55 protein-coding genes and 1 tRNA gene (2 of these 56 only partly in view) are annotated in these 56190 nt (G+C 59.4%); 30 read left to right on the forward strand and 26 right to left on the reverse strand.

Annotated features, from left to right (window positions below; genetic code table 11):
• The 6 genes from nuoL to ACRRNM_RS00315 form a co-directional block, all read left to right on the forward strand.
• Positions 1-1152, forward strand: the 3' portion of a protein-coding gene (nuoL, locus tag ACRRNM_RS00290) for an NADH-quinone oxidoreductase subunit L (RefSeq protein WP_435626251.1). It extends 849 nt beyond the left edge of the window; the window shows 1152 of its 2001 coding nt (coding positions 850-2001); its start codon lies beyond the left edge, outside the window; its stop codon occupies positions 1150-1152.
• 29 nt (positions 1153-1181) lie between these two features.
• On the forward strand, positions 1182-2672 hold the full coding sequence (locus ACRRNM_RS00295; protein WP_435626252.1) for an NADH-quinone oxidoreductase subunit M: 1491 nt from the start codon (positions 1182-1184) through the stop codon (positions 2670-2672).
• A gap of 20 nt (positions 2673-2692) precedes the next feature.
• Entirely contained in the window at positions 2693-4144 is a 1452-nt protein-coding gene (nuoN, locus tag ACRRNM_RS00300) for an NADH-quinone oxidoreductase subunit NuoN (RefSeq protein WP_435626253.1), read from the forward strand.
• Between the two features lie 163 nt (positions 4145-4307).
• Entirely contained in the window at positions 4308-6257 is a 1950-nt protein-coding gene (locus ACRRNM_RS00305) for a flagellar assembly protein A (RefSeq protein ID WP_435626254.1), read from the forward strand.
• A 32-nt stretch (positions 6258-6289) separates the two neighbouring features.
• Complete coding sequence (locus tag ACRRNM_RS00310; RefSeq protein WP_435628616.1) at positions 6290-6838, forward strand: NUDIX domain-containing protein; 549 nt, start codon at positions 6290-6292, stop codon at positions 6836-6838.
• A gap of 428 nt (positions 6839-7266) precedes the next feature.
• Positions 7267-8469: an ammonium transporter gene (locus ACRRNM_RS00315; RefSeq protein ID WP_435626255.1), complete on the forward strand. Its 1203-nt coding sequence runs from the start codon at positions 7267-7269 to the stop codon at positions 8467-8469.
• Between the two features lie 63 nt (positions 8470-8532).
• Here ACRRNM_RS00315 and ACRRNM_RS00320 read toward each other — a convergent pair whose 3' ends face one another.
• The 5 genes from ACRRNM_RS00320 to ACRRNM_RS00340 are packed head-to-tail and all read right to left on the reverse strand — an operon-like array spanning position 8533 to position 10925.
• Entirely contained in the window at positions 8533-9096 is a 564-nt protein-coding gene (locus ACRRNM_RS00320) for a YceI family protein (RefSeq protein ID WP_435626256.1), read from the reverse strand.
• A 21-nt stretch (positions 9097-9117) separates the two neighbouring features.
• Positions 9118-9669 carry a YceI family protein gene (locus tag ACRRNM_RS00325; protein ID WP_435626257.1) on the reverse strand — a complete coding sequence of 184 codons (552 nt, stop codon included), beginning with the start codon at positions 9667-9669 and terminating at the stop codon, positions 9118-9120.
• Entirely contained in the window at positions 9666-10208 is a 543-nt protein-coding gene (locus tag ACRRNM_RS00330) for a cytochrome b (protein ID WP_435626258.1), read from the reverse strand. The genes ACRRNM_RS00325 and ACRRNM_RS00330 overlap by 4 nt, the downstream gene beginning before the upstream one ends.
• Positions 10209-10227: 19 nt before the next feature.
• The gene (locus tag ACRRNM_RS00335) at positions 10228-10464 is read right to left on the reverse strand and encodes a CDGSH iron-sulfur domain-containing protein (RefSeq protein ID WP_435626259.1); all 237 of its coding nucleotides are present in this window, start codon (positions 10462-10464) and stop codon (positions 10228-10230) included.
• On the reverse strand, positions 10461-10925 hold the full coding sequence (locus tag ACRRNM_RS00340; RefSeq protein ID WP_435626260.1) for a MarR family winged helix-turn-helix transcriptional regulator: 465 nt from the start codon (positions 10923-10925) through the stop codon (positions 10461-10463). Before ACRRNM_RS00340 ends, ACRRNM_RS00335 begins: the two co-directional genes overlap by 4 nt.
• Positions 10926-11143: 218 nt before the next feature.
• On the opposite strand from ACRRNM_RS00340, the gene htpX reads away from it, so the two are divergent.
• Entirely contained in the window at positions 11144-12025 is an 882-nt protein-coding gene (gene htpX / locus ACRRNM_RS00345; RefSeq protein WP_435626261.1) for a protease HtpX, read from the forward strand.
• A gap of 84 nt (positions 12026-12109) precedes the next feature.
• Here htpX and ACRRNM_RS00350 read toward each other — a convergent pair whose 3' ends face one another.
• Together ACRRNM_RS00350 and ACRRNM_RS00355 are read right to left on the reverse strand one after the other, a co-directional pair.
• On the reverse strand, positions 12110-15007 hold the full coding sequence (locus tag ACRRNM_RS00350) for an EAL domain-containing protein (RefSeq protein ID WP_435626262.1): 2898 nt from the start codon (positions 15005-15007) through the stop codon (positions 12110-12112).
• Positions 15008-15084: 77 nt separating this feature from the next.
• Entirely contained in the window at positions 15085-15960 is an 876-nt protein-coding gene (locus tag ACRRNM_RS00355; protein ID WP_435626263.1) for an MlaA family lipoprotein, read from the reverse strand.
• Positions 15961-16153: 193 nt separating this feature from the next.
• On the opposite strand from ACRRNM_RS00355, the gene ACRRNM_RS00360 reads away from it, so the two are divergent.
• The gene (locus ACRRNM_RS00360; protein WP_435626264.1) at positions 16154-16927 is read left to right on the forward strand and encodes a ParA family protein; all 774 of its coding nucleotides are present in this window, start codon (positions 16154-16156) and stop codon (positions 16925-16927) included.
• A 3-nt stretch (positions 16928-16930) separates the two neighbouring features.
• Here ACRRNM_RS00360 and ACRRNM_RS00365 read toward each other — a convergent pair whose 3' ends face one another.
• Positions 16931-17146 carry a hypothetical protein gene (locus ACRRNM_RS00365; RefSeq protein ID WP_435626265.1) on the reverse strand — a complete coding sequence of 72 codons (216 nt, stop codon included), beginning with the start codon at positions 17144-17146 and terminating at the stop codon, positions 16931-16933.
• A gap of 106 nt (positions 17147-17252) precedes the next feature.
• On the opposite strand from ACRRNM_RS00365, the gene fdxA reads away from it, so the two are divergent.
• The 4 genes from fdxA to ACRRNM_RS00385 are packed head-to-tail and all read left to right on the forward strand — an operon-like array spanning position 17253 to position 24675.
• Positions 17253-17576 carry a ferredoxin FdxA gene (fdxA, locus tag ACRRNM_RS00370; RefSeq protein ID WP_435626266.1) on the forward strand — a complete coding sequence of 108 codons (324 nt, stop codon included), beginning with the start codon at positions 17253-17255 and terminating at the stop codon, positions 17574-17576.
• The gene (locus ACRRNM_RS00375; protein WP_435626267.1) at positions 17573-20176 is read left to right on the forward strand and encodes a PD-(D/E)XK nuclease family protein; all 2604 of its coding nucleotides are present in this window, start codon (positions 17573-17575) and stop codon (positions 20174-20176) included. The genes fdxA and ACRRNM_RS00375 overlap by 4 nt, the downstream gene beginning before the upstream one ends.
• Positions 20169-23591 carry a UvrD-helicase domain-containing protein gene (locus tag ACRRNM_RS00380; RefSeq protein WP_435626268.1) on the forward strand — a complete coding sequence of 1141 codons (3423 nt, stop codon included), beginning with the start codon at positions 20169-20171 and terminating at the stop codon, positions 23589-23591. The genes ACRRNM_RS00375 and ACRRNM_RS00380 overlap by 8 nt, the downstream gene beginning before the upstream one ends.
• A 25-nt stretch (positions 23592-23616) precedes the next feature.
• Entirely contained in the window at positions 23617-24675 is a 1059-nt protein-coding gene (locus ACRRNM_RS00385) for a PA0069 family radical SAM protein (protein ID WP_435626269.1), read from the forward strand.
• Here ACRRNM_RS00385 and ACRRNM_RS00390 read toward each other — a convergent pair.
• Positions 24635-25141, reverse strand: a complete 507-nt coding sequence (locus ACRRNM_RS00390) for a Mut7-C RNAse domain-containing protein (RefSeq protein ID WP_435626270.1) — start codon at positions 25139-25141, stop codon at positions 24635-24637. The genes ACRRNM_RS00385 and ACRRNM_RS00390 overlap by 41 nt on opposite strands.
• A 112-nt stretch (positions 25142-25253) precedes the next feature.
• Here ACRRNM_RS00390 and ACRRNM_RS00395 point away from each other — a divergent pair, with 112 nt between their 5' ends.
• From ACRRNM_RS00395 to rlmD, 9 genes are all read left to right on the forward strand, one after another.
• On the forward strand, positions 25254-25838 hold the full coding sequence (locus tag ACRRNM_RS00395; RefSeq protein ID WP_435626271.1) for a superoxide dismutase: 585 nt from the start codon (positions 25254-25256) through the stop codon (positions 25836-25838).
• Between the two features lie 95 nt (positions 25839-25933).
• On the forward strand, positions 25934-27874 hold the full coding sequence (locus tag ACRRNM_RS00400; protein ID WP_435626272.1) for a hypothetical protein: 1941 nt from the start codon (positions 25934-25936) through the stop codon (positions 27872-27874).
• Positions 27875-27928: 54 nt separating this feature from the next.
• Positions 27929-28102, forward strand: coding sequence for a hypothetical protein (locus tag ACRRNM_RS00405; protein WP_435626273.1), 174 nt, complete (start codon positions 27929-27931; stop codon positions 28100-28102).
• Positions 28102-28512, forward strand: a complete 411-nt coding sequence (locus ACRRNM_RS00410) for a YdbL family protein (protein WP_435628617.1) — start codon at positions 28102-28104, stop codon at positions 28510-28512. Before ACRRNM_RS00405 ends, ACRRNM_RS00410 begins: the two co-directional genes overlap by 1 nt.
• Before the next feature lie 227 nt (positions 28513-28739).
• Positions 28740-28970, forward strand: coding sequence for an addiction module protein (locus ACRRNM_RS00415; protein ID WP_435626274.1), 231 nt, complete (start codon positions 28740-28742; stop codon positions 28968-28970).
• Between the two features lie 450 nt (positions 28971-29420).
• Positions 29421-29612, forward strand: coding sequence for a hypothetical protein (locus ACRRNM_RS00420; RefSeq protein ID WP_435626275.1), 192 nt, complete (start codon positions 29421-29423; stop codon positions 29610-29612).
• A gap of 25 nt (positions 29613-29637) precedes the next feature.
• Complete coding sequence (locus ACRRNM_RS00425) at positions 29638-30402, forward strand: nucleotidyltransferase domain-containing protein (protein WP_435626276.1); 765 nt, start codon at positions 29638-29640, stop codon at positions 30400-30402.
• 69 nt (positions 30403-30471) lie between these two features.
• Positions 30472-31260 carry a 3'-5' exonuclease gene (locus tag ACRRNM_RS00430; RefSeq protein ID WP_435626277.1) on the forward strand — a complete coding sequence of 263 codons (789 nt, stop codon included), beginning with the start codon at positions 30472-30474 and terminating at the stop codon, positions 31258-31260.
• Positions 31257-32591, forward strand: a complete 1335-nt coding sequence (rlmD, locus tag ACRRNM_RS00435; RefSeq protein ID WP_435626278.1) for a 23S rRNA (uracil(1939)-C(5))-methyltransferase RlmD — start codon at positions 31257-31259, stop codon at positions 32589-32591. Before ACRRNM_RS00430 ends, rlmD begins: the two co-directional genes overlap by 4 nt.
• Before the next feature lie 12 nt (positions 32592-32603).
• On the opposite strand, the gene ACRRNM_RS00440 is transcribed toward rlmD, so the two are convergent.
• The 8 genes from ACRRNM_RS00440 to ACRRNM_RS00475 form a co-directional block, all read right to left on the reverse strand.
• Positions 32604-32957, reverse strand: a complete 354-nt coding sequence (locus ACRRNM_RS00440) for a HopJ type III effector protein (RefSeq protein WP_435626279.1) — start codon at positions 32955-32957, stop codon at positions 32604-32606.
• A gap of 68 nt (positions 32958-33025) precedes the next feature.
• Positions 33026-33715, reverse strand: a complete 690-nt coding sequence (locus tag ACRRNM_RS00445; protein WP_435626280.1) for a Bax inhibitor-1/YccA family protein — start codon at positions 33713-33715, stop codon at positions 33026-33028.
• 87 nt (positions 33716-33802) lie between these two features.
• A complete protein-coding gene (locus ACRRNM_RS00450) occupies positions 33803-34129 on the reverse strand; it encodes a hypothetical protein (protein WP_435626281.1) in 327 nt (108 codons plus the stop codon).
• A 305-nt stretch (positions 34130-34434) separates the two neighbouring features.
• Entirely contained in the window at positions 34435-34764 is a 330-nt protein-coding gene (locus ACRRNM_RS00455) for a hypothetical protein (protein ID WP_435626282.1), read from the reverse strand.
• Positions 34765-34797: 33 nt separating this feature from the next.
• A complete protein-coding gene (locus ACRRNM_RS00460; protein WP_435626283.1) occupies positions 34798-35187 on the reverse strand; it encodes a hypothetical protein in 390 nt (129 codons plus the stop codon).
• Positions 35188-35759: 572 nt separating this feature from the next.
• The gene (locus tag ACRRNM_RS00465) at positions 35760-36677 is read right to left on the reverse strand and encodes a XamI family restriction endonuclease (protein WP_435626284.1); all 918 of its coding nucleotides are present in this window, start codon (positions 36675-36677) and stop codon (positions 35760-35762) included.
• Entirely contained in the window at positions 36674-38266 is a 1593-nt protein-coding gene (locus tag ACRRNM_RS00470) for an Eco57I restriction-modification methylase domain-containing protein (RefSeq protein ID WP_435626285.1), read from the reverse strand. Before ACRRNM_RS00470 ends, ACRRNM_RS00465 begins: the two co-directional genes overlap by 4 nt.
• A 14-nt stretch (positions 38267-38280) precedes the next feature.
• Complete coding sequence (locus tag ACRRNM_RS00475; RefSeq protein ID WP_435626286.1) at positions 38281-39165, reverse strand: transcriptional regulator; 885 nt, start codon at positions 39163-39165, stop codon at positions 38281-38283.
• Positions 39166-39468: 303 nt separating this feature from the next.
• Here ACRRNM_RS00475 and ACRRNM_RS00480 point away from each other — a divergent pair, with 303 nt between their 5' ends.
• Genes ACRRNM_RS00480 through ACRRNM_RS00520 form a run of 9 tightly spaced genes read left to right on the forward strand, consistent with a single transcriptional unit; the run spans position 39469 to position 45386 of the window.
• Entirely contained in the window at positions 39469-39837 is a 369-nt protein-coding gene (locus ACRRNM_RS00480; RefSeq protein ID WP_435626287.1) for a metal-dependent hydrolase, read from the forward strand.
• Entirely contained in the window at positions 39837-40475 is a 639-nt protein-coding gene (locus tag ACRRNM_RS00485; RefSeq protein ID WP_435626288.1) for a hypothetical protein, read from the forward strand. Before ACRRNM_RS00480 ends, ACRRNM_RS00485 begins: the two co-directional genes overlap by 1 nt.
• Positions 40468-41565, forward strand: coding sequence for a hypothetical protein (locus tag ACRRNM_RS00490; RefSeq protein WP_435626289.1), 1098 nt, complete (start codon positions 40468-40470; stop codon positions 41563-41565). The genes ACRRNM_RS00485 and ACRRNM_RS00490 overlap by 8 nt, the downstream gene beginning before the upstream one ends.
• Positions 41566-41582: 17 nt before the next feature.
• Complete coding sequence (locus ACRRNM_RS00495; RefSeq protein WP_435626290.1) at positions 41583-41804, forward strand: hypothetical protein; 222 nt, start codon at positions 41583-41585, stop codon at positions 41802-41804.
• Between the two features lie 12 nt (positions 41805-41816).
• Positions 41817-42098 (forward strand): hypothetical protein, encoded by a 282-nt coding sequence (locus ACRRNM_RS00500; RefSeq protein ID WP_435626291.1) that lies wholly within the window; start codon positions 41817-41819, stop codon positions 42096-42098.
• 40 nt (positions 42099-42138) lie between these two features.
• Complete coding sequence (locus ACRRNM_RS00505; protein WP_435626292.1) at positions 42139-43458, forward strand: hypothetical protein; 1320 nt, start codon at positions 42139-42141, stop codon at positions 43456-43458.
• A 6-nt stretch (positions 43459-43464) separates the two neighbouring features.
• Positions 43465-43734, forward strand: coding sequence for a DUF2924 domain-containing protein (locus tag ACRRNM_RS00510; RefSeq protein ID WP_435626293.1), 270 nt, complete (start codon positions 43465-43467; stop codon positions 43732-43734).
• Positions 43731-44591 carry a recombinase family protein gene (locus ACRRNM_RS00515; RefSeq protein WP_435626294.1) on the forward strand — a complete coding sequence of 287 codons (861 nt, stop codon included), beginning with the start codon at positions 43731-43733 and terminating at the stop codon, positions 44589-44591. Before ACRRNM_RS00510 ends, ACRRNM_RS00515 begins: the two co-directional genes overlap by 4 nt.
• A gap of 27 nt (positions 44592-44618) precedes the next feature.
• Positions 44619-45386, forward strand: a complete 768-nt coding sequence (locus tag ACRRNM_RS00520; protein WP_435626295.1) for a hypothetical protein — start codon at positions 44619-44621, stop codon at positions 45384-45386.
• A gap of 299 nt (positions 45387-45685) precedes the next feature.
• Here ACRRNM_RS00520 and ACRRNM_RS00525 read toward each other — a convergent pair.
• The 9 genes from ACRRNM_RS00525 to ACRRNM_RS00565 form a co-directional block, all read right to left on the reverse strand.
• Positions 45686-45775, reverse strand: a tRNA-Ser gene (locus ACRRNM_RS00525).
• 70 nt (positions 45776-45845) lie between these two features.
• Positions 45846-47792 carry an HD domain-containing phosphohydrolase gene (locus ACRRNM_RS00530; RefSeq protein ID WP_435626296.1) on the reverse strand — a complete coding sequence of 649 codons (1947 nt, stop codon included), beginning with the start codon at positions 47790-47792 and terminating at the stop codon, positions 45846-45848.
• Between the two features lie 2 nt (positions 47793-47794).
• Positions 47795-48253, reverse strand: a complete 459-nt coding sequence (locus ACRRNM_RS00535) for a response regulator (protein ID WP_435626297.1) — start codon at positions 48251-48253, stop codon at positions 47795-47797.
• Entirely contained in the window at positions 48250-51282 is a 3033-nt protein-coding gene (locus ACRRNM_RS00540; protein ID WP_435626298.1) for an ABC transporter substrate-binding protein, read from the reverse strand. Before ACRRNM_RS00540 ends, ACRRNM_RS00535 begins: the two co-directional genes overlap by 4 nt.
• A gap of 180 nt (positions 51283-51462) precedes the next feature.
• Positions 51463-51906, reverse strand: coding sequence for a 6-carboxytetrahydropterin synthase QueD (gene queD, locus ACRRNM_RS00545; RefSeq protein WP_435626299.1), 444 nt, complete (start codon positions 51904-51906; stop codon positions 51463-51465).
• 39 nt (positions 51907-51945) lie between these two features.
• Positions 51946-53874 (reverse strand): transglutaminase TgpA family protein, encoded by a 1929-nt coding sequence (locus ACRRNM_RS00550; RefSeq protein WP_435626300.1) that lies wholly within the window; start codon positions 53872-53874, stop codon positions 51946-51948.
• Positions 53875-53876: 2 nt separating this feature from the next.
• The gene (locus ACRRNM_RS00555) at positions 53877-54911 is read right to left on the reverse strand and encodes a DUF58 domain-containing protein (RefSeq protein WP_435626301.1); all 1035 of its coding nucleotides are present in this window, start codon (positions 54909-54911) and stop codon (positions 53877-53879) included.
• 4 nt (positions 54912-54915) lie between these two features.
• The gene (locus tag ACRRNM_RS00560) at positions 54916-55833 is read right to left on the reverse strand and encodes an AAA family ATPase (RefSeq protein ID WP_435626302.1); all 918 of its coding nucleotides are present in this window, start codon (positions 55831-55833) and stop codon (positions 54916-54918) included.
• A gap of 21 nt (positions 55834-55854) precedes the next feature.
• On the reverse strand, positions 55855-56190 hold the 3' portion of the coding sequence (locus tag ACRRNM_RS00565) for an Mth938-like domain-containing protein (RefSeq protein WP_435626303.1). The gene runs 36 nt beyond the window's last position; only the last 336 of its 372 coding nucleotides appear in the window; the start codon falls outside the window, past its right edge; its stop codon occupies positions 55855-55857.

The raw sequence follows: 56190 nt of genomic DNA on the forward strand, positions 1-56190 counted from the left end.
TCCGAAACCGCACTGTCCTTCGTCATGGTGATCGGCGCGATTACCGCGCTGTTTATGGGCTTCCTCGGCATCATCCAGAACGACATCAAGCGTGTGGTGGCTTATTCCACGCTGTCTCAGCTCGGCTACATGACCGTGGCGCTCGGCGCATCCGCCTACTCGGTGGCGATCTTCCACCTCATGACCCATGCGTTCTTCAAGGCGCTGCTGTTCCTTGCCGCCGGCTCCGTAATCATCGCGATGCACCACGACCAGGACATCCGCAACATGGGCGGCTTGAGGAAATACATGCCGATCACCTGGATCACTTCGCTGATTGGCTCGCTGGCGCTGATCGGCACGCCGTTCTTCTCCGGCTTCTATTCCAAGGACAGCATCATCGAGGCGGTTGCGCTGTCGAACCTGCCCGGCTCCGGCTTCGCCTACTTCGCGGTGGTGGCCGGGGTGTTTGTCACGGCCTTCTATTCGTTCCGCATGTACTTCCTGGTATTCCACGGCAAGGAGCGTTTCCATCATCCCAAGCCGACGCATGACCACGAAGGCGGCAAGGAAGACGACGGCCATGCGCACCATCATGGCAATCCGCACGAGACGCCCTGGGTGGTGACGCTGCCGCTGATTCTGCTGGCCATTCCTTCCGTGCTGATCGGCTACCTTGCCATCGAGCCGATGCTGTATGGCGGCTATTTCGGCGATGCGATCTTCATTTCCGGGCACCATCACGCGATGCACGAGATGCAGCAGGAATTCCACGGCGCGCTTGCGATGGCGCTGCATTCGCTGACCACCCTGCCGCTGTGGCTGGCGATTGCCGGCGTGGCGAGCGCGGCGTTCTTCTACCTCAAGCGCCCCGACATTCCCGCGGCGATCCAGAAGCGTTTCCAGTTCATCTACACCCTGCTGGACAACAAGTACTACTTCGACCGTTTCAACGACTGGTTCTTCGCCGGCGGCGCGCGCGGCGCGAGCGGCTTCCTGTGGAAGTTCGGTGACGTGACGGTGATCGACGGCTGGATCGTGAACGGTTCGGCGAAGCTGGTCGGGATGCTCTCGGGCGTGGTGCGCCATCTCCAGTCCGGCTACATCTACCACTATGCGTTTTCCATGATCATCGGCGTGTTCGTGCTGCTGACCGTGCGGGACTGGTTTTAATGACTCGGGTTTGAATAAGGAAAAACAGCATGATTTTCGGATTACCCGTAATTAGCGTTGCAATCTGGCTGCCGATCGTCTTCGGCCTCCTGGTGCTGGCCACCGGCGGCGACAAGAATGCTCCGCTGGCGCGCATCCTCGCGCTGGTCGGCTCGGTGCTCGGTTTCCTGGTGACGATTCCGCTCTATACCGGCTTTGTGCGCGATACCTCCGAGATGCAGTTCGTCGAGCTGCACGACTGGATCGCGCGCTTCAACATCCATTATCACCTCGGCGTGGACGGCATCTCGGTGCTGTTCATCCTGCTGACCGCCTTCTTCACTCCTCTCGTGGTGCTGGCCGGCTGGCAGGTGATCGAGAAGCGCGTCGCGCAATACATGGCGTCCTTCCTCATCATGTCCGGCATCATGATCGGCGTGTTCGCCGCGCTCGATTCGATCCTGTTTTACGTGTTCTGGGAAGCGATGCTGATCCCGATGTTCCTCATCATCGGCATATGGGGCGGCCAGAACCGCGTGTACGCGGCAGTCAAGTTCTTCCTCTACACCCTGCTCGGCTCGCTGCTGATGCTGGTCGCGCTGATCTACCTGTACAACCAGTCGGGCGGCAGCTTCGCGATCCTCGACTTCCACAAGACCGCGATCCCGATGACGGCGCAGATCCTGATCTTCATCGCATTCTTCTTCGCCTTCGCGGTGAAGGTGCCGATGTTCCCGGTGCATACCTGGTTGCCGGACGCACACGTCGAAGCGCCAACCGGCGGCTCGGTGATCCTGGCGGCGATCATGCTGAAGGTGGGCGCCTACGGCTTCCTGCGCTTCTCCATGCCGATCGTGCCGGACGCGAGCCATCAGCTGGCCGGCGGCATGATCGCGCTGTCGCTGATCGCGGTGGTGTACATCGGCCTGGTGGCGCTGACCCAGAGCGACATGAAGAAGCTGGTGGCGTACTCCTCAATCTCGCACATGGGCTTCGTCACGCTGGGCTTCTTCATCTTCAACGCCTACGGCATGGAAGGCGCGCTGCTGCAGATGATCTCGCACGGCTTCGTGTCCGGCGCGCTGTTCCTGTGCATCGGTGTGCTGTATGACCGCATGCATTCGCGCAAAATCGCCGATTACGGCGGCGTGGCCAACACCATGCCGGTGTTCGCCGCCTTCTTCATGCTGTTTGCGATGGCCAACAGCGGCCTGCCCGGCACCAGCGGCTTCGTCGGCGAATTCATGGTGATCCTCGGCGCGGTCAAGGCAAACTTCTGGTATGCCTTCGCCGCAGCGACCACGCTGGTTTTCGGCGCGGCCTACACGCTGTGGATGTACAAGCGCGTGATCTTCGGTGACGTAGCCAATTCGCATGTCGCCGAACTGACCGACATGAACCTGCGCGAAAAGGTTATTTTTGCGATCCTCGCGATTACCGTGCTGGGCATGGGGTTGTACCCCCTGCCGTTCAGCGAAATCATGCATGTGTCGGTGAATGACCTGCTGGTGCACGTGGCGCGTTCCAAGCTGCCGTTGTAAGCAGTTGACTTGAGGTGAATATGGATTTGATGACGAATTTGATGCCGGCCGGAGCGGAGATTTTCCTGTTGGTCATGGCGTGCGTGATCCTGATCGCGGATCTGCTGATCAAGCAAAGCGGCAGGCAGGCCACCTATATGCTGGTGCAGCTCACCCTGCTGGGCTGCTCGCTGATCACCGTCGGTGCGCATGAGCATGGCGTGGTCTATGCCTTCCACAACATGTTCGTGGACGACCTCATGGCCGACGTGCTGAAGCTCCTGACCTACCTCGCGGTGTCGATGATGCTGGTGTATTCGCGCCAGTACCTCGCCGTGCGCGGCCTGTTCAGCGGCGAATTCATGGTGCTGGCGCTGTTCGCCACGCTCGGCATGATGGTGATGATCTCCGCCAACCATTTCCTCACCCTGTATCTCGGCCTGGAAGTGCTCTCGCTGAGCCTGTATGCGATGGTTGCCCTGCAGCGCGACTCCGCCGTCGCCACCGAGGCCGCGATGAAGTACTTTATCCTTGGGGCGCTGGCTTCCGGCCTGCTGCTGTACGGCATGTCCATGCTGTACGGCGCGACCGGCTCGCTGGAACTGGGCGCGGTGTCCAAGGCGATCCAGTCGGGTGCTGCGGACAAGAGCCTGCTGGTGTTCGGCCTGGTGTTCGTGGTCTCCGGCCTGGCCTTCAAACTCGGCGTGGTGCCGTTCCACATGTGGGTGCCGGACGTTTACCACGGCGCACCCACCGCGATGACCATGCTGATCGGCTCGGCGCCCAAGCTCGCCGCGTTCGCCTTCGTTACGCGCATCCTGGTCGAGGGTCTGCAGCCGCTGGTGCAGCACTGGTCGGGCATGCTGGTCATCCTTGCCGTCGCCTCGATGGCCATCGGCAACATCACCGCGATCGCGCAGACCAACCTCAAGCGCATGTTTGCCTACTCGACCATCGCGCACATGGGCTTCCTGCTGCTTGGCCTGTTGAGTGGCGGCATCGAAGGCTACGGCTCGTCGATGTTCTATGCCGTGGTGTACGTGCTGATGTCGCTCGGCGCGTTCGGCATGATCATGCTGCTGTCGCGCGAAGGCTTCGAGGCCGACACCCTCAACGACTTCAAGGGCCTCAACCAGCGCAGCCCGTGGCTCGCCTTCCTGATGCTGCTGCTGATGTTCTCCATGGCCGGTGTGCCGCCCACCGTCGGCTTCTACGCAAAATTCTCGGTGCTGAACGCCGTGGTGCAGGCGGGGCACATCTGGCTGGCCGTGGTTGCGGTGCTGCTCTCGCTGATCGGCGCGTTCTATTACCTGCGCATCGTCAAGCTGATGTATTTCGACGCGCCGGAAAGCCATGCACCGATTACCGTCGGTTCGGATACCGCGCTGCTGATGAGTGTGAACGGCTTGGGCATGTTGCTGCTGGGTCTGTTGCCCGGCACGCTGATGTCGGTGTGCGCCGTCTCGGTACAGCAGTCGCTGCTGCTGCATTAATGCACATCATGCAGCCTTGCCAAACTCCCGCCGCGTGCGGGAGTTTTTGCTTGTGTGCACGCATTACGTGACAGAATGCACCTCTCCTGCCGCCATTGCGATGCAGGCAATGAAGAAAAGCTGATATTATTCAATGCTGACTCGTAAGACTTAACACTACCAAATGAATTCGACCGATTTGCCGGGTAGTTCCGCTGAATCTCCAGAAGATTGGGCGCTTCCTAGTTTTATCTCCGTACGACAAGAGGGAGTCATCGTCGACCTGCTGCGCCTGTATGCGTCGGGCGGCTTTGAGCTGTTTGTCGATCGCCTGTTTACCGGAGGGATGCGCTTTTTTGACCTGGACTATGCCGCTTTCCTCAAGCTGCTTTATGACGCAGACTGGCTGGCTGCGATGCAGGGCAAATGCGCCGAGGTGAAAATCGCCACAAAAATCGCCCGGTTCGTGCCGCAACGCCAGGAGCTCTACCGCTCGGTGAAGCTGCTCGAGGGAGGAAATCGCGCCGAATATGTTTTCGAGCCGGTCAGTATCGAGGAGGCTTATGAGGAGCCGGTTTACGGCAAGCCGGGCGAAGACGGCGTTCGTCCGGTTATCGGGCAGTTGAACAAAACCAGATTAGTACCCACCAAGCTGGATTTCGACGAGTTTGTCGCCGATATGTGGCTGAAGGGAGTGAAGTTCGGTATCGACGCGGATGTCGTGCGCCAGGCCATCGCAGGCGGCAAGTCCGGCCGCATGACTATCGCCTGGCACCTCGATCCCACGCAGGGGCGCGATGCCGAAATCACGGAGGTGTTTTCCGGTCTGCGTCAGGATAATTCCCCCAGGATACTGCGGGACGGCAAGGCCGATCTGAAGTCATTCAAGAATCGCTTCCCGCAGGTCGCCAAAGGCAAGCGCCTGCTCAAGAAAATCCAGAGGGTGCTGGGCAAGCCGGGTTACAAGGTGACCGGCGAAGTCATCGAGCCGAAAATACCGAAAGATGTGGACTTGCATGAGCTGGCCGCGGCAGGGACCGCCGTGGAACAGGCGGACGATGGCGAATATATCGTGTCGGCGCTGGATGGTTTCATCATGCACGACGAGCAGTCGAACAGTATTTCAGTCACCGAGAAAATCGAGACCAAGGGAGGCATCAGCGCCAAGACGACCGGGGACCTGGAACTTGGCGTAGACGAGTTCATCGAGCACGGCGAGGTGCAGGAAGGCCGCGGGGTGAAAGGAAAGCACATGACTTTCCTTTCCGATGTATTCGGTAACGTGATTTCGCAGGGCGGCAACATCCGCATCGAGGGTAATCTGGCCGGCGGCCGCGCGGAATCGTCGGGCGGCAACATCACGTTGTGCAAGCGCGTCTCTCGCGCCGTGGTTCGCGCTCGCGACGGGGAAGTGACTATCCATTACTGCGAGCACAGCACCATAGTCGGCAGGACGGTCCGCATCGAACATGCGGTGAACTGCGAAATCGTCGCCGACGAAGTGTATGCCGATGTTGTCGAAGGATGCATGATTGCGGCCGAGAAAATCAAGATAGCCTCCTCGAACGAGTGCCGGGGCAGGGAGACTCTGGTGACGGTGCTGATTCCCGACCTGTCGGCATCCGACCAGTACATCGCTGCATTGAATAAAAAAATTACCGAGGCGCAGGAGGGCAGCAAGGCCAAGACAGCGGAAACCGAAGTGCTGAAAGCAGAGCCGGAGTTCGCGAAATACCTGGCGCTATATGAGCGGATCCGGAGCGGCGCAATCAAGCTCACGGCGGAGCAGGCAGTCAACTGGCGCAAACTGGCTGAAAGGCATGCCAAGGCAGCCAATCAACTGGCGAAGCTCAATGCTGAGATCGGTGCATACGATCTTTCAGTCAAGGAAGCCGAAGATGAACTCGCCGACGTCATGCGCGAGCGTGACGCGATGAGGGAGGACATCTCCTGCATCATCGACAAGATTGCCGGCCACACCGTCGGACAAACGATGAAAACCGCTCACGGCGCGGATGTATTCAATGGCAAGTCGGGCGCCGATATCAGGCTCACCCTGCAGAAAATGGACAGCTATAAGGCGCGGATTTTCTCGGAGGACTCGGGCTCGGTCGGCTGGCAGTTCGAGAAATAATTCCGCCCGGAGCGGTTTTTATCAAGCAAGGAATCGCCGTGGATTTGAAGGAAACCCGCCTGGATACGGCCTTGATGTACGACGGCAGCTTCCTCAAGGTGCACAAGGATCATGCGCGCCTGCCGGACGGCCAGGTGCATACCCGGGAATACATCGCCCATCCCGGCGCAGTCGCCGTGCTGGCGCTGCTCGACAACGGTAAGCTGGTGATGGAGCGCCAGTACCGCTACGCGCCGCAGCGCGAATTCATCGAAATCCCCGCGGGCAAGATCGATCCCAGCGAAGATATCCTGCGCACCGCACAGCGCGAGTTGCTCGAAGAAACCGGCTATGCCGCCGGCGAGTGGACACACCTGACGACCACCTGGCCGTGCATCGGCTACTCCGACGAGCACATCGAATATTTCCTGGCGCGCGGCCTCACCCACCGGGGTCGCCAACTCGACGACGGCGAATTCCTCGAAGTGTTCGAGCTCTCGCTCGCCGAGGCGCTGGAGTGGGTGAGATTGGGGAAAATCGACGACAGCAAGACCATCGTCAGGCTGTTCTGGCTGGAGAAGCACCTCAACGGCTGGCGCTGAAAATTGCTGCGGAGGGCGTCTGATGGAACTCTAGCCATTCCACTAGACTGCCAAAATACAGCAGCCAAGTGGCTGGTTATGCGGTGTTGCGCTGTATTGGTTTCGGCATAACATGCTGCGCATGTGAGCCTTCACCGCAACTTCGTTGTCGCAATCCTCATGTACTTTATGTACATTCCGGTTGCTGCGTTCCGTGCGCCTTGCATCCATCCCTCCTCGCGAATTTTTAAGGCAGCTTTTTAGCCCATCCCCTAGTTGTGCACCGCACCGGTGCAAAACCCCGGCGCGCCCATGATAAAGCGCACCAACTTCTCCCTTTAAAGCGTTTACTCCTCCGTTCTTCATGGAATTGCCTTTAGCTATCAGCTGGTTGGCGTTGTGGAACGCATCTTGCGTGTCTTCTGGGGCATAAACCATAGGAGATACGCATGGAAAACCTGAAATCCGGCAACGACGTCCTGTTCCTGCTGCTCGGTGCGGTCATGGTGCTGGCGATGCATGCCGGCTTCGCCTTCCTGGAACTTGGCACGGTGCGCAAGAAAAACCAGGTGAATGCGCTGGTCAAGATCCTGGCCGACTTCGCCGTCTCCACTCTCGCGTACTTCTTCATCGGCTACGGCATCGCCTACGGTGTGCATTTCTTCGGCGGCGCGGAACAGCTCGCGCAGAAGAGCGGCTACGACCTCGTGAAATTCTTTTTCCTGCTCACCTTTGCCGCCGCGATCCCCGCGATCGTTTCCGGCGGCATCGCCGAGCGCGCGCGCTTCAATCCGCAACTGGCCGCCACCTTCATGCTGGTCGGCTTCATCTATCCGGTTTTCGAGGGTATTGCCTGGAATGGCCGTCTCGGCGTGCAGCAATGGTTGGCTGCATCATTTGGCGCACCATTCCACGACTTCGCCGGCTCGGTGGTGGTGCATGCGATCGGGGGCTGGATCGCGCTGGCGGCGGTGCTGCTGCTCGGTGCACGGCGTGGACGCTACAGCAGGGAAGGGCGCGTCGCCGCACATCCGCCCTCCAGCATCCCGTTCCTCGCCCTCGGCGCGTGGATACTCACCGTGGGCTGGTTCGGTTTCAACGTCATGTCGGCGCAGGAGATCACCAAGATCAGCGGCCTGGTCGCAGTCAACTCGCTGATGGCGATGGTGGGAGGAACGCTGGCCGCGCTGTGGACAGGCAAGAACGATCCCGGCTTCGTGCACAACGGCCCGCTGGCCGGCCTGGTGGCGATCTGCGCCGGCTCCGACCTGATGCACCCCATCGGCGCATTGCTCACAGGCGGTGTGGCGGGTGCATTATTTGTGGCGATGTTCACCCTCACGCAGAACCGCTGGAAGATCGACGACGTGCTCGGCGTCTGGGCGCTGCACGGCCTGTGCGGTGCGTGGGGCGGCATCGCGGCGGGCGTTTTCGGCGCCAAGGTGCTGGGCGGACTCGGCGGGGTCAGCTTCATGGCGCAGTTGTGCGGCACCTTGCTCGGTGTGGCGATCGCTTTCACCGGCGGCTACGCAGTGTATGGCGCGATCAAGAAGCTGGTCGGCATCCGCCTCGATGCGGAAGAGGAATTCAACGGCGCCGATTTGAGCATCCACCGGATTTCTGCGACGCCGGAAAGGGAGTCGGGCTGGTAGTGCAGCCCATAACGCAAAAGGGCAAGCCTTCCGGCCTGCCCTTTCCCGGGAGATAGCGAAACTTCAGTCCTTCAACGCTTCTACCGGCGATGAGATTTTCACTTCGTCGCTCACCATAGGGACGTATTTGGCCATGCCGAATTCCGAGCGTTTCAGTGTGGCGGAGATGTCCGCGCCGCAGGCCGGTTTTTTGGCCATCGGGTGCATGGTGCAGCGGAAGTTACTCACAGTGAGGGTCAGCGGCCTGGTCACGCCGAGCAGGGTGAAGCTGCCTTCGGCGGCAACCACCTTGTCGCCGTCGAACACCAGCTTGTCCGAGACGAAGCGCATGGTGGGGAATTGGGCGACGTTGAAGAATTCGTCGGACTTCATGTGCTCGTCCCATTTGTCGAGTCCCATGTCGAGCGAGGCGGTCTCGATCACCAGCTCCACGCTGCCCTTCTTCGCGGCGGTGTCGAGGGCGATCTTGCCGCTGGATTTGTTGAAGCGGCCGCGCTGGGTCGAGAAGCCCATGTGGTTGACCTCGAATACCGGGAAGGTGTGGCGCGAGTCGATGGTGTAGCTGTCGGCGGCCCAGGCGGGTGCGGCAAACAGGGTGGCGAGGAGAGCGGCGAGAAGTTTATTCATGTTGTTTTCCTTTCGGGTTGGTTATTTTTTTGCAACGGTAAAGTGGAAGCGAATCTGCACTTCGTCGGCGACCGTGTCGGGGTCGCCCCAGATGCCCGAGCCGATGCCGTACTCGAGGCGCCTGATCGGGAACATGCCGTCGATGACCAGCGTATCGGCATTCTGTTTGAGCGTGAAGGGCGCCCGGATATCCAGGGTCTTGCCCTTGATGGTCAGCTTGCCCAGCGCCTCGTAGCGCCCAGCCCCGGACGGTCTGACGCTGCCGGAGACGAAGCTGGCGACGGGATGGTTCTTCGTGTCGAACCAGGCCTTGCCCGCGACTTCGGCGTCGGCTTCGGCGCTGCCGGTGTCGATGCTGGCGAGGTCGATGTCGATGCGCGCCGTGCCGGCCTCGGGCCTGGCCGGGTCCATCGCAATGTGCGCAGCGAATTTCCGGAAGCCGCCTTCCACCGGCACACCCATCTGTTTCGACACGAAGGAGACGCTGCTTTGTTGCGGCCGCAGCACGGTGAATTCCGCGCCGGACGCCAGCGTGGCTGCGAGCAGCAATAGAAAAGCCGGCCAGTATTTCATGACTTCCTCCCGAGAAACGGAATCATGCGCGCCAGCACCCCGTCGCGCTCGATGAAGTAATGCTTGAGCGCGGCACCGATATGGGCGAGCACCAGGCCGAGCATAACGAAGTTGAGGCCTTCGTGCACCTCCTTGAGCAGGTCGCCCAGTTCCTTGTTCTTATTCACCAGGTCGGGCAGCGGCAGCACGCCGAACCACACGGTCTGGACGCCCTTGGCGGAGCTCATCAGCCAGCCGCTCAGCGGCACGGCGAAGATCAGCGCATAGAGCAGGTAATGCACGGTTTCGGCGGCAAGCTTTTCCCAGCGCGGCATGGCAACGGGCAACGGCGGGGGGCGGTGGGTGATGCGCCACAGCACGCGCAGCATGGTCAGCATGAAGACGGTGACGCCGACCCACTTGTGGTAGCTGAACAGCCGGAGCTTGTCCGGCGACAGCGGCAGGTCGTGCATGTACACGCCCAACGGAAAGTTGGCGAAGATCAGCAGGGCGATGGCCCAGTGCAGCGTGATGGCGGTGCGGGTGTAGTGATTTGACATGGCGACTTGGAGTCGGTGTTCAAAGCCCGTTGTGTGTTCCGTCGCAGAACGGAGAGCCCAAGGTGGCCCGGCAACCGCAAAGATATTTTGTTTCCTTTTCAGTGACGGTGAATTTTACCGGGTTGATGCCGGTTCCTTCATGGGCGCCATCGCAGAACGGCTGGCTTTTCGACAGGCCGCATGCGCACCAGTAGTGGTCACCGGGTTCGAGTTCTACTGCATAGGGACTATTTTGCGTGCTTACGGGCTTGGTCATGATTTTCCTTTCATGGGGGTGGAGAGGTTATTCGGTGCAGAGAGCGCAGTGCGCAGCCGTGTCAATTCAGTTTTCATGGTGTCCAGATCAGCCTGCGAGAAGGAGGCGAAAGACTGTCCGATGTACTTCAGGTGGGCTGGGAACACCTTGGCAAAAAGTGCCTCTCCCTTGTGCGTCAGTTGCACGATCTGGCTGCGGCCGTCGCTGGCCGAGGCAACTCGACGCACCAACCCCTTGGCCTCCAGGCGATCCACCACACCGGTGAGCGTGCCCTTGGTGATCAGGGTTTTTTCTCCCAGCTCCTTGAAATTCATGCCATCTGTATTGCCGAGCGTGGCGACGATGTCGAATTGCGACGGAGTGAGGTCAAGGGTGCGGATGTGAGTCGCCGAGCAGGTCTCGAATGCCTGATAGGCTCGGGCAAGTTCGCGTAAGACTGGAATGAAGGGTTTTTGTGGCATGGCTGCTCATCAAGTTCTAGTTAGGATATTATATGTTCTAACTAGAACTAATGTCAAATTTGTGAAGGCAACTTATTTCCCTACGGATGCTCTAATGCTGCTGGATGGGTTGCTGGCCGGTTTTGCCTTGAAATTCCGGCGGCAACCCTCATATAACCAACCGGGCAAAGGGGAGTGGTAAACTGCGCCCACTTTTTTAGTTTGATGGAGACAAGTGTATGAAACGAATTTTCCTGTTCATTTTGACCAACGTGGCGGTGCTGTTCGTGATCAATATCACCCTGCGCCTGCTCGGCGTGGATCGCTGGCTGGATGAATCGGGTGGCATCAACTTCTCCGCACTGCTGGTGATGTCGGCGGTGATCGGTTTCGCCGGTTCGCTGATTTCGCTGGCGATGTCCAAATGGTCGGCCAAGCGCATGGTCGGCGCGCAGGTCATCGAGAACCCGATCGACCCGACCGAGCGCTGGCTGGTGGAAACGGTGCGCCGCCAGGCTGATGCCGCCGGAATCGGCATGCCGGAAGTGGCGATTTACGACGCGCCGGACGTGAATGCGTTCGCCACCGGCTGGAACCGCAACGACGCGCTGGTGGCGGTGAGCACCGGCCTGCTGCACAACATGAGCCGCGACGAGGCCGAAGCGGTGCTGGCGCATGAAGTCAGCCACGTCGCCAACGGCGATATGGTGACGCTGGCGCTGATTCAGGGCGTGGTGAACACCTTCGTGATCTTCTTCGCCAAGCTGTTCGGCTACTTCGTCGACCGCGTGCTGCTCAAGAACGATGGGCGCAACGGCCCCGGCATGGGTGCGTTTGCCGCAGAAATCGCCGCGCAACTGGTGCTGGGCATCCTGGCCAGCGTGATCGTGATGTGGTTCTCGCGCCAGCGCGAATTCCGTGCCGATGCGGGCGGAGCGAACCTGGCGGGGCGCAACAAGATGATCGCCGCGCTGGAGCGCCTGAAGATCAACCACGAGCAGTCTGCCTTGCCGGAAAAAATGGCCGCCTTCGGTATTTCCGGCGGCAAGGGCTTCGCCAGACTGTTCATGACCCACCCGCCGCTGGACGAGCGCATCGAGGCGCTGCGTTCTGGGAACTGAGCCGTAAAAGGCTGAGGCGAAAAGGCCTGCATCGCGCAGGCCTTTTTCATTGGATCCGGCTGGATGTCTCCAGTTGCTGCCGGATCATATCTGGTAGGAATGGCTTTCCGGTTGCTGGCTTTTCAGCAGTTCCTCGAATTTTCCGGCCGGCACCGGCTTCGAGAAGAGGTAGCCCTGCGCGTGGTCGCAGCCTGCCTCGGTCAGCAGCTTGCGCTGCGCCTCCGTTTCCACTCCTTCGGCGATTACCTTGAGGTCGAGTTTATGCGCCATTACGATGATGGCTTCAGATAGCGCCATGTCGTTCGGGTCGGACACCAGGTCGCGCACGAATGACTGGTCGATCTTAAGGTAGTCGATGTCGAATTTTTTCAGATAGGACAGTGACGAATAGCCTGTGCCGAAGTCGTCGATCGCCGCCTGGATGCCGGCGTCTCGGAATTCGAGCAGTTTGCCGGTGATATTGGTATCCGCATCCAGCAGCAGGCCTTCGGTGATTTCGATGACCACGCTCTGTCCCGGCAGCCCCAGTTCCTGCAAATAGGCAAACCATGCCCGGTGCGATCTGCCGAGGGTGCTGCCGAACTGCACGGGTGACACGTTCACGCTTATCTGCAAGTTGTCGTTGCACAACATTCTCCACAGCTTCAGCTGGCGTGCCGACTCCCTGAATATCCAGTCGCCGATCTCGACGATCAATCCGGTTTCCTCGGCCAGCGGGATAAACTGCGCCGGACTGACCAGGCCGAGTTCCGGGTGCTGCCAGCGGACCAGCGCCTCCGCCTTGTTGATGCGGCCGGTGGCCAGGTCCACGATGGGTTGGTAATAAACCGTGAACTGGCCGGCGGCCAGCGCACCGCGCAATTCGTTGGTCAGGCGCAGCCGGGCTTGCGCCGCCTGCTGCATGGATGGTGTGAAATAACTGAAGCGGTTGCGCCCTCCGTTCTTGGCGGCGTACATCGCCTGGTCGGCATTCTTGAGCAGGTCTTCCGCCTCGAAGGCATCGTTGGGGTGCAGCGTGATGCCGATGCTGGCCGATACGTAGGCCATCTCGTCTTCCAGCCGGAACGGCTTGGCCAGGTTTTGCAAGATGTTTTCGGCGATCCGCTCGACGCTGCCGGTATCTTCGAGCTCCGCCAAGATGACGGTGAATTCGTCGCCGCCCAGGCGCGCCACGGTGTCGGTCTCGCGCACGCAACCGCTGATGCGGTGCGCTGCTTCCTTGAGCAGGGTGTCGCCCATGCTGTGCCCCAGCGTGTCGTTGACTTCCTTGAACTTGTCGAGATCGATGAACAGCAGCGCCGTTTTCAGGCCGGCACGATGCGCCTTCTTGATGTCCTGTGCGAGGCGGTCGTGGAACATGTGGCGGTTCGGCAGGCCGGTCAGGGTGTCGAAATTGGCCTGGTTCCAGATCAGTTCCTCGGATTCCTTCTGCCTGGTGATGTCGCGGATGAAGCCATTGAATTCGTACCCGTCCGCCGTGAGGATCGCGGTGATGGACAATTCGACGGGAAATTCGCGGCCATCGCGGTGCAGCCCCAGCAGTTCGACCCGCGAGTTCAATATGGCTCCCTTGCCGGAGGCCAGGAAACGCTCCAGGCCGCGGGTGTGCGCTTCACGGTACTGGGGCGGGATGATTGCTTCGCTCAGCGTTCGCCCGAGCGCTTCCTCGCGCGTCCAGCCGAAGATTTTTTCCGCCTGGTGGTTCCAGCCGGTGATGATTCCTTTGGCATCCATCTGCACCACGGCGTCCAGCGCGGTCTCGATGATGGTGCGCAGTCGCGCTTCGTCCTCGCGGCGCGCCTCGAGCATGGCATTGAAACCGTCGGCCATCTGGTTGAAACTGTCGCCCACCCAGCTGAGTTCGTCGCGCGTGTCGAGCTTGATGCGCATGCCCAGGTTGCCGCCGGCGAAGGCGCGTGCGGAGCGGGCCAGCGAGTGGATGCTACCGACGATCGCGTAATAGATGCTGACCGACAGGTAGACCACCAGCAGGAATGCCAGGGTGGCGATGGCGGTGCTCGTGTACAGCGTTTTCTTTGCTTGAGTAATGCGCGCCTCGATGAGGGCTTCGGCCGTGGGCAGCAGGGAGGCGTACATTTGCGTATAACTCCGGTCGATTGCCGAGGTGGCGGTATCCAGGAACTCGCCGGGTGGCGTGGCAAGGCGGCCGGTGAGAATGTCCGATGCCACGAGTCCGGTGATTTGCCGGGACGAACCGGCAATGTCGCCGTAAGCCGCTATCAGCGATGCATGCACCGATGGGTTGTAGCGGCCGGCCTTGTCGAGGTTGATTTCGAGGAGCCTGAGCGTGTTGTTGAGCTCGGCGATCATGACCCTGAGGTCGGCCTTCTGGAGTTCGCTGACCCGCCTGCCGGTCAGGATGCCGGTGCCGTAGGCACGAATTTGCCCGAGATGTTCGAGCGTATGCGGCAGCTTGTTGATGGCCGTGTCGATCAGGTAGAACGAGGCAAGCTCAGGATCCAGCGTCAGCAAATATTCGTCGGAAACGAACACCTTGAACAACTGGAGTTGCTCGATCAAATGGGAATGCGCGGCAAAATTTTCGGCGACCGTGAGGTTCAGCCCGTTATTGCGCAACAGTTCCCAGTCCGCCTTGATAAGCAGGAAGTCCTCGCCCGAAACCATGCTGGCGGGCAGCCTGGCTTCCATGGCCTTGAATGCGGCGACGGCGGCCTTTTCCTGGGCAGCGCGCCGCTCGCGCATGGTCTCGTTGCCGCCGAGCAGAGCGGCCGAGATCCCGCGATGCAACTGGATGGCCTGCACAGTCTGGGCGATGGGTTTTAGCAGTACGATGCCCTCCAGCTGCCGCTGCGAGGGATGGATGATGCGCTCGAGGCTGACGAACAGGCTGTACACCACCACCGCAATCGCGATCATGGACAGCAGCCACAGCAGCGTGAACTTTTTAGTGTAACCCCAGCGGTTCAGCAGGGTGATGGCAGGGGCAAAGATTGCCTGCATTGTTTCACTCTCTCTCCTGTTTGCACCGCTTTTTTTAACTGCTTTGCGGTGTCAAAGTGGCATGTAGCGGTGCTTGGTCAGCGTATCCCGGTGCGCTGTGCGATCCATACCTTGTTGACGCCGGGGCGTTCGGCGTTTATTTCCGGTGCGGCAGACAGCTGCTGCACCGTGCCGGTCGGCCGGATTGCGGGTGCGTTGTTCTGCTGCGACGAGGGCACGCTGGGAATCGGTGTTTGCTTGTACTCGAAGCCATTTTCCTCTTCCTCGTATTTTTCGCGCGGCGGATTGCCGTCGTAGACGAGGCTCTCGCGGCGCAGCAGGTAGGCGTCGCGGATGAATTCATAGCGGTCGAGTGCCGCCTCGTCCAGCACCTTTTCCTGGTCCAACAATTGCGCGCGGAGGTTGATGGCTTTGGTCAGATACAACTGGTTGCGGGTGCGCATGTGGTTCACATGGCGGATTCTGCTCGGAAAGCTGTCTGCATACAGCCCTACACCGTCGCGTACGGTGCTCGATCCCAGGAAGGGCAGCACGAGATAGGGGCCGTTGCCTATGCCCCAGTAGCCCAGTGTCTGGCCGAAATCTTCGTTATGTTTTTCCAGCCGGGATGCGACATCGAACAGGCCGAACACGCCGAAGGTGGTGTTGAACAGGAAGCGCGCGCCGTCGGAGGCCGCCTGGGCAAACTTGAATTGCAGCAGGTCGTTGGCGGTGACGATGACATCGTCCAGATTGGAGAAGAAGTTGCTTACCATGACCTTGCCGGGAACCGGCATCACGGCGCTGTAGCCTTGTGCGACCGGCTTGGCGATGGCCTTGTCCACGGTATCGTTGAACTGGTATATGCCGCGGTTGAATGATTCCAGCGGATCGGACGGGTTTTTCGTGTGGGTGGAGGCGCAGCCGGTCAGTGCGATGGCGGCGAGTGCTATGAGGAGGCGGAGGGCATTCATAAGATCCGGTTTAATTGCAATTTTGGGCGATTATAGGCGGTTTGGACGGCTCCGGCAAAGCTTGTATAACCCAGCCGCCATTTTCTCACGGCCTTGCCAGGGGCTGATGCTTGCAGCGACCGGTGCAGGGCTTTGGTCTGCTAGAATTGCGCGGACTGCATACTTCAGGACTGATCCTGGTTCTCACCGGAACATGACGATAGTCGCTGTATTCAACCAGAAGGGCGGGGTAGGTAAAACGACCACGGCGATTAATCTGGCCGCCGCACTGGCGCGGCGCGGGCACAAGCCGGTGGGTATCGACCTTGACCCGCAGGCGCAACTCGGCGCCATTGCCGGCATTACTGCCCAGTCCGGCGACGACAGCATTTACAGCCTGTTCCAGCGCAACCGCCCGTTGCGCGAAATGATCCAGGAGTCGGCCAGCGGAATCGGCATCATCCCGTCGCATATCGAGCTGTCCAAGGTGGATGCGCTGTACGGCAAGGGCTACAACGCAATCAACAAGCTGAACATAAGCCTGCAGGCGGAAAAAACGGCAGTCGGGGATAAGTACTGGATAATCGACTGTTGCCCGCTGGTTGGTGTTCTCTCGTTGAATGCGATCTTCGCCAGCGATGGCGTCATCGTCCCCATGTCGGCGGATTACCTGTCCCTCAAGGGCGCCATCCAGATACAGAAGACCCTCAAGGCGCTCGAACGGGTGCTCAAGCGCCGGGTAAACCGCCGCTACCTGCTCACCCGTTTCGACTCGCGGCGGCGCATGGCGAGGAATGTCCTGCTGATGGCGGAAGCGGAATTCGGCGCGGATGTGTGCAGGACGCTTATTTCTGAAAACGTCAGCCTGGCGGAAAGCCCGTCGCTGAACAAGACGATCTTCGAGCACGCACCCAACAGCCGCGGGGCGCACGATTACGATGCATTGCTTGACGAATTGATGGCGGACGGGTTTATCCGGGGCAGTTGAGATTCAGCTGTTTTTGACGATCAGCGTCAGCACGTCTTCTATGTCCGCCGATTGCGATAATTCTTTTTCGTGGCTGACAACCTTGCATTGCGTCACCTGGCAATTGAGGTACATCTGGCGCAGCTTGCGTTCCGCATCCGGCAAGTCCTTGCCGTAGATCTGGACACTCTCGACTTTTTGCCCGTCCCGCGTCGTCAGGGCGAAATCGAATTTCGGCATAAATCCTCCACAATTGCCGGGTGTTGCGCCGGGGTGCAATGCAATGCGCGCATTATAGTCCTGCTCTGCTAGAATGCCACGACCCTTGTTCGGTAGGAGCGCCGCCATGACCTATGTCGTTTCGGAAAATTGTATCAAGTGCAAATACACCGACTGCGTGGAAGTGTGCCCGGTGGACTGCTTCCGCGAAGGGCCGAATTTCCTGGTGATCGACCCCGACGAGTGTATCGATTGCACGCTGTGCGTCGCGGAATGCCCGGCGGAGGCGATTTTTGCCGAGGACGACCTGCCGAAGGACCAGCTCCATTTCACCGCGCTGAATGCCGAACTGGCGAAAAAATGGAAGCCCATCGTCGAGAAGAAGGATGCACCCGCCGATGCCGACAAATGGCGCGGCCTGAAGGATAAGTTGCGGTTTCTTGAGCGTTGAGTCCGGTTTTTCTCGATAGCGTAGCCAGCCATATCCTGTCCTGCCACGCGCAGGAACTGCCCGACCTGCGCAGGGCGACCGTCCTGTTGCCCAACTACCACGTTGCCCAACCGCTGGCGCAGGCGCTAAGCGCGGCGGCCAATCTTCCCGCCTTGTTATTGCCGCACATGGTGACGCTCAACGACTGGGCACAATCCATCCCGCTAGCTGCGCCCCTCATCACCGACAGCCAGCGCAGCGCCTTGCTGTACCAGCATCTGCGCAGGCAGCAATGGTTCGAGCATGCCGACCTGTGGAGCATGACGCAGGAACTGCTGGGCCTGTTCGACGAGCTTACCCATGCGCTGCACGAGTTGCCCTCCGATGCGGAAGCCTTTTCCGCCGTTGTGCAGCAGGCCTGGCAGGCGCGGCAGAACAGCACGCTGCAACTGGAAGCGCGGCTGGTGTTCGAGCTGTGGCACGCGATGCAGTCAGGCGAAGAACTGGACGCGGCGCGCGCCCGCCAGCAGCGCCTGGCGAAGCTTGTGCGGCAGGCCGACACGCCGCTGTATGTGCTGCGCACCTCGGACTGGGACGCGCTGGAGCAACGCTTCCTCGACGAGTATGCGCAACGCGCCGAGGTGACGGTGTTCGATCTGCGTGAAATGGAAGCACAGATCAATTCACCATTATTTTTTGCCGCCACTTCCCTCGAACAGGAAGCCCGCGCCGCCGCGATGCAGGTGCGCCGCTGGCTGGGTGAGGACAAGCACGATATCGCCGTCGTCGCGCAGGATCGCGTGGCGGCGCGGCGCATGAGGGCTTTGCTGGAGCGCGCCGAGGTGCTGGTCGCGGATGAGACCGGCTGGACCTTCGCCACGCTGTCGGTGAGCACCGTACTGGACCGCTGGCTCACCGCGCTGCAGAGCGACTTCTACCACCACGACCTGCTTGACCTGCTCAAGTCGCCGTTCATCTTCGCCGATATGCCTGCTGTAGAGCGCAAGGCGGCGGTTTATCAGCTGGAACAGTTGCTGCGCAAACGCAACATCGTCGATGGACTGGAGGCATTCATTGTGCTGGCCGGGCATGAGACTTCGCTGCATCAGCCGCTCGCGCGCCTGCGCCAGGCGGCGGCCCTGCTGGAGCAGAACCGGAAGAAGACGCTCGCGGACTGGCTGGGCGCGTTGCGTGAGAGTTTGAATGTATTGGGTATCGACACCGGCCTGCGGCAGGACGATGCAGGCCAGCAATTGCTGCGCGCGCTCGACGCCTGGCAGCAGGAGCTGGCCGAAGATGGCGGGCGCTACGCCTTCCGCGAGTGGCGGCGCTGGCTCGCGCAGCAGCTCGATACGCAGACCTACCGCGACAGCGGCATCGACAGCCCGGTGCGCTTCACCCATCTCGCCGCGACGCGCTGGCGCGCCTTCGATGCGGTGCTGCTGCTGGGCTGTGATGCCGACCACCTGCCCAGCGCAGCGGACGGCGGGCGCTGGTTCAACGACGCGGTGCGCAGCAGCCTCAATCTGCCCACGCGCGCCGCGCATGCCGCAAGGCAGCGCGACGACCTGCTGGCCTTGCTCGCGCTGAACGGCTGCGTGCTTGTTACCTGGCAGAAAGAGCGGAACGGCGAGCAACAGATGCTCAGCCCCTATTTGCAGATGCTGCGTGACGAGCATGAGCGGGCGCATGGTGACGACCTGAGCGAGCACAAACTGCACGCCTGCCTCGCGGTGGAAGACGCGCATCGCGTGGCGCTGCCGCAGGCGACGCAGCCCGCGCCGTCAGTGGTGCAAGAGGTTGTGCCTGAGAGCGTATCCATCAGCGCCTACAACTCGCTGGTGGCCTGTCCCTACCAGTTTTATGCGCGGCATATCCTGCGCCTCAACGAACTCGACGAGGTGCAGGAGGCCATCGAGAAGCGCGACTACGGCGAGCGCGTGCACGACATCCTGCGCCGCTTCCACGAAAGCTATCCGCAGGTGAGCGGGCATCCTTCCGACGAAATGGGAGCCGCCTTGCGCCGGATCGGCGAAGAGGTATTCGCCGACCTGCTGGAGCAGGACTTCGCAGCGCGCGCCTGGCTGGCGCGCTGGCACCAGTCCTTGCCCGCCTACCTCGAATGGCAGGCGGAAAACGAGGCGCAAGGCTGGCGTTACGCCGAGGCCGAGCAAGCTTTCGATTGGGAGCTGGAAGGCATACGGCTGCGCGGGCGCATCGACCGCCTGGATGTGCGGGGAGAAGAGAAACTCGTGCTCGACTACAAGACGCAGAGCGATCAGGTGTTGAGCAAGAAATTGAAAGAGCCGGGCGAGGACGTGCAGCTCGCGTGCTATGCCTACGCGCATGAGGCGGCGGATGCGGCATTCGTCAGCATCGAAAACGGCAAAGTGAAGCTGGTGGAACCCAGACACGATGTCCCGCAGCTCGCGCAGCTCAATGCCGAGCGCCTGGTACAGGCGATGGCGGAGATACGCGGTGGCGCAGGGCTGCCCGCAAACGGCATCGATTCGGTGTGTCTGTATTGCGAGATGCGCGGCGTGTGCCGCAAGGGGGAGTGGGCCGCAGATACTCCCTCTCCCCTCGCGGGAGAGGGCGGGGGAGAGGGGCTGCATGACTAACCATATCGCCCTCGATCCGAAGCGCAGCGCCGTCGTCGAAGCCTGCGCCGGCAGCGGCAAGACCTGGCTGCTCGTGTCGCGCATCGTGCGCCTGCTGCTGGATGGTGCGCAGCCCTCGCAGATACTTGCGATCACCTTCACGCGCAAGGCGGCGCAGGAGATGCAGGCGCGTCTGCAACTCTGGCTGCGCGAGTTGGCGATGTCGGACGAGGTGGCGGTGCGCCGGTTCTTTGCCGAGCGCGGGCTGGATGGCCTGAGCGACGATCAGGTGCAGCGCGCGCGCGGCCTGTATGCCAGCGTGCTGCTGGCGCAGCCCGGCATCACCCTCAGCACCTTCCACGGCTGGTTCATGCAGGTCATGCAACGCGCGCCGCTGAACGCCGACGTGATGCAGGGCATGACCCTGCTGGAGCGTGCCGCTAGCTGCCAGGAAGAGGCGTGGGAAGAGCTGCTGGAGCAGATGCGCAGGCAGCCGGACAGCATCGAGGCGCAGCACATGCAATGGCTGTTCGGCGAATGCGGCCTGTATAACACGCGCAAGCTGCTGTTCAACTTCCTCGCCAAGCGCGCCGAGTGGTGGGCTTATACCTCACATCTCCCCTCGCCCGCAGGCGGGATAGGGGCTGGGGGAGAGGGTGCGCTGGGCTTCGCGCTGGACAAGCTGCGCGCCGATCTTGCGGTGGACATGGAGCATGACCCCGTCGTGGAATGGGGCCGGAACGGCAACAGCGAAGAGGTGTTGTTCGCATTCGCGCGCCAGCTTGCGGGCAACGGAACTCCCAAGCAACAAGAGAGTGCGAGCCTGCTGGAATGCGCCTGGACGGGCTCCGCGGAGAGTGAACGTTTTGATAAGGCATGGCCGCTGCTGTTCACCCAGGCAGGTGAACCGCGCAAGCTCAAGTCCACCAAAAATCAGAATGAGGCTGTGTTTGCCGTTGCGCTGAACAATTTGCAAGCCAGCCTGCAAGCCGTGCGCGACACGCTCGCCGAGCAGCAGGCCTATCGCCTCAACGAAGCCGTGCTGCACTGCGGCGTCGCATTCCTTGAGTGTTATCAGGCGCTCAAGCAGCAAAAACAGCAGATGGATTTCTCCGATCTGGAGTGGCAACTGTGCCGATTGCTGCAAGTCAGCGAACACGCCGAGACCATGCAGTACAAGCTCGACAGCCGCTACCGCCATGTGCTGCTCGACGAGTTCCAGGACACCAACCCGCTGCAATGGCAGATCATGTGCGCGTGGTTCGACGCGGCAGTCGCGGTCGAATCGCAGCCCACCGTGTTCGTCGTCGGCGACCCCAAGCAGTCCATCTACCGCTTCCGCCGCGCCGACGCGCGGCTGTTCGGCGTGGCGCGCGAATATCTACAGGAGAACTTCGGCGCGGCGACGCTGGGCAACAGCCTCACGCGCCGCAACGCGCAGCCTGTCGTCGATGCGGTGAACACGGTGTTTCGCGAGCAGCCGCACGGCTTCGAGTTCGTCGAGCACCAGACCCATCAGCGCGACTTGCCCGGCCATGTAGCGGTGCTGCCGCTGGCAGTCGCCAAGCAGGGCGAGGAAGAAGACGTTGAGGATGCGCCGCTGGCCTTGCGCGACCCGCTAACCACGCCGCGAGAGGAAGCCGGAGAAGGCGCGCGCCACAAGGAAGCCGTGCAGTTCGCCGAGCTGCTGCAAACCATCGTCGGCGGCTGGTCGGTGAACAACGAAGGAAAAGAACGCCGCGCGACTTACGGCGACATCATGGTGCTGGTGCGCGGCCGCACCCACCTCGCGGTGTACGAGGAGGCGCTGCGCGCGAAACACATTCCCTTCATCACTTCGCGGCGCGGCGGCCTGCTCGACACGCTGGAGGCGGAAGATTTGCAGGCACTGCTGACCTTCCTCATCACCCCCTTCGCCGACCTCGCGCTCGCGCAGGTGCTGCGCACGCCGGTGTTTGCGTGCAGCGATGCGGACTTGATGGCAATTTCGGAGAATTCCGGCATTAAAAATGCCGTTCGCCCTGAGCCTGTCGAAGGGCAATTTATTAATCCTTCCTCCGTTCATGGTTCGACAGGCTCACCACGAACGGAGGAACAGAGCCAGCGTTCATCGTGGTGGCAACGCCTGCAGCACCTAGCCGATCCTTCGCCCGCATTGCAGCGTGCCGCCAGCCTGTTGAAGAGCTGGCTCGCGCTCGCCGACAAACTCCCGGTGCACGACCTGCTAGACCGCATCTATTTCAAGGGCGACGTGCTGGCGCGCTACACCGCCGTGCTGCCGCCCGAGATGCGCGCCAAGGTCGCCGCCAACCTACATGCCTTCATGGAGATCGCGCTCTCTGTAGATGCCGGGCGCTACCCCAGCCTGCCGCGCTTCCTGCAGGAGCTGCGCGAACTGCGCGACAGCCCGGACGACGCGCCGGACGAAGGCAGGTTAGGCACGGCGGGCAACGCGGTGCGCATCTACACCGTGCACGAATCGAAGGGGCTGGAAGCGCCCATCGTCTGGCTGCTCGATGCGAACGCGGAAAAGAACAACCGGGAAGGCAACGACGTGCTGCTCGACTGGCCGACGCATGAGCCGCAGCCGCTGCATTTCTCCTTCTATGCTGACCAGGCCTCGCGCGGAAGGAAACGCGCGCCACTGTTTGAGCAGGACGCCGCACAACAGGCTCGCGAAGAGATGAACCTGCTCTACGTCGCGATGACCCGTGCACAGCAAGCGCTCATCGTGAGCGGCAACAGCAAGGGCGAAGACAAAGAGGGAAAGAAGAAAGCGCTGTCGTGGTACGACCGCATCGCGGCGGCGGTGGAACAATGCGGTTTGCGTCAGCCCCTTCCCCCAGGCAGGGGGAAGGTTGGGATGGGGGTTGAACAGTGGTGTGATGACGCATCTACCCCCTTCCTATCCCTCCCCCTGCAAGGGGGAGGGGATGCCACAATCGAACTGCCTCCCATCATCCCCACCGGCCAGCGCGCCGCCCGCAACACCGCGCAGCAGCAGCGCGGCATCTGGCTGCACGCGCTGCTGCAACACCTTACGGAAGGCAGGGTGGTGGACGAGCATGAACTCCGGCAACGCCTCGCCCTCCCCGCCGAAGAATTCGAACCGCTCTGGCAACAGGTCCAGCACCTGCTCGCCGCGCCGCAACTCGCACGCTTCTTCGACGCGCGGCAATACCGCAGCGCCTGCAACGAGATGCCCTACGTCAACGCGCAGGGCGAGCTGAAGCGCATCGACCGGCTGGTCGAATTCGACGACGAGGTGTGGGTGCTGGACTATAAGCTCGGCGACAGTGAAGACGCAGCGCGCTACCGCGCGCAGATGCAGGAATACCGCGCGGCAATGCAGGTAGTTTATGCAGTCAAGGAGCTGCGCTGTGCGCTGGTATTCGCAGACGGAACGTTGTGCGAGGTAACAAACCCATTAGAATGAGCGCAATGGTTTCAGGGTTACGGAAGTGAAACACGAAGCAGCAAAAGGCCGCGGCGCGACCATGCAGATCGAGGGGCGTTTCGAGAGCGTGGCGCGCGAGCGGGTTGACGACGGCTGGAGTACGGCGGACGAGGAGCTGCCGCCATTCAAAACGACGGTGACGGTGGAGAAGGCAAGGAGCGTGATCCAGCGCCAGGATGCGTCCAATCCGTCGTTCTCGCAGTCGCTCAACGCCTATCGCGGCTGTGAGCATGGCTGCATCTATTGTTTTGCGCGTGCCAGCCACGGCTATCTCAATCTCTCGCCGGGGCTGGACTTCGAGACCAGGCTGTTTGCCAAGCCGGACGCCGCGAAGCTGTTGCGCGCGGAACTGGCGAAGCCATCCTACCGCTGCGCGCCCATCGCGCTCGGCACCAACACCGATCCCTACCAGCCCATCGAGCGCGAGTGGCAGATCACGCGGCAGGTCATCGAGGTGCTCGCGGAGTGCCGGCATCCGCTGTCCATCGTGACCAAGTCGGCGCTGGTCGAGCGCGACCTCGACCTGCTCGCGCAGCTGGCGCGCAACTGCCTGGTGCAGGTGTACATCTCGGTCACCACGCTGGATGCGGAACTGGCGCGCAAGCTGGAGCCGCGCGCCTCCTCGCCGCGCCGCAGGCTGCAGGCCATCGCACGGCTGAACGAGGCTGGCGTGCCTTGCGGCGTGCTGGTCGCGCCGGTGATCCCATTCCTCACCGACGCCGGGCTGGAGAGCGTGCTGCAGGCCGCGCACGAACACGGTGCGCGCAGTGCCGGCTACAGCCTGCTGCGCCTGCCTTACGAGGTGAAGGAACTGTTCGAGGACTGGCTCGCGACACACTATCCGCTCAAGGCGGCGCATGTAATGAACCGGCTGCGCGAGATGCGCGGCGGGAGCGATGCCGGCCTGGGCAGCTACCTGCGCTACAGCGACCAGTTCTCCGAACTACTGGCGCAGCGCTTCCAGGTCGCATGCGGGCGGTTGGGCATGAACCTCGACGATGCGCCGCTCGATACCCGCAGCTTCAGACCGCCGTCACGTGCGGGGCAGATGGCTCTTTTCTAGCCGTTTGCCATGTTTCGAGTTTCGCACGCATGCGCTTGTAGTGCGAGCCGCGCCAATACACTCTTTCACACACTGGGCAATGAGACAGCGGCTCATCCGGCCTCAGCGCATCGGCGGGTACGCGCGCCGCTGCCGCGGCATCGGCCGCAACCAATGGCGTGTTGTCCTCCAGACAGCGGGTGAAGGAATGGGCCAGCCAGTCGAGCCTGAAGTGCGCTCCGAGCGTTGCGGCGAGTTCATCGAGGCCGCCCTGCGGCAGGAGCAGCGCGATACCCCGCGCCGCCTTATGCTCTTCGATCAGTTGATCCTGCGTCAGGAAGTAGCGCCCTTCTTCGCGGCATTGCCGCAGCAGTTCGGCATCGCTGCGGCCGCCGTTGGCCAGTAGCGCGTCGTATCCGGCGGCGCGCAGGTAGCGGCACAGCCGGCCGAGCATCTCGTCGCACAGGAAGCGGGGCATGGGGCTCATGCCAAAATGGTACACCCGGCAGTGAAAATAGGTGATACAGCTCATTGTTTGCCGTCCGGTGTTTGGCTAGAATCGGACGCGGTAACTTGCTGACACAACAAGGAGAACGACAATGGAACACACTTTACCCGCACTGCCCTACGCCATGGATGCACTGCAGCCGTACATGTCCCAGGAGACTTTCGAGTACCACTACGGCAAGCACCATCAGGCCTATGTCACCAACCTCAACAACCTGATCAAGGGCACCGAATACGAGAAGCTCGACCTGGAAGCCATCATCAGGAAGGCGCCTCCCGGCGGCATCTACAATAATTCCGCGCAGGTGTGGAACCATACCTTCTTCTGGAACTGCATGAAGCCGAACGGCGGCGGCGCGCCAAGCGGCGCGCTGGCGGCTGCGATCAACAAGAAGTGGGGCAGCTTCGACGAATTCAAGAAGGTGTTCCAGACTTCGGCGGTGGGCAACTTTGGCTCCGGCTGGACCTGGCTGGTGAAGAAGGCCGACGGCAGCGTGGACGTCGTCAACATGGGGCCGGCCGGCACGCCGCTGACCACCGGCGACAAGGCGCTGCTCTGCGTGGACGTTTGGGAGCATGCCTACTACATCGACTACCGCAACCTGCGCCCCAAGTTCGTCGAGACCTTCCTCAACAGCCTGGTGAACTGGGAATTCGTGGCGAAGAACTTCGCCTGAACTTCTCTCCATGCAGAAATCCCGGGGCCGTCCTCGGGATTTTTTGTTGCGTGCGACAATAGCGCTCTGCAATCCGGCAGGACAGGGCGCATGGAATGCTCCACGCAGTGATTCATTTACGGAAACGGCTCGACCGGTGCATACCAACAGCACTGGGCGCGTTGCTGTTCTCCTCATCCATGGCCGGCGCCGCAGAGCTTTCCCTGAGCATCGCCGACATCGCTGCACCGGATTTCGCCGCACGCGGCATCGCGCTGACCCTGCCCGAGAACGGTTCGGCGGATTTGCGCATCGCCGAGCTGAAAGTGCAGCAGCGCAGCCTGCGCAACCTGTCGCTCCATTGCGCGAGTTTCGCGCTTTCCACGGCCGGCATGAGCTGCCACGGCGGCAATATGGCTCAACTGCCGGGCATGGCCATGGAATTCGACTATCGCTTCGATACCGGCAACTGGCAGGTCTCGGCAGCTTTGCGCAACACACCGGCCAAACAGTTCGCAGCCTTCCTTCCCGCGAGCATGCCGCTGCCCAACCAGGGCGCACTGAGCGGCACATGGCGCATCGGCGGCAGCGCATCCGGCATGAATGCCGTCGATGCCGACTTGCAACTGGCCGAGGCGGGGTTCAGCGATGCGAGCGGCCTGCACGCGGCGGAAAAGCTGCGCGGCACCGTCAGGTTCGCGGCCGCGCGCAAGGCCGCGCTCTGGACCTGGCAAGGCGACATCGCCTGGGAGTCCGGCGAGATGTTCTGGCAGCCGCTGTATTTGCGCGGGGGGCATAGGATTGTTGCCTCCGGCAGCCTGGACGGCGCATCGCTCAAAATCGGACAGGCCGTGATCGAGCAGCCGGAAACCGGGCGCGTGCAGCTTGCGGCGCTCTGGGACATGGAGCGGGGCGCGCTGGCGGAATGCACGGCGCGCGGCGACAACCTCGCGCTGGAAAAATTGTTCGCCGATTACATCAGGCCGTTCCTGGACAAGGGCGCGCTGGCCGAGTCTTCCCTCTACGGCCATGCGGATGTGGACTGGCAATACCGCGGCGGCGCGACGCAGGCGCTGCGCTTGTCCTTGCGCGATGCGGGCATCGCCGATGCCGAACGGCGCTTTGCGCTGCTCGGCGTGAACAGCGAGATCGACTGGCAAAGGGATGCGCCGCGCACCGCCAGCGTCGCCTTCGCGGGCGGCACGCTGCTCGGCGTGCCGCTGGGAGGCGGGCGGTGGCAGGTGGAGATGCGCGGCATGGATTTCGGTGTGGCGCAGGGCGTGCTGCCGGTGCTGGACGGAAAGCTCGAGCTGCGCGATTTCAGGCTGCATCGCGAGAATGCGGGGTGGCATTGGCAATTCGCCGCCTCGCTCAGCCGGATTTCGATGGAGCAGTTCAGCCAGGCGGCGGGCTGGCCGAAGATGCTCGGCACCCTCGCGGGGAGCATCCCCAAGGTCAGCTACGACGGCGGCGAGATCGACGTGGACGGCGCGCTGATCTTCAACGTCTTCGACGGCACGGTGGCGGCGACGCAGCTCAAGCTGATCGATCCCTTCGGGCACGCGCCGCGCCTGTCCGGCAGCCTCAGCATGCGCGAACTCGATCTCGACCTGCTGACGCGCACCTTCTCGTTCGGCAGCATGCAGGGGCGCATCGACGCCGACGTGAACAATCTGGAGCTGCAGGATTGGGAGCCTGCACGCTTCGATGCGCGCATAGCCAGCAGCCCCGGAAACTACCCGAAGAAGATCAGCCAGCGCGCGGTGCAGAATATCTCCGCCTTGGGCGGCGCGGGCGCGGTGGCCGCGATCCAGCGCAGCTACCTGCGCTTCTTCGAGAATTTCGGTTACGACCGCATCGGCTGGAGCTGCAGGCTGCGCAACGGCGTATGCGCGATGGGCGGCGTGGACAACGGCAACGGGGCCTATACCATCGTCAAGGGCGGCGGCATTCCGGCAATCACCGTGATGGGCTACAATCGCAGTGTTTCGTGGGACGAACTGATTGCGCGCCTGAAGCGTGTGACACAGGGCAACATGCAGGCTGTGGTCAAGTGAAACCGTAGAAGCAAGTGTCGTGGACATAAACCGTTTATCGATAGAGGAGGGACGATGAAAAAACTCTGGATAGCTTTCGCTGGCCTGGCGCTGAGCGCCTGCGTCACCATCAACATCTACTTCCCCGCCGCGGCCGCCGAGAAAGCCGCGGACAAGATCATCGAGGAAGTCATGCAGAACCATAATGCCGACAAGCCGGCGGAGCCCGCCAGGAAGGAGCCGAAATGATGAAGCCGATCAGATTTATCGTGTCCCTGCTTGCGTTGACCGCCGCGTTTAATGTATTTGCCGTGGACTTCGAGACCAATACGCCGGCCGCAAAAGCATTGAGGCAGTCCTTGCGCGACCGTTTCCATGATCTGCGTCCCTATCTCGACAGCGGCGCAGTGGGGTTGACCTCCGACGGCATGCTCGCCGTGCGCGATGCCAGCAGCGTGCCGCTGGCACAGCGCCAGGCAGTGAATGCCATGGTGGCGTCGCAGAACAACGACCGCAACGCGCTGTATGCCGAGATTGCCAACGCCAACGGCCATCCTGAATGGCAGGCGGAAATCCGCAACACCTTCGCGCAGCGCTGGATACAGCGCGCCAAGCCGGGGTGGTGGGTGCAGGACAGCGGGGGCTGGAAGCAGAAATAGGTCATTCTCCCGAACTGCGTGGCATTGCGAATATCTCATGGGCATAACGGCGGGCCGCTGCCAGGCGCGGTCATGATGCCGCGCGAATTCATCGGCAAGTGACGTGACAACCCGCTCAGGGAGTACGCCAGCTACCCGTTCCATTTTTCCGATTTGTGCAATTGCTGGCGCTGAATCTGGCGCGGAGCGAATGTTAAAATGGAACTGTAGTTAACAGGAGGCTCATCATGCAAACGAACATAGAAGAGTTGACCAAGGAGACGATGGCGCTGGACATCGAGGATCGTGCCGCGTTGGCAGGCAAGCTGATTTTGAGCCTGGATGAGCCTACGCCTTCCGAGTTGGGGCTGATGTGGCTGGAGGAGTCGGAACGCCGCCTGGAAGCGTATCGCGCCGGGCGCACGCAAGGTATTCCCGCCGATGAGGTATTCCGCCGCGCACTTTCCGAATTGTCGTGAAGATTGAATTCCTGCCCGAGGCGGATGAGGAGTTTCGCGAGGCGGCGCGTTACTACGAAAGCGAGGCCGCCGGGTGGGGGTGGTGTTCGTGGTGGCCGTGCATCGTGCGACTGATGAGGTGGCGGAAGCGCCGCTTGCCGCAACAGTCATCCGTTCGGATATCCGCCGCAAGGTGTTGCGGAGTTTTCCCTGTAGCCTTTTCTATGCGGCCGAAGCGGATGCCATTATGATCGTTTCGGTGGCTCACCAAAGAAGGCGGCCGAGTTACTGGCATGCCAGACTGCGGACACAAAAAGACCGGTCGTGAATCGCATCAACACGCCGGAGATGGCAGATGAAGAGATATTGCGGCGGTTGCTGGCGTTGAATCTGAAAGGCATGGATGACAGGCTCAGATTTTGAGCTTGCCGGGCGCCGGACTTTCCCCAAGCGGAATTTCAAGGAGGCAATATGGGAACTGTCGTCGAGTGGGCAATGTGGGGCGTGCTGCTGCTTTTCGCCATTATCCTGTGCATCGGGTTTATCGGCCTCCTTTTCTCCGGCCCGGATGTCCAGAGAGTGGAACGCAGAAAAACGAAAAACAGCCTCGGCAGCGTGTTTCTTGCCGGCATCCTGCTGGGGATGTGGCTGGATGACGATTGAGCCCGTCTTGCCGGTGGAGTGAACCATGCAGCAACGCATACAGGAAATCCTTTCCCGCATCGAGTCGGAACACGATGTCCGTATCCTCTACGCCTGCGAATCCGGCAGCCGTGGCTGGGGATTCGCTTCTTCCGACAGCGACTGGGATGTGCGCTTCATCTATTGCCACACGCGCGACTGGTATCTCTCCATCGAGGAAGGTCGGGACGTGATCGAGTTGCCGATAGACGATTTGCTGGACGTGAACGGATGGGATTTGCGCAAGAGCCTGCGCCTGATGAAGAAATCCAATCCCGTCCTGCTGGAATGGCTCTCGTCGCCCATCGTGTACCGTGAAGACAGGGCTGCGGTGTCGGGACTGCGTGCGCTTGCGCAGGAGTTTTACCAGCCTGCCGCCTGTCTCCACCACTATCTGCACATGGCGAAGGGAAACTTCCGCGAGTATCTGCAAGGCGAGACGGTGTGGCTGAAAAAGTATTTCTACGTGCTCCGTCCGGTGATGGCCTGTCTCTGGATCGAACGGGGGATGGGCGTCGTGCCGATGGCGTTCGACGAACTGGCGGCAGGCGTGATAGACGACGGCGGGTTGCAGTCGAGCATTTCCAGGCTGATCGAGCGGAAGAGGGCGGGCGCGGAACTCGATAATGGGATGCGCATTCCGGAAATTCATGCCTTCATCGAGCATGAAATCCGCCGTTTGGGGGAGGTGGCATCGAGGATGACGAAGCTGGAGGTGCCGGATGAAATGCTGGATGCGGTGGATCGGTACTTCCGGAGCCTGCCTGAATAGGGGCGCGCGCCGTTGGATGGAGCAGCGGCTTTCTTGGTATCATCCGGCCCTGCTCCACAGGATATCCAGATGAACCCCACCCTAGTCTTCGACATCGAAACCATCCCCGACATCGCCGGGCTGCGCGCGCTTTATGAGCTCGACGGCGCGGTGAGCGATGCGGAGGTGGCGGAGATGGCCTTCCAGTTGCGCCGCCAGAAGATCGGCAGCGATTTCCTGCCGCATCACTTGCACCGCGTCGCTGCGATTTCCTGCGTGCTGCGCGAGGGCGATAATTTCAGGGTGTGGTCGCTGGGCGAGCCGGACGAGGATGAGGCCAGCATCATCAGGCGCTTCTTCGACGGCATTGAGAAATACACGCCGCAACTGGTGTCATGGAACGGCGGAGGCTTCGACCTGCCGGTGCTGCACTACCGCGGGCTGATCCACGGCATCCAGTGCCCGCGCTACTGGGACATGGGCGAGGACGACCGCGACTTCAAGTGGAACAACTACATCAGCCGCTACCACACACGCCACCTCGACCTGATGGACCTGCTCGCGATGTACACCGGGCGCGCCAACGCGCCGCTCGACGAGCTGGCCAAGCTGATCGGCTTCCCCGGCAAGCTGGGCATGGACGGGAGCAAGGTGTGGCAGGCATACCAAGAGGGGCGGTTGAATGAGATACGCAACTATTGCGAGACCGACGTGGTGAATACCTGGCTGGTGTTCGCGCGCTTCCAGTTGATGCGCGGGCAATTCAGCAAGGCGCGTTACGAGCAGGAGCTGGAGTTGATACGCAGCACCTTGAGCAAATCCGAAGAGACGCACTGGAAAGAGTTCCTTGCGCAGTGGCCCGAAAAGAAACCCGCATGAATCCTGTCATCATTGAATCCATCGACCACGAAGGTCGCGGCATCGCGCATGCCGACGGCAAGGTAATTTTCATCGAGGGCGCGCTGACTGGCGAGCGCGTGACCTATTCCTCGTATCGAAAAAAGAACAACTATGAGCAGGCTCAGGTCGTACAGGTCCTGAAGCAGTCGTTCATGCGCGTGCAGCCGAAGTGTCCGAGCTTCGGCGTGTGCGGCGGCTGTTCCATGCAGCATCTGGAACCGCGTGCGCAGGTTGCCGTCAAGCAGCGCGTGCTGGAAGATAATCTGCAGCGCATTGGCAAGGTCAAGCCGGAAGTCATGCTGCCGCCGATCTACGGGCAGCCTTGGGCTTATCGGCAACGCGCGCGCCTGTCGGTGCGGCACGTATTGAAAAAAGAGAAGACGCTGGTCGGTTTTCGCGAGAAGAACGGCAAGTATGTGGCCGACATGCAGCACTGCGAGATATTGACCCCGAAGATCGCCAGCCTGCTGCCGTTGCTGGGCGAACTGAATGAGAGTTTCTCCGCGCGCGATATCCTGCCGCAGATCGAAGTGGCGGTGGGCGAGCACGTCGATGTGCTGGTGCTGCGTGTCCTGCAGGCGCTCTCGCCGGCAGACGAGGCGCTGATCAGACAGTTTGCCGACAGGCATAAAGTGCAGTTCTGGACGCAGACCAAAGGGCCTGAAACGGTGACGCCGTTCTACCCGCTGGATGCGCCGAAGTTGAGCTATAGCCTGCCGGAATTCGGCATCACCATGCCGTTTGCGCCGACCGAATTCACCCAGGTGAACAGCGAGATGAATCGCCTGATGGTCAGCCGCGCCATACGGTTGCTCGATCCGCAGCCGGATGAGCGCATAGCGGATTTCTTCTGTGGCTTGGGCAACTTCACGCTGCCTATCGCGCGCAGCGGGGCCCGGGTGCTGGGTGTCGAAGGCGGCGACGCATTGGTGAAACGCGCCAGGCAAAACGCCGAATTCAACGGTTTATCGGGCAACACCGAGTTCAAGGCGATGAACCTGTTCGAGATGGATGAGGCCGCCCTCGCGCAGTTGGGATATTTCGACAAGTGGTTGGTCGATCCTCCGCGCGATGGCGCGATCGAGCTGATGAAATCCATCGGCAGCGACACAGCGCCCAGGCGCATTGTCTATGTTTCGTGCAGCCCGTCCACGCTGGCCCGCGATGCCGAAGTGCTGGTGCATGTGAAGGGCTACAGGCTGAAAGCGGCGGGCGTGATGAACATGTTCCCGCAGACTTCACATGTGGAGTCGATCGCGGTGTTTGAAAAGATGCAGGATGCGGGCCTCGCGGGGGCATCCAGCGAGTAGGGGCTTGCCGGATCAATCGGGCTGTTTTGGTGCCAGCGCACTGCCCTCGAAGGAAATCCCGTCCCAGCCGGTTTTGATGAAGTTGCGGATATTCTGGTGGTCGGTGCCGTCCGGGTTGCCGAGTACGTCCTTGCGGTAATAGTCGCCAAAGCAGTACAGCGCCTGCAGCGGTGTCAGGCCATGCAGGCGGGCGAACGAGAACAGCTTGCACGAGCCGTTGTTCTTGCCAGCTTCGTTAAGCTGGCTGCCATTCCTGAAAGTGGTCGGCGTGAATTCGTACAGCGCGTCGATTAACGCCATCGTGTCGTCGAAGGCGATGCCCTCCGGGGTATCGTTTAGCCGTTGCAGAAAAGTGTCCAGTTCCATAAATCTGTTTCCATGTTTGCGGGCGGAAAAAAGGCGGCTTGCGCCGCCTTTTCATGAAGCTTGCCGGGTCATTCCCGCTCGCCGCTGAACGCCATCAGCAGTTGCAGCAGGTTAATGAACAGGTTGTAGATGTTCAGGTACAGCCCCAGCGTCGCCATCACGTAGTTGGTTTCGCCGCCGTGCACGATGCGGCTCACATCGAACAGGATGTAGGCGGAGAAGATCAGCACGGCAATCGCGGAAATGGTCAGCGACAGCGCAGGAATCGCCAGGAAGATATTTGCCAGCGAGGCGACAATCAGCAGGATCAGCCCGATGAACAGGAACTTGCCCATGAAGCTGAAATCCTTCTTGGTCACGGTGGCGACAGTGGCCAGCGAGAAGAAGATGATGCCGGTGCCGCCCGCGGCCATGCCGACCAGTTGCGCACCGTTTTTCAGGTGCAATGCGATCTGCAGGATGGGGCCGAGGAACACGCCCGCGACGAGGGTGAAGCCGAGCAGGGCGGCGATGCCCCAGACGCTGTTGCGCAGGGCGCTGACGGCGAACAGCATGCCCATCATCGCGCCGAACATCAGCAGTGCAGACATGATCGGGTGTTCGGCCATGAACGAGAAATTCATCGACATGCCGATGAGCGCGCCGATCACCGTCGGGATCATGGTCAGCGCCAGCATCATGTAGGTGTTGCGCAGCACCTTGTTCTGTTCGGCTGCGATGGCGCCGATCGGTGTTGCGGTCTGGGTCTGGTATTGCATGTATGGCCTCCTGGGTTAAAACTGGGAAAAAATTGCAGGTGTAAGACTAGCGGGGTTTGATGAAAGTTTCAATCAGGGATGCAGATGTCAGCGGTCGGTCATGTCTGCCCGCCCATTGCGGCGGCGGTCCAGCCACCAGGCAAACAGCGGGAGCATCAGGACGCCGCCGGGCATGAGGATCGGAATCAGGTAGGGGCTCAGGTTGGATACGGCGCGCAAGTCGCGCAGCAACAGTTCGCGTTCTTCCTCGCTCCATTGCCCGCCATTGCGCCGTTTCATCAGGATCGGGAGCGGGCCGCGCGCGTGGGAAAGTTCGTTATGAATATACAGGCGCTGGGTTTGGTGCATCGAGCGCATGCTTGCCCAGCCGCGCTGCAGCGGAGAAATGATTTTTCTACGAGGTGGTTGCGCCATTTGGCTGCCTGAGCGTCATCATGTCTGGCGGAGCAATGAGTCATCGCCCCGTTTGTCTTTGCTGTTTACTCCTGCCAACAGGGAAATTTACAGCGAATTGGTCGAATTCTATCCCACCACCGACGATCCTTGCTAGCCCAAAGCCTGCTACGACGCCACTTTCAGACATTTTCCTTAATTTGCCAAAGCAAGGAAACAGGGAATTATCAGGAGGGCATCAACTGTCAGCCTCTCGCTGGCCTGACTCGGCCGACTCGGCCAGCCATTCCTGCCGCCTTGTTCTTAGAATGGCTCCCAGCCAATGCTCATTTGTCTTGATCCACCTGAATACTTGATTCCGCACCCTTACCTCGCCATTTTTCCGTCGGATCCAGCCAACTGACCGCTTCCTCTGCGCGACTGAGCCAATTCTTTCCGTAATCGGTTAGCTCTGTTTGGCTGACAGATACGACTTCGCGCAGATGTGCCACATATTGACGAAGCTGCGTAGCCTCAGACCAGGCTTTAGCCTCTTTCAGTGCTCCATCAAGAAATTGCTGTCGCTCAAACGCAATGCGTTCTTTTTTACGGCGAATAGCAGCTTCTTCTTCCCATCGAGCTTCTCGCGCTCGCCACTCCTCTGTTCGTCGCCGCATTGCCTCGGCGGCCGCGATGAACCCTTCAATGACTTACGGTAGCTTTTCCTCAAGGCGTTGAGTTTTTCCATCACTCCAGGATTTACGTCCTTCGTAATATCCATCAATGGCAATCTTGAGGTCCCCGAGGAACTGGTAGGTATAGGTGCGCTTATCCATCCAGTCGTAGGTCGGATGCTTTTCTATATGCTCTGTGCGGGAAGAGGCCTCGACAATGCTGAATACGATGGTTTCTTCTAAGAAGCGTCCTACTACGCCACGTTGATTCTCACTCTGCTCCCACTTCACGCCGGCAGCAGCGAGACTTGATTCGAGCACGTTCAGGATTCGAATTACTCGGTCTTTGCTACCCGGAGAAATACGGACATTGAATGTGTCGTTCTTCCCCCAAATGAAGCCATCCGCATCAGGTTTACGATCCAACGCTTTAGCGGTCCTTCGCGTAACGGGCCCCAAAGGTGCATCCTCATTAGTCGCTGCAGAAATCCCAGGCAATGAAAGTGCGCTCTCCAACTTCACTCTAAGTTCGGCTGAAAGGGGGGTGGGGCTAGGCTTGAGATTGGGATCGTGAGCGCAATAAACCGGCTCGCTTTCACCTGACCTACAAGGAGTCAGTGTTGGTTTTGGCGGGACTGGCTTGCCGTGCTCTTTCTTTGCCCAATATCCCAACGGTGGCTTGGTAATATCATGCTTGGCACACCACTTGGTTAACGCGACACCGGAGATACCAAGCTGCTTTGCGACTTTGGTAGTGGGCGTTTCTCACAATAGATCGAATATCTCAGTTCTTGTGTATGAGGTTGTCATGCCGATCCCTTCTACAACTTTTCGCAAAATCAACGACGTATTGGCTGGCGCGAGATGAAAACAAACAGTAGAGAGCTATGGAAACAGCCATTGCAGCCTTCGCCCTCGAAAAACTAATCTTCGACCCGTGGGGGGCGCCACGAGCTACGAGATTGGAAAGATAATATCGCGACGCTGCAGCTGAAAACTTACTTAGTCGATTCGATGAACGCGCCAAGTTTGTCGAGATTGTGCGACCAGAATAGTGTGAGGCCGCGCGCTTGCGCTTGCTCTAGGTTCAGCACCTTAAAAACGCCAGCCAATGCGGCGACGGGTACAACCTGAGCAATACCAAATTGCTTGATCCAGTATTCGGCTTTTACGGCTGCATCGTTGTTCAAACGCTTCACGCTGTTTGTCGCGCTGTTTGATACTTTGCACTCGATCGCCATGAGACGCGTGTCGTGCAAGCGCACGACGACGTCGGCCTTGCGTTCGCCGAGCATACATTCGGCACAGAACTGCATGGCTTGAGGTCCCCTAACGATGGTATTGATCGCTACGGCCGGAACCTCAGTGAAGCCAAGACTGCGAAGGTAGTTCTTAACCAGAGTTTCTTGAGTCTCCTTGCCCTCATTACGGCGTTCGGTCGCAATCCGTTGCGCAGCAAGCAGCACAGACGAAGCAAGCAAGGCCGTCTCACGCTGTTGTTCGGTCGGGGAGAGGCCACTCCCCATCCATGGGAAGCGATGTGGATCAATTACACGCTCGATGATTCCAAATACCTTGCGCAGTGCCTCCGGATTTTTCTTCAGGACGCCAGGAGCGATTGAATCGACATCGGCAATAACCTGTAAATCGTCATCGGAGATCGGTGGGCCGGCTAGATAACGTAATGCTTCGCCGAGGCCTTGGCTGTAGGCGTCAGCCAAGTTTTCATCGGTGATCCCGTTAGGATTGAGGTCACTTAGCTTCTTGAAAAGCTGCTCGAACTTACTCCGAGCTTGGCTATAGTGCATGTCCCAAGAGCCTGAAATAGCCAGCCGTTCATTGCGAAACTGGGCGGCAGAAGTTGTTGCGTCTTCGGCCAACTCTTCGGTTGTCCAGCGCGGAGTTGAACTTATCATGCGAGAAGTGTTTCCAGACTTGGGATTCGTAAACGCTCGATTTCCTTGGGCTCGAATTTGGTTAAGCCCCCGGCATAAGTTCTGCCGCTACCCGTATTGATATTTTTGTTGAGCCACGTCACCAATTGGGTCATCACGTCAGCTGCAAGTGGCTCGCGTGGGTACAGGCCATGTGCAATATTGATATGTCTCGCCTCGCATGCGTTAAGCGTAAATTGAGGCGGTCGCCGGGCCATGTAGGTACAAAGAATTGGAGCCGGAGCTCTTAGGCCAACTGACCACCAAGCTTTGCGGTGTTGAGCAATGTAACTTTGATCGGCACCGTTAAGCTTCGCCCACGAGAGGAAGATGTTAATGCGGCGGCGCTCTTCCTTGCTGAAATCGGCCAGATCGGCAGGAAGATCAATTACCTGCCGCAGAACCTCAGTCGACTCTAGATGCGCCCCAGCCAAGATCAAGTCCTTAGCTTTAGTGACAGCTGGCAATTTCACTCGATCTGGAAGGCCTTGAGCGTGCTGGCCTGCGATCCAGATGCCATTTGCGCCCGTAACTTGTCCACGATGCACGCGAAATAACTCACCAAGCTCGATATCACCGGCGGTGGCTGGCACAGAGGGACGAACGATAATTGACCAGCGCGGCGTAGCTTGCAACTGTTTGCGTGAGATATCAGTTCCCTTGGTTAGCCCATTTAGCTGTTCCAGTTCTTCGACGGAGCGAACTCGTACCGGTTCGGCTGTTTCGCCGACGCGGAAGCACGTAATTGCGGCGGTTGTTGCCGTGCCTGGGAAGGCCTCGACTGTCGGCGCAAGTACATGCAATGCAATGCCGCCCAGTTCTTCGAGAAAGAGGCGGCGCAATGCTGAGCCGTAGTTAACATCAATCCATTCGGCCGATGTGATAAATGCCCCTACGTCACCTGCTTTTGCGAGCAGCTGAGTTTGAAGGAAGAAGTGTAGATGTAAGCCGGCAAGGGCACTTGCTTTGATGCCGAATTCAGCAAATTTTGATGCGTACCAAGACTTCCAGTTCTCGGCAATGTCATGATGCCGAACGTAGGGCGGATTGCCGATAAAGGCTGTCATACCGGTACAACGCGGTAGCTTGATCTCGCGATAGTCCTTGACTAGCACGGTCGCTCGATCTGTCCAGCCACGGGCACTCAGGTTGGCACGTAACATCAGCGCAGCCAATGGGTCCATCTCGACTGCAACGAGTTGTGCGGCGGGAAAAGTTTCACCTGCAGCCAAAATGAAGCGACCGGAACCTGCCCCAGGATCAACGATGCGGGTTGGCGACCCTTGTGCGGATAGCCATGCCATCATCGAGCGTACGACCGGTGAAAGTGTATAGACAGCTCCTGTCATACGGCGCTCAGCAGCCGAGCGGATCGACGAGAACGCATCCCCGAGCGGGTCTGCACCGTTCAAAATTACCTTGCGGACTGCTTCAACGTCATGTGTTTTAAACGTCAATCCTTTCGCGGTCCTGACGAGCTTTCGCTCAGTCGCAGAGAGACTGAAAGAGTCTTGATCCCCAATAAGGGAAAGACACAGAGCGATTAATTCTTTTTCAGTCCGTAAGTTCATTTATCCTGCTTCTATCAAACAGTACTTGATTGTGGTTTTTGATATCCGGGCGCAAACGAGGCGCTTCCGACTCCATAGAGTGCTAATGGATCACTAAGCCACAACCTAAACGCTTCATCCTTAATACTATGATCTGGTGAGCAGTCCACGTGCCATTGCCGTAGGACATAGCCAGCCATTGCAGCCCGAAGCTGGAGACGAAGAACACCATTGCTCATTCCAAAGTCTTTTCTTGTAATCTCCGGGTGCTTCTTGTCCGGATGAGGCACAAGCGCTAGCTCGACAATACGGTTCCATTGAATGTCGTTCGTCGCCATCTCGTGTTTTCCAACATTTCCATCGACCAAGACAGCAGTTTGCTCCATTCTGCTAATGGCGAAATCTCGGAAATCTTGGTTCTTCCTATCAAATGCTCTGGCATGCCACCGTAGCCCGTCGGTTGCTATTGCGAATGGAACTATTTCTCGCTCAGATGCACCACTTGTATGAGAGTTGTATCGTAATCGAATAGCCTTGCCCAAGTGAATTGCCCTCGTGACGGGCGCCATTACGTGTATTTGAGGACGGATAAGTGCCATTGGCATTTCGCACGGGATTAACGCGCCAGCTACCGGATTCACGCCATCCCCAAAGCCTTGCGATAGGGCAGTCAACACTCGTTCTTGAATGTGCTCGAACGCTGGTTTGAAGCTTTCGCGGATTACATAGGTTTTCGAAACAGTGTTGAATTCGATATTGCCCGGAAAGAGTTCCTTATAAAGCGCAAAGTCGCGAGAGGCTCCTGCAGGTGCAACTCCGAAGCGTTTTATCAGATCAGCCCGCCCTACCTCACCAAGAAAATAAAGTCGAAACTCAATATAGGCTAGCCGTTCTCGTTGAGTTTGATTGAGATCATCCATGACGGAGTTGCCGGAGCTGGAGTTAATTTGGTTCATGGGGGCGGATTTTGCCCCAGTCACCGCCGATCGGTCAAATCGTATTGACGTATTGACATCATCATTTAGATGATGATACATTATAAAAAATAGCTTATGGCGATTGCAAAAAGAAAGCCATTATGAGCCCATTCCTATGGAATTAGATCGTTGTAAGCGCTAAGACAAAAAATGATCTCCCAAGGGATGTAATTAATAAGACATTAAATTTTTCGCTTTAACTACTGAGATGACAACGACATCTCTGAAAAAGGAGATTTATCTAACATGGCAAATGGAATTACACATCAACTCGTAGCGGCGGTTGCCGCTGGATCGGCATGCTTCTACGCCGAGTCCAATCAGCAAAAGAGGACTGCAAAACCTCTTCTTGGCGCAGCACTTTCTGCAGCCCTAACAAACTTACCGGACATGCTCGAACCGGCCTCTCATCCAAATCACCGGCAACTTTTTCACAGCTTAGCATTTGCTGGGGTATTAGGCGTGGCCGCGCACAAACTCTACACATGGGAGCCCGACAGCCCATTTGATGAAGCAACTCGTTTTGTTCTGCTGGTTGGCGTAGGGGCCTATTTGATCCACTTGCTGCTGGATGCCGGTACGCCGAAGTCACTTCCTCTTATCGGTAAATTGTGATGCAAACGCACGAGTACTCTGTCATAGGACTGGACCGAACCTCTATCGGTCGTTACCTGGGGACATTTGCCGGCTTGATGGCCTCGATGGTAGCCATCCTGATAACCCTCGGCTTTGATTTGGCACAACGGTTTGGATTGTCAGACGGCAGCACCACCTTGGTGATCCTTCCCATAAATGCTGCAGCTTTCTATTTCTTGGGGCACTTGGCATTCAACAGGTGGATTTGGCGGCGCCAATTCGTTCAAGGCCTTCTGGGTGTTCCAGATCTTAATGGAGAGTGGGATTGCTATGGAGCGACGAAAGATAACGAAGGAAACACTACCTATGAGTGGAAGGCAACAGTAACTATTACGCAGACATGGGAAAAAATCCGCGTCTACCTCAATACCGGCCAGTCGAGCTCCCGAAGTAAATCGGCATCGCTGGTAAAAGAGCCTGGTTGCGGATATGTCCTGATGTATAGCTATCAAAATGAGCCACGGATTGGCGAGCCAGAGCTGCGGTCACATGTTGGTTATTGCGAGCTACAACTGAGTGAAGACCTCAAGTCTGCAGAAGGTGATTACTTTAACAACAAAGGCCGGATTACTTTTGGTCGCATGAAGCTCGTCAGAAAGGAAAACATAAATGGCTAACTATCAACAAAAACTCGCCGATATGAAGAGTCGCCGCAAAGGAGGCGTCTCATTCGCGGCGCTGAGCAAGTCAGCATCTTTCGCCGAGGATTCTACGACCTTTACCGAATCATACGAAAATCGCGGCAAAACGGAAGCGATTAAGTATGCATTGGGCGCGATGCAAGAGCTGGAAGCGCGATATACAAGAATCAGCATTGAGGAAGGGAACCGGGTGCGCGATCAATTAAAAGCCGGCCTCAGCACAGCAAACATTCCAGTCACATTTGAATATCAAGGTTCTGTACCGCTGAACATTCACATCAGATTTGCGAGCGACATTGATCTGTTAGTGCTTCATGATGGCTTTGTAACGGTCGATTGGACAGGCCCGCGAGCACAAACATACAGCACAGTCACTGGAAACGCATTATTGGATATGCTGAGATTACGCGCAACGTGTGAATCCATCCTCGAGCAGAAGTTTCCAGCCGTAAAAGTAGACAAGACCGGGGGCAAATCTATAGCTCTCTCCGGCGGTTCTTTGCAGCGCAAGGTTGATGTTGTCCCGAGCCATTGGCACGACACGTCTGCATACCAGCAGTCGCGCGCCAAGCATGACCGCGAGATTAAAGTCCTGAACAAGGACGATTACACGTTGATTAGCAATCGCCCGTTTCTCCATATGCAGCGTATTGAGGAAAAAGATCAACGAACCGGAGGTGGGGTGAAGAAGGTGATCCGGATGTTGAAGAACATCAAGAAGGATTCATCGCATGATATCAAGCTGACAAGCTATGACATTGCTGCACTCATCTGGCATATGAATGACACCGCCTTAGCGAAGCCATTCTATCTGGAGTTGTCACTCATAGCTGAGGCCCAAAAATATCTGCAGTTACTCGTCGATAACCCAATCTATGCGCAAACGCTTGACGTGCCAGATCAGTCTCGAAAGATCTTTGATACCCACGAGAAACTTATATCTCTTCATCAACTAAAAACAGAGGTTGAGGAACTGGCGGTAGACATAGCCCGTGAAATTAACCCGTTCTATGTGAATAGCCCAGCCTTGGTTCAAATGCGGCTTATGGAAGCACAAATTTTCTGAAAATACGTCAGGAGAAATTGAAGATGATCAAGATGAGTTTTCCAAGCACCAGTGATTTGACCAAGATGATTACCGCTGCTGCCGAGAAACAAATTTCAGAGAAAGCTCGGCGTGCGGCGTTACCTTTCGGTGGCGTGCAGGTTAGATTCAGACACAAATCGGGCGGAGCCCTGGATGCCGTTGAGTTTGATGGATCAGAAGAGGCGGTGCAGGCTGCACGTGCTGCTGTGGCAGGCTAAATCAAGGACGGCATGATGGCTTGGTTCGATGAATTTTTAATTGTTATGGCATATTCAAAACGAACCCAGTTCGCCATATGGATGGGGATGATCAGTTTTGTTGTGATCTTGGCTCTAGGCGAGCATTTTGTCGAAAACGTGAACTTCCAAGGGCTCCTTGCTCCTTTGACGACTGTAATACACGAAGCATTGCTGGATCGATGTGACAAAGCGGCGTGGTCATCCCTCGGAGGTTTTTTGTTACTTGCAATTAAGTTTTACCGCAAAGATAGCAAAATATTGCTATCCATGTGAGCGACAGAGAAAGCGAAGCTATCATTTTGAAGGGGGCAACTTGCTAGCAATTTTTATCAAATTCACATACCCATATTTTGCATTCTTGATGGGAGCGGCCTACAACATCCAACAGACGGTTGAAGGTGCAGGATTATCTTCGTCAAACTTTCTAGTCCGGAACACCTCGGGCCAGATTATCGACAGCTATTGGTCTCCTGCGGAGGCTGCGTATCTGCCGCTCGGCGTGCTGTTACTCTATAGCCTGCTACTCCTTTTTGGTTTTTGTGTGGCGGGCTACGCGCTATGGCGCAGGAAAGGTATCGCTATCGCCCTAGTGGTTTCAGGTGCTCCCGGTGTTCTATCGTTAATCGGATATTGGCCACAAGTAAACTTTATGCCGGAGGTGTATCACATTGGCGGAGTGGGGGCATTGGGGAGTCCATACGGAATGGCTGCATTGGCTATTATTGCGTTACTCAGCGGATGGATTGCCGTCGTAATCCTGACGGACATACTAAGTCTGCAGGATAGATTTCGTCATGCATACGACCATATTTGGTATTCCATGGCAATCCTCGCAGGCCTATTCTTTGTTGCGGATGCAGGGAATTCCCACGAGGTGCGTGATCTTCAAGAGACGACCAAAAACGTGCAGCAAGCGAGTTCATATCTGCTCGGCCAAGTTAGGGGGTATGTAAAATACTGTGAGTCCGCATCAATTAAACAAATGGCTTCATGCATTTGGGCCAATGATATTCAACAGATGCTGACCGATTACACCGTTTATGACGATCGCCTTTACTGGCAACTTGGCCCCAAGACCCAAGTTGATCTTTACTCACCCATTCGAGGCGATAAGGAAGTGGAATCCGAAATTCGTAATGAGCTAAGAAAATTTAATCAAATTCAATGTCCAGTATCGACGAATAGGCACACTCCACCTTCAAATACATGCCAAAGACCCCCATCTGCATTTTGCACCGGTACAGAAGATGCCAATTACATGATGTGGACGGTCGCGGTATCGAACGAATGCGTGATACCAACACTTGTTCAACTCAGATCAAGAATGGAGAAGCAGGTTACTAATGTTGAATCTGCCACACGCACGTCACATGCTCGATGGGCTTTCTATCTGTTTATTGCGTTCCTTGCCGGCGGCAAAGTGGCGAACGCAACGGCAAAGTTCACTAAAGCTCAATCAGGAGCGACAGGACTGGGAGATGAACGCAATGTGCGAAGACTCCTTAGCGCAGCCAGGGAATTTGGACTGTTTGTCGGAAAAGTCTTGGGTACGGCATTACGCTACGGGTTCTGGCTAGCGAAATGCACAATATCGTGGATCTGGCGTATTCCGCGGTTTTTTAGCCAGCGCTAGGTGTCCTTGGCTAAACTCTGGCTATATGCGCCACCACGAAATTCGGATTATGTGATTGAACCAGATGACCTTCGCCAATTACGTAAAGGCCCATCCCAGAAACTTGCGGTTGGCTCACGCCTGATCCGGGTCTGGCAAGGTGAAACCCATCAAGTGATGGTTCTTGAGAATGGTTACTCCTACGCCGGCAAACAATGGAAAAGCCTGAGTGCAATCGCACGGGCGATCACCGGCACGCCATGGTCCGGTCCAGTGTTCTTCGGGGTCAAGAAATGAGCGCGAAACGGCAGGCGCTGAATTGCGCGATTTATACCCGGAAATCGTCCGAGGAAGGACTAGAGCAAGATTTCAACTCTTTGGATGCCCAACGAGAGGCATGCGAAGCTTTCGTCCTGAGCCAGCAACATGAAGGATGGCGAGCTATCGCTACCCAGTATGACGACGGTGGCTATTCCGGCGGCAATATGGATCGGCCCGCCCTGAAACGATTATTGGAGGATATCGATAACAAGCGCATTCAGGTTGTGGTCGTCTACAAGGTAGATCGGCTAACCCGATCTCTTGCAGACTTTGCCAAGATTGTAGAACGATTCGATGTTCGTGGCGTGTCGTTCGTGTCCGTGACCCAGCAGTTCAATACGACCTCATCGATGGGGCGGCTCACCTTGAATGTGCTGTTGTCCTTCGCGCAGTTTGAACGGGAGGTGACCGGGGAGCGCATTCGAGACAAGATTGCCGCCTCTAAGCAAAAAGGTATGTGGATGGGCGGCACGCCACCCATTGGTTACCGAGGTAATGCACGCACACTCGAGGTCGAAGAATCCAGCGCCAGTCTTATCCGGCATATATTTAGCCGCTATCTAGCGCTCGGTAGCGTGCACGAACTAAAGCGGGAGCTTGATGCTGAAAATCGGGTCGCCCCCAATCGTGTTTCAAATGCCGGAAATACCTATGGGGGTGTTCGGTTTAGCCGTGGGCAGCTATATCGCATCCTGACAAATCCGATCTACATAGGCCAAATCGCTCATCGAGAAAAAACATATATTGGACAGCATTCCCGGATTATCGATCCAGAACTATGGGATGCGGTTCAAGCAAAAATGATCAGCAACAGGCAAGGGCATCGCCAGTGAGGAACAGCGCCTTCCGCCAGCTTGTTGATGGGGCTGATCGTCGATGGAGGAGGCAATCGGCTCGTCCCATCGCATAGTCAGAAACAGTCAAAACGCTACCGTTATTACTTATCAGAGCCGCTGACCACATCGATCCGTGAACATGCACCAGAGGGGATACGGATTCCGGCACAGGAAGTGGAAACCTTAGTCATCGATACATTGAGTGACTGGCTGACAAACGATCACGTCATCTTGGATGCGTTGGGTCCTGCACCGGGGGCGGTACAGGCGATTCTGGCTCGGGCACACCGCTTGGCACAAGTTCTGGAAAATGATAGTGAGGAACGATACAGACTGGTTCGGCGCATGGTTGCTCAAGTCATGGTTTTACCTGAAGCAGTCGGGCTTGCGTTCCATATTGATGAGCTGATGGAAAATGGATCCGAACGAAACGACAATAGTCCTACGGCGCCTCCAATAACTCTGACGATTCCATCTCAGCTAAAGCGCTGCAGTCTTGGTATGAAGTTATTGATTCAGGGGCCGGACCATGCTCAACGTCAGACTCCCGATGCCAGACTGATCAGGATGCTGGGAAAGGCGCAAGACTGGTTTGGCAGACTAACGTCCGGTCAGGCAAAGAGCATTGGGGAAATCGCCGCAGCCGAGGGAATCTCGAACACCCACGTCACCCGTATCCTGTATCGGGCATTTTTAGCTCCCGATATTGTGAAGGCGATCCTGGAAGGGAGACAGCCGGCAAGCTTGACGCTCGAATCTCTAAAGAAGCATCAGCCCCTCCCGATTGACTGAGACGAGCAAAGAAAACTACTGGGTTTCTGACAACCCTGACAATTTTGCCTGGAATTCTTTTATGCGCCTACGGCGCATTTTTCCTTGGGGGCATTTAATTCGAGGCTCCGGGCAACCCAATGGATTGCAGATGGTAAAGGCGCGGCTAAACCGACCGTGGCTTCGGTCGACTGAGAATGAGGCCAAATTACCCCGGGAAATTCAGTCTAAGCGCCCCGTGGAGAATATAGGTAATGAGGAGGCCCGCTGTTGGCGGGCTCCACGAGCATATTTGCGCTAAGTAGCAATATGCTCAGCTGTGGCGGAAGCGGTGAGATTCGAACTCACGAGGGGCGCAAACCCCTGGCGGTTTTCAAGACCGCTGCCTTCAACCACTCGGCCACGCTTCCGGAGGCGCGCATTTTGAACCAAGGCTCGCGGTGTGTCCAGACAAACGCCGGTTCCGGGAGTTGCCGATGGTTAATCCGTATCAAACGTGAAGCCCTTCTCCCGGATCAGCCGCAGGCAGGCTTCCACCGCCTGCGCATCATAGCGAGTGCCGCTGCCGGAGATGATCTCTGCCAGCGCCGCATCCATGCCACGGCCGGGGCGGTACGGGCGATGGGACGACATGGCCTCCACCGTGTCGGCTACCGCAATTATCCTTGCTTCCGGGATGATGCCGTCACCCTTCAATCCGGCCGGGTAACCCGATCCGTCCAGCCGCTCGTGGTGCTGCAGAATCATCTGCGCCACCGGCCAGGGAAATTCGATGTCCTTGACGACTTCATAGCCTGCCTGCGGATGGGTCTGAATCAACTTCATTTCCAGCGGCGCCAGTATCGAAGGCTTGCTGAGGATTTCGGCGGGGACGCCGATTTTGCCGATGTCGTGGATCAGGCCGCCGAAGCGGATGCCGTCTGTCCGGGTTGCAGAAAGCCCCATCTCGCGGGCGATGGCCACTGCCAGCTGGCTGACGCGCTGCTGATGACCGGCCGTGTAAGGGTCGCGCACCTCGCTGATGGAGGCCGCCACGCGGATGCTGTCCTCCAGCGATTTCTTGAGTTTTTGCAGCGCTGTCCCGCGTCCCTCTTCGGCTTGCTGGCGCAACGCTTCCCGCTCGAACCCATCCAGGGCAAAAGAAATATCGGCGGACATCTCTTCCATCAAGTCCAGTTGTTCGGCATCGAAAAAATCCGGCTCATCAGAATAAATGGTCAGCGCCCCAATGACTTTTCCCTGGAAGCGCAACGGCAATCCGGCCGAGCTGTGAAAACCGCGCTGCAAGGCCGCTTCGCGCCAGGGCAACGCCCGTTCGTCGGTGACAAAATTATTGATGTAACCGACGCGGCTTTCTCGGATCGTGCTACCGGTTGGCCCGCTGCCTTCCGGCAGATCGCCGGTGCTGACGGCTATGTCCGACAGGTAGCCTTGCTCGGCGCCGTCATGGCAGACCGGCTTGACCATGTGCGTTGTCTCGTCCACCAACCCCACCCAGGCCATGACGAATTTGCCGTGTTCGACCGCCGCCTTGCAAATATTGCGAAACAGGTCATCACGGTTCGTGCTGCGCACGATGGTTTTGTTGGTCTGGCTGAGCGTGGCGTAGAGCCGGGTCAGTTTCCGGATGCGCGCTTCCGCCTGCTTGCGCTCGGTGACATCTCGCGCGATACCGAGCAGGTATGCATTGGTGCCGTCGTGCACAAGCGGGGTGATGGTGAACTCGCCCACCACATGGTCTCCGGTCTTTTTCAGAATGCGCAATTCGAATACCGGAAGGGCTTCTCCCCGAACGGCGCGCTGCAACAGATGCATGGCATTCGGCAAGTCGTTGGGGTGCACCAGGGGAGAAAATGACTTGCCGAGCCATTCGGCACATGCCCAGCCGGTTACCTGCTCGAAGGCCGGATTTAGCATGATCAGGGTTCCATCTGTGGAGAGCGCCAGGATCACGTCCTTGGCATTTTCGAAGACGGTGCGGAATCTTACCTCGCTCTCGCGCAACGCCTTTTCCGCCGCCTTGCGCGCGCGGATGCCCCGCTCTTCGGAAAGGGTGCGTTTCACCGCAGGGCCGAGCCGCGCCAGCCGGTCCTTGAGGATGTAGTCCCTGGCTCCCAGCTTGAGCAGCTCGATGGCGTTTTCGTCCCCCACGGCGCCGGTCACCATCACTACCGGTATGTCGGGATGTTGTTGCTGGACGATCCTCACTGCGGAGGCGCCGTCGAAGGCGGGAAGCCTGTAATCGGCGAGGATGATGTCCGGTTTGAACTCCTCGAGCGCCTGCACGAACGCCTCGCGCGTATCCACCCGCCGGGAGACAAAGGACAGGTCCGCCTCGCGCAGCGCGTTCTCCGCGAGTTCGGCGTCGGTGGGCTGATCCTCCAGCAGCAGGATGCGCAGTTGCGCCTGGCCGGCCGGTATATCCATGGCTATTTGACCGGATGGACGGGAGGCTGGTTGATTAGCAGCCAGTAGAGTCCCAGTTCCGACACCACCCTGGTGAATTCATCGAAGTCCACCGGTTTGCCGATGTAGCTGTTGACGCCGAGATCGTAGCTGGCCACTACATCACGGTCTTCCTTGGAGGAGGTCAGCACCACCACCGGAATCCGCCTGGTGCGCTCGTCCGCCTTGATATGGCGTAGCACTTCCAGCCCATCCACCTTGGGCAGCCTGAGGTCGAGCAGCACCACCCTCGGGCAGTCCTCGACCTTGCGGCATGTATAAGCGCCGGTGGCAAACAGGAAATCCAGCGCCTCGGCGCCGTCCTTCACCCACACCAGCTTGTTGGCGAGGTTGCGTTCCTTCAGCGCCACCATAGCCAGTTCGGCGTCGGTGGGGTTGTCCTCAACCAGCAGGATTTCAACGCCATCGGTTATTCCGTTCATGATTGCACCTCCCTTGAAATTGGCAATGCGAAATGAAACGCTGCGCCTTCGCCGGTCTTGCCCTCCGCCCAGACGCGGCCGCCGTGGCGAGTGACGATGCGCTTGACGATGGCCAGGCCGATCCCCGTCCCCTCGAATTCCTCGATGCCGTGCAAACGCTGGAACACGCCGAACAGCTTGTGCACGTACTGCTGGTCGAAGCCGACGCCGTTGTCCCTGATGCTGTAGACGCACTCCGCCCCTTCGATTTTTCCTTCGATCCCGATTCGCGCCACCGGCTTCGGACGCGTGAATTTGACGGCGTTGGCGAGCAGGTTGACCCATATCTGGCGCAGCATCGCGGGATCGCCCTGCGCCTTCGGCAGGGGCTTGATGTCCAGGCGCACCTCTCGTCCTGCCACCGACGGCTCAAGTTCCTGCCATACGTCGCGCACCAGCGCCTCCATGTCGGCTTCCGATGCCTTGATTTCCAGCCGCCCGGCGCGGGAAAACGCGAGGATGTCGTCGATCAACTGCCCCATTCTTTTGGTGTTGTCGCGCACCACGTTCAGCAGCCGCCTGCCTTCGTCGTCGAGCTTCTCTTCATACTGTTTCAGCACCAGGCGCGAGAAGCCGTCAATCGCGCGCAACGGTACGCGCAGGTCGTGCGACACCGAATAGGCGAAACTTTCCAGCTCCTGGTTGGCTGCCTCCAATTGGGCGGTGCGCTCCGCAACACGCTGTTCGAGTTCTGCGTTGAGCCGGCGAATCTCTTCTTCAGCCTTCTTGCGCTCGGTGATGTCGCGCGCCGCGGCGAACACGCCCAGGATGTTTCCGGCCTCATCACGGTAGACGGTGGCGTTGTACAGCACGTCTATCCGATGCCCTGCCGGGTGGCGGAGGGTGAGCGGGTAATCGCGCACGAAGCCCTGGTTGAAGACCTGCCGGTAGCCGGCTTGCGCCTTTTCCGGCTCGGTGAAATAGTCGGCGAAATCGGTGCCGATAAGCTCGCCCCGGGAGAGGCCGGTGGCCTCCTCGGTGGCCTTGTTGACGTCGGTGATCTTACCCTCCATGCTGATGGTGACCAGCGGGTCGAGGCTGGCCTCGAGCAGGCTGCGCGCATAGAGCGAGGTAGTGCGCACCTGTTCTTCCGCGCGCTTGCGCTCCGTAATATGCCCGACACGCTCCGCGATGGCGTTGAGCATTTGCCTTTCTTCCTTGAGGAAGGGCCCCTCGTCCTCCTGCGGTTTGGGTTCCAGGTAGCCAACCTCTATTTTCCCGATGACTGCTCCCTGAACCTTGACCGGCGCAGCTTGCATCCATTCCGACACCTTGAAATTGCCGGTGCGGAATTCGCTTTCGCCCATCACGATCCTGGCGCAGGTGATTTCCGGATACTGCCAGCTTTCCGGCAGGACATTCGCCAGTTCCTGGTAGAGGCTCTCCAGCGCAAAATCCCTCCGCTCCGCCAGATCGGAAAGGTGGAAAAATGCCTGCAATTCCTTCATCCGTTCCCTGATCTGCCACTCGGCCTGCTTGCGCCCGGTGATGTCCTTGTTCAGGATCATCCAGACTTCGCCGTGATTGGGGTGGGTGAACACGGAAGCCGAAACGGCGCACCAGAAACGCCTGCCGTCCCGGGCGATGTTTTCGGTCTCGCCTTCCCACACTCCTTTTTGGGACAGCTCCGTGCCGATGGAGGCGGCGACTTCTTCCGGCGGCTTGCCCGAGGGGGCGAGCAGTTCCGAAAAGCGCTTGCCATTCATTTCGTTCGCAACGTAGCCGAACATCCGCTCGGCGCCCGGATTGGCATAGATGATGGCGCCATCCGTTGCGTGAGCCAGCAGCACCGCCTCCGTAATCTGCGCCACCATCCGGGACTGGAGGTAGATGTCCTCAAGGCCGGACTGCTTGCCGATCCGCAAATGCCGGTAGCGCTCAGGCAGCACCGGAGGAATCGCGCCGAAGCGTTCGACGATGGCGAAGGAGCCGTCCGCCTCGCAGCGTGAGAGAAAGGTGTTCACCCGCGCGTGATGCGTGACCGGATCCATGTGCACCTCGCCTTGCGGGCCGGATACACCTATCGTTTCCAGGGCCTCGATCAGCGCCTCCGCATCGAGGCTGCCCGCCTGGTTGGCGGCCTTGGCGAACGCCTTGACGCAGAGATAGGCGCCTTCGCCGAAATTGGTCAGGATGCCGTTGCCCTGCGGCCAGATGCCGTCCACGCCGGGCTGCTTGGCAAGCCGCGCCAGGTATTCCCTGTTTTCCGGCGTGTCCAGCGTCATGAAGTAGGTGTTGCTGGAATAGAAGCCCTCGCGCACCTCGGGCGGCAGCCGGCTGGCCATGGCTTCGTCATAGTGCCCCATCACCACCACCATGCGGCTTTTCAAACCTCTTTTGGTAAAGCGGGTGAGCAGGCGCACCTGATCGGCGCCGGCGAAGTAGGGGACGAACACATCGGCGCCCGATTCCGCCACTTGATCGAGCAGGCGCTCGATGTCGCCGTCGCTCGCGCCGATGGGAAAATACTCCTCGCCGATGACCTGGCCGCCGGCCTGCTCCAGGGCGCGCTTGGCGGCGTCGATGGAGCCGCGCGGCCATTCGTAATTGTTGCCGGCGAAGAACATGCGCGGGCCGTAGCGCTCGCGCATGTAGGGGATCATGCGGTCGATCTGCTGGTTCGGCAGGGCGGCGAAATGGAAAAAATAGTGGCTGAGGATGCTCCCCTCGTAGAAGGAGAAGTTGAGGTAGGGAATCCGGCGCGGCTCGGCCACCTGGTAGGCGACGGCGATGCGCGAATTGGAGAGGAGGTTGCCGATGATGGCGGCGCAGCGATGGCGGTCGGCCAGTCTGGCGGCTGCCTCGACTGCGCTTTCCGGCAGGCTGCCGTCGTCCTCGATCACGAGTTCCAGCGGCCTGCCCAGGATGCCACCGTTTTCGTTGATCTCGTCGCAGGCGATCTGCCCGGCGCGGCTGATTTCCGCGCCGTACATTCCCACTACTCCGGTGAGGGGAGGCATCAATCCAAGTCTTACGGTGTTATCACGCATAAACCCTTCCCCTATTCGTACGAATTGAGACAGAGGATCCGACTCGTGAGAGCGGTCAAGACTGGTGCATTGGTGCTGGGTTACTTGAAGGCGAAGCGGTTTGCCAATTGCGCCGCCAGACCTTCGAGCCGACGCATTGTGAACCAGGGTGCGCAGCGTGTCCAGCCACGCTGGAAGGCGCTAGCCGCGCACGCAGTCCGCCCAGTTGTTGGGGGTTTCGTAGAGGCGCACGCGCTCCAGCTGCAGCTTGTTGCCGTAAATATCCCGGTACGCGGGGTTGAGGATGTCGAACGCAATTTGCGCGAGATTTTCGGCGGTCGGGACAGCGTCGAGGATGACCGTCTTGTGCCCCGGCAGGCTCGCGAGGAAGTCGCACACCGCCTTGTCGCCGCGATACACGAGGAAGGCATGATCCCATGCGTCGCCCAGCTTTTCGCCGGCGATGCGCTTAACGTCCGAGAAGTCCATCACCATGCCCTGCTCGGGCAGGCCTTCGGTCGCGATGACGTCGCCGGACAGGGTGATCTCGATGGCGTAGCGGTGGCCGTGCAGGTGCCTGCACTGGCTGGCATGGTTGGGGATGCGATGTCCGGCATCGAATTCGAGACGGCGGGTAATTTGCATGATGGCTGTAATCGGTTAACTGGCGCGGATTATACAGATTCAGGTTTTGAAGGTCGCGGTATGTCGCAGAAATTCCCGCAACGCCTGCTTGTCCCGGCGGGCGCCGTAGCGCAGCGCGCTGTAGCGCGCTGCGAGGTCGCGGATTGACGCGGCGAGGTCGGGACGCGCGGCGGCGACACGCTCGGCGTAGTCCTGCGCCCCCTCGTGCGCGGCGCGCGGCAGGCCGGCCTTCGCCAGTTTGCGGCACAGTCTGAGCCATGCGGCCTGCACCTTGTCCGGCTGGCGCTTGAACAGGTGGCGCAGCATGAGCAGGGCGAACAGCACGACGATGAGGCCGACGCCCGCCATCATGTTCAGCGCCATTTTCTGCCAGGTGATGGATTCCATTCCGAGCCGGGTCAGGAAGGCGAACTGGAGTTCGCTGTTGTAGCCCAGCACCCACTGGTTCCAGCGGTTGGCCAGCGCATCCCAGTTCAGGCGCAGGTCGCGCAGCCATTGCGGCGGATTGCGCGCCATGAACGGCAGGGCGGCGTTGTTCGCCACCGCGGCGGACAGACCGCGCTCGACGCGTGCCGGGGCGATGGCCGCGGTCGGATCGATGCGCACCCAGCCCCGGCCGGACAGCCACACTTCCGCCCAGGCATGCGCATCGGACTGGCGCACGATGTAGTAGTTGCCCACCGCGTTATATTCGCCGCCTAGGTAGCCGGTCACGACGCGCGCCGGGATGTGTGCGGCGCGCATCAGGAACACGAAGCTGGAGGCATAGTGCTCGCAGAATCCCTGCCGGGTCGTAAACAGGAAATCGTCCACGCTGTGCAACCCGAGCGGCGGCGGCTCCAGCGTGTACTGGAATCCTTCGCGGTTGAAATAGGCGAGGGCGGCGCGTACTACGGCGCTGTCGTTTGCGCCGTCGGCGCGCCAGTTTGCGGCAAGCTGTAGCGCGCGCGGGTTGAAGGGGGGCGGCAGTTGCAGCGCGCGTTGGATTTGCCGCTCGGCCTCATGCAGGTTTGCATGGTAGGAAAGGTTGGAGCGCACCTCATAGCGCAGCCGCGCCTTCACCGGCTCCTGTTGCACGAGCCTGAAATCATGGGTGAGTCTGGCGGAAACGGAGATGCGTTCCGGCATGTCGAGCGCGAACAGCCAGGTCTTGTTGTGCGGCTCCAGCGTCACGCTGTAGTCGATGGGCTGGCCGGTTTCGGTGAATTGCGGGGCGATGCCGGACGCAGTCCGGCCGGGTGTCCAGGTACGCCCGTCGAATTCCCACAGCACCGGCCCGCGCCAGTACATCTGCTCGCGGCGCGGCGGCTTGCCCGCATAGTTGACGCGGAATGCAACCTCATCCGACAGGGTCAGACGGCTTATGCTGCCCGGCGCCATCCTGTCGTCAAGGCCGCTGCTGGCGAAGGCGTCCTGCGGCAGCCCCCACAGCGGGCCCTGCACGCGCGGGAACAGGATGAACAGCACCAGCGTCAGCGGAATGGCCTGCAGCAGCAGGGTCGTTGCGATGCGCAGCCTCGGCCTGAGCGCGATGTTCTCGCCATACAGATGCACCCAGGTCGCGACGATGGCCAGCAGGGTGGCGAGCATGTACAGCGCGGTGGGGATGCTCTGCGAGTAGAAGAAGTTGGTGATGACGATGAAGCAGGCGAGATACACCAGCACCGTCGCATCGCGCGGGCTGCGCAGCTCCATGAATTTCAGCGCGGTGAGCAGGATCAGCAGCGTGACGCCGACCTCGCGTCCGAACAGCGTGTGGAACTCGATGAGGATGCCACCTACGCTGGCGAGGGTGATGGACAGCAGCAGCCAGCGCTTCGGCAGCGGGTTGCCGCTCCAGGCGAGATAGGCGCGCCAGGACAGCAGGGCGGCGCACAGGGCGCTGATCCAGAGCGGCAGGTGCACGGCATGCGGTGCGATGACCATGAGGATGGACAGCAGCAGCCCGTAGATGAGAGGTTTGCTCATGTTCATGGTTTGACAAGCTCACCGCGAACGTTTTTTTGTCTGCGCCAACTTTTCAACCCGTTCGTCCTGAGCTCGTCGAAGGATGGATTGGGCAGGTTAAACAGAGCGATCCGGCGCAGGCACTCGTCGCGATGTGCCGCGCCGTTGCCTGCGGGCAACTCGCCGTCCGGCAGGCGCAAGCCGTAACGCAGTCCCAGCGCTTCGGCATCCAGCACCCAGCGCGTCATGCGTGCCAGTTTTTCTTCTTCGTTGCGGTCGGGCGCGCCGGCCATATCCAGCCATAATTCTTCGCCTATCTGCTCGGAGAACTGTTTCACCTGCAAGCCTTGCCCGCGCGCAAACGCCTTCCATGCGATGCGCGGCAGGGCATCGCCTGCCGCGTACTTGCGCAGGCCGGCGAAGTCGTCGTCGCCCGCGATGTTGCGCTTGCCTGTGCCGTCGGGCGCATTGCCCGGCGGCAGCGGAACGTCCGTCATGGGGCTGGGGTAAACCAGGCAGCGCGCATCGAAATGCAGGTAGGACCACGCATGGAACAGACCGAGCGGGAATTCGGTGTACAGGGTCAGTTTGCCCAGCGCCAGCCAGCCGCGTTGCGTGGCGGGCACGGGAAAAACAACCTTGCTGTCCTGCTGCGCGGGCACATCGAAGTTGACCGTATTGCCATGCACGTCGCGCAGGCAGAGCTGGTAGCGCGGCAGCTTGCCGCGATTGTGGAAGTGCAGCGTGAATTGCGCGGTGTCCCCCTTGAATACGGCATCGGCATGCCCGGCGCGGATTTCCAGGTGAGCGAGGTTGCGGAAGGCGTGCAGCATGGACATCACCGCCATCGTCGCCAGCAGGAAGGTCAGCACGTAACCCAGACTCAGGTTGTAGTTGATGTCGCCGAGCAGCATCAGCACCAGTACAAAGGCTAGTGCCAGTCCTTGCCGGGTGGGAATGATGTAGATGCTGCGCTGGGTGAGCGTGACCGCACCGTGGTCGTAGCGCTGGCGGCGCAGCGCCCAGGCGGTGAAATATTGTTTGAGTGCGGTGAGCACGGGATCAGGGAATCGCCACCGCCTCGATCAGTTCGCGCGCCAGCGTTTCGCCGTCGTGCCTCTGGTATTCGCCGGCGGCCTGCAGGCGGTGGCTGACCACGCCGGGCAGGATGGCCTGCACGTCCTCGGGCAGCACGGCATCGCGCTCGTCGAGAAGCGCCCAGGCGCGCGCGGCGGAGAGCAGCGCGAGTCCGGCACGGGGGGACAGGCCGTGGGTGTAGCGCGCCGCTTCGCGCGTGTGGCGCAGGATGGCCTGGAGGTAGTCGAGCAGGGCGGGGGAGGCGAAGATATCCCGGACGCGCAGTTGCAGCGCGAGCAGTTCGGTGCTTTCCATCTGCGGCTTGAGCTGGGCGACGATCTCGCGCCGGTCCACGCCGGAGAGCAGGCCGCGCTCCGCCTGCGCATCGGGGTAACCCATCTGGATGCGCATCAGGAAGCGGTCGAGCTGGGATTCCGGCAGCGGGAAGGTGCCGACCTGGTGCGCCGGGTTCTGCGTGGCAATGACGAAAAACGGCATCGGCAGCGGCCGAGTCGTGCCTTCGATGGTCACCTGTTTTTCTTCCATCGCCTCAAGCAGTGCGCTCTGCGCCTTGGGCGTGGCGCGGTTTACCTCGTCGGCGAGGATCATCTGCGCGAAGATCGGGCCGGGATGGAACTTGAATTCATTACTGTCGCGCTGGTACACCGACACGCCGAGGATGTCGGCGGGCAAGAGGTCGCTGGTGAACTGGATACGCCGGAACTGCAGGCCCAGCGTGCGCGCCAGCACATGCGCCAGGGTAGTCTTGCCCACCCCGGGCATGTCCTCGATGAGCAGGTGGCCGCGCGCCAGCAGGCAGGCCAGCGCGAGGCGGATCTGCTGCGGCTTGCCGAGGATGACCTGCTCGGCCTGGCGGATGACGTTTTTCAGGGATTGGCTCATGGGGGTTCCTCAAAAAACGTTTCACGGCATTAAAATCGCCGCGACCACTCTGCGGCCTTCCGCCGCCAGGATGTTGTAGGTGCGGCAGGCCGCCGGGGTGGCCATGCATTCCACCCCGATGCCCGCATCGGTCAATGCGCGGTACAGGCGCGGGTGCGGGAAGCGCTGCCGCGCGCCGGTGCCGAGCAGCAGCACATCCGGTCTCAAGGCGAGGAACCAGGCGAAATGGGTCTCATTCAACGCATCGAAACCGGCGGCATTCCAGTCGCTGCGCACTTCTTCCGCGAGCACTACGATACTGCGCTCGTGGCGCTCGCCGTTGACCATGACATGATCCGCGCCGTGCGCGGTGAACAG

Origin of the sequence: Ferrigenium straubiae, from assembly GCF_051257895.1 — a bacterium.
GTDB classification, from domain to species: Bacteria; Pseudomonadota; Gammaproteobacteria; order Burkholderiales; family Gallionellaceae; genus Gallionella; species Gallionella straubiae.

What these genes read in the sequence shown, in the direction of transcription:
- htpX (WP_435626261.1), top strand. Translation starts at nt 11,144, where the DNA reads ATGAAACGAATTTTCCTGTTCATTTTGACCAACGTGGCGGTGCTGTTC.
- ACRRNM_RS00425 (WP_435626276.1), top strand. Translation starts at nt 29,638, where the DNA reads ATGCAGCAACGCATACAGGAAATCCTTTCCCGCATCGAGTCGGAACAC.
- ACRRNM_RS00305 (WP_435626254.1), top strand. Translation starts at nt 4,308, where the DNA reads ATGAATTCGACCGATTTGCCGGGTAGTTCCGCTGAATCTCCAGAAGAT.
- ACRRNM_RS00400 (WP_435626272.1), top strand. Translation starts at nt 25,934, where the DNA reads ATGCTCCACGCAGTGATTCATTTACGGAAACGGCTCGACCGGTGCATA.
- ACRRNM_RS00350 (WP_435626262.1), bottom strand. Translation starts at nt 15,007, where the DNA reads ATGCAGGCAATCTTTGCCCCTGCCATCACCCTGCTGAACCGCTGGGGT.
- ACRRNM_RS00380 (WP_435626268.1), top strand. Translation starts at nt 20,169, where the DNA reads ATGACTAACCATATCGCCCTCGATCCGAAGCGCAGCGCCGTCGTCGAA.
- ACRRNM_RS00355 (WP_435626263.1), bottom strand. Translation starts at nt 15,960, where the DNA reads ATGAATGCCCTCCGCCTCCTCATAGCACTCGCCGCCATCGCACTGACC.
- ACRRNM_RS00430 (WP_435626277.1), top strand. Translation starts at nt 30,472, where the DNA reads ATGAACCCCACCCTAGTCTTCGACATCGAAACCATCCCCGACATCGCC.
- ACRRNM_RS00360 (WP_435626264.1), top strand. Translation starts at nt 16,154, where the DNA reads ATGACGATAGTCGCTGTATTCAACCAGAAGGGCGGGGTAGGTAAAACG.
- ACRRNM_RS00410 (WP_435628617.1), top strand. Translation starts at nt 28,102, where the DNA reads ATGAAGCCGATCAGATTTATCGTGTCCCTGCTTGCGTTGACCGCCGCG.
- ACRRNM_RS00440 (WP_435626279.1), bottom strand. Translation starts at nt 32,957, where the DNA reads ATGGAACTGGACACTTTTCTGCAACGGCTAAACGATACCCCGGAGGGC.
- ACRRNM_RS00295 (WP_435626252.1), top strand. Translation starts at nt 1,182, where the DNA reads ATGATTTTCGGATTACCCGTAATTAGCGTTGCAATCTGGCTGCCGATC.
- ACRRNM_RS00560 (WP_435626302.1), bottom strand. Translation starts at nt 55,833, where the DNA reads ATGAGCCAATCCCTGAAAAACGTCATCCGCCAGGCCGAGCAGGTCATC.
- ACRRNM_RS00325 (WP_435626257.1), bottom strand. Translation starts at nt 9,669, where the DNA reads ATGAAATACTGGCCGGCTTTTCTATTGCTGCTCGCAGCCACGCTGGCG.
- ACRRNM_RS00315 (WP_435626255.1), top strand. Translation starts at nt 7,267, where the DNA reads ATGGAAAACCTGAAATCCGGCAACGACGTCCTGTTCCTGCTGCTCGGT.
- ACRRNM_RS00485 (WP_435626288.1), top strand. Translation starts at nt 39,837, where the DNA reads ATGCAAACGCACGAGTACTCTGTCATAGGACTGGACCGAACCTCTATC.
- ACRRNM_RS00480 (WP_435626287.1), top strand. Translation starts at nt 39,469, where the DNA reads ATGGCAAATGGAATTACACATCAACTCGTAGCGGCGGTTGCCGCTGGA.
- ACRRNM_RS00340 (WP_435626260.1), bottom strand. Translation starts at nt 10,925, where the DNA reads ATGCCACAAAAACCCTTCATTCCAGTCTTACGCGAACTTGCCCGAGCC.
- ACRRNM_RS00500 (WP_435626291.1), top strand. Translation starts at nt 41,817, where the DNA reads ATGATGGCTTGGTTCGATGAATTTTTAATTGTTATGGCATATTCAAAA.
- ACRRNM_RS00450 (WP_435626281.1), bottom strand. Translation starts at nt 34,129, where the DNA reads ATGGCGCAACCACCTCGTAGAAAAATCATTTCTCCGCTGCAGCGCGGC.
- ACRRNM_RS00530 (WP_435626296.1), bottom strand. Translation starts at nt 47,792, where the DNA reads ATGGATATACCGGCCGGCCAGGCGCAACTGCGCATCCTGCTGCTGGAG.
- ACRRNM_RS00535 (WP_435626297.1), bottom strand. Translation starts at nt 48,253, where the DNA reads ATGAACGGAATAACCGATGGCGTTGAAATCCTGCTGGTTGAGGACAAC.
- ACRRNM_RS00320 (WP_435626256.1), bottom strand. Translation starts at nt 9,096, where the DNA reads ATGAATAAACTTCTCGCCGCTCTCCTCGCCACCCTGTTTGCCGCACCC.
- ACRRNM_RS00515 (WP_435626294.1), top strand. Translation starts at nt 43,731, where the DNA reads ATGAGCGCGAAACGGCAGGCGCTGAATTGCGCGATTTATACCCGGAAA.
- ACRRNM_RS00330 (WP_435626258.1), bottom strand. Translation starts at nt 10,208, where the DNA reads ATGTCAAATCACTACACCCGCACCGCCATCACGCTGCACTGGGCCATC.
- ACRRNM_RS00455 (WP_435626282.1), bottom strand. Translation starts at nt 34,764, where the DNA reads ATGCGGCGACGAACAGAGGAGTGGCGAGCGCGAGAAGCTCGATGGGAA.
- ACRRNM_RS00365 (WP_435626265.1), bottom strand. Translation starts at nt 17,146, where the DNA reads ATGCCGAAATTCGATTTCGCCCTGACGACGCGGGACGGGCAAAAAGTC.
- ACRRNM_RS00465 (WP_435626284.1), bottom strand. Translation starts at nt 36,677, where the DNA reads ATGATAAGTTCAACTCCGCGCTGGACAACCGAAGAGTTGGCCGAAGAC.
- ACRRNM_RS00540 (WP_435626298.1), bottom strand. Translation starts at nt 51,282, where the DNA reads ATGCGTGATAACACCGTAAGACTTGGATTGATGCCTCCCCTCACCGGA.
- ACRRNM_RS00550 (WP_435626300.1), bottom strand. Translation starts at nt 53,874, where the DNA reads ATGAGCAAACCTCTCATCTACGGGCTGCTGCTGTCCATCCTCATGGTC.
- fdxA (WP_435626266.1), top strand. Translation starts at nt 17,253, where the DNA reads ATGACCTATGTCGTTTCGGAAAATTGTATCAAGTGCAAATACACCGAC.
- nuoN (WP_435626253.1), top strand. Translation starts at nt 2,693, where the DNA reads ATGGATTTGATGACGAATTTGATGCCGGCCGGAGCGGAGATTTTCCTG.
- ACRRNM_RS00405 (WP_435626273.1), top strand. Translation starts at nt 27,929, where the DNA reads ATGAAAAAACTCTGGATAGCTTTCGCTGGCCTGGCGCTGAGCGCCTGC.
- ACRRNM_RS00520 (WP_435626295.1), top strand. Translation starts at nt 44,619, where the DNA reads ATGGGGCTGATCGTCGATGGAGGAGGCAATCGGCTCGTCCCATCGCAT.
- ACRRNM_RS00470 (WP_435626285.1), bottom strand. Translation starts at nt 38,266, where the DNA reads ATGAACTTACGGACTGAAAAAGAATTAATCGCTCTGTGTCTTTCCCTT.
- queD (WP_435626299.1), bottom strand. Translation starts at nt 51,906, where the DNA reads ATGCAAATTACCCGCCGTCTCGAATTCGATGCCGGACATCGCATCCCC.
- ACRRNM_RS00490 (WP_435626289.1), top strand. Translation starts at nt 40,468, where the DNA reads ATGGCTAACTATCAACAAAAACTCGCCGATATGAAGAGTCGCCGCAAA.
- ACRRNM_RS00335 (WP_435626259.1), bottom strand. Translation starts at nt 10,464, where the DNA reads ATGACCAAGCCCGTAAGCACGCAAAATAGTCCCTATGCAGTAGAACTC.
- rlmD (WP_435626278.1), top strand. Translation starts at nt 31,257, where the DNA reads ATGAATCCTGTCATCATTGAATCCATCGACCACGAAGGTCGCGGCATC.
- ACRRNM_RS00445 (WP_435626280.1), bottom strand. Translation starts at nt 33,715, where the DNA reads ATGCAATACCAGACCCAGACCGCAACACCGATCGGCGCCATCGCAGCC.
- ACRRNM_RS00475 (WP_435626286.1), bottom strand. Translation starts at nt 39,165, where the DNA reads ATGGATGATCTCAATCAAACTCAACGAGAACGGCTAGCCTATATTGAG.
- ACRRNM_RS00390 (WP_435626270.1), bottom strand. Translation starts at nt 25,141, where the DNA reads ATGAGCCCCATGCCCCGCTTCCTGTGCGACGAGATGCTCGGCCGGCTG.
- ACRRNM_RS00395 (WP_435626271.1), top strand. Translation starts at nt 25,254, where the DNA reads ATGGAACACACTTTACCCGCACTGCCCTACGCCATGGATGCACTGCAG.
- ACRRNM_RS00420 (WP_435626275.1), top strand. Translation starts at nt 29,421, where the DNA reads ATGGGAACTGTCGTCGAGTGGGCAATGTGGGGCGTGCTGCTGCTTTTC.
- ACRRNM_RS00415 (WP_435626274.1), top strand. Translation starts at nt 28,740, where the DNA reads ATGCAAACGAACATAGAAGAGTTGACCAAGGAGACGATGGCGCTGGAC.